The sequence below is a fragment of the Enterobacter soli ATCC BAA-2102 genome (genome assembly GCF_001654845.1).
Taxonomy (GTDB): domain Bacteria; phylum Pseudomonadota; class Gammaproteobacteria; order Enterobacterales; family Enterobacteriaceae; genus Enterobacter; species Enterobacter soli.
Genome location: NZ_LXES01000046.1, coordinates 1 through 57,671, shown reverse-complemented (window position 1 = coordinate 57,671; position 57,671 = coordinate 1). Strand labels below are relative to the sequence as shown.

General features: G+C 54.9%; 54 protein-coding genes and 1 pseudogene (1 of these 55 running past the window's edge). 19 read left to right on the top strand and 36 right to left on the bottom strand.

Translation table 11 applies throughout. The features are described 5' to 3' along the window. Both M987_RS17290 and M987_RS17285 read right to left on the bottom strand, forming a co-directional pair. On the bottom strand, nt 1-942 hold the 5' portion of the coding sequence (locus tag M987_RS17290; protein ID WP_014070399.1) for a carbohydrate porin. 576 nt of this gene lie to the left of the window's left edge; 942 of the gene's 1,518 nt are visible here — the first part of the coding sequence; its start codon is at nt 940-942; the stop codon falls past the left edge of the window. A gap of 165 nt (nt 943-1,107) precedes the next feature. After that, entirely contained in the window at nt 1,108-2,031 is a 924-nt protein-coding gene (locus M987_RS17285) for an aminoimidazole riboside kinase (protein WP_014070398.1), read from the bottom strand. A 237-nt stretch (nt 2,032-2,268) separates the two neighbouring features. Between M987_RS17285 and M987_RS17280 the strand changes: the two genes are divergently transcribed. Then, nucleotides 2,269-2,520: a hypothetical protein gene (locus M987_RS17280; RefSeq protein ID WP_128738902.1), complete on the top strand. Its 252-nt coding sequence runs from the start codon at nt 2,269-2,271 to the stop codon at nt 2,518-2,520. A gap of 110 nt (nt 2,521-2,630) precedes the next feature. Continuing rightward, nucleotides 2,631-3,212, top strand: coding sequence for a cytochrome b/b6 domain-containing protein (locus M987_RS17275; protein WP_014070397.1), 582 nt, complete (start codon nt 2,631-2,633; stop codon nt 3,210-3,212). Between the two features lie 147 nt (nt 3,213-3,359). Here M987_RS17275 and M987_RS17270 read toward each other — a convergent pair whose 3' ends face one another. After that, nucleotides 3,360-4,268, bottom strand: coding sequence for a cation diffusion facilitator family transporter (locus M987_RS17270; RefSeq protein WP_014070396.1), 909 nt, complete (start codon nt 4,266-4,268; stop codon nt 3,360-3,362). A 155-nt stretch (nt 4,269-4,423) separates the two neighbouring features. On the opposite strand from M987_RS17270, the pseudogene M987_RS17265 reads away from it, so the two are divergent. Beyond that, nucleotides 4,424-4,648: pseudogene (locus tag M987_RS17265) on the top strand (VIT1/CCC1 transporter family protein); the annotation flags it as partial. 92 nt (nt 4,649-4,740) lie between these two features. Here the strand turns inward: M987_RS17265 and M987_RS17260 are convergent. Then, entirely contained in the window at nt 4,741-4,950 is a 210-nt protein-coding gene (locus M987_RS17260; protein ID WP_014070394.1) for a YdgH/BhsA/McbA-like domain containing protein, read from the bottom strand. Nucleotides 4,951-5,208: 258 nt separating this feature from the next. Here M987_RS17260 and M987_RS17255 point away from each other — a divergent pair, with 258 nt between their 5' ends. Further along, nucleotides 5,209-6,102 carry a PhzF family phenazine biosynthesis protein gene (locus tag M987_RS17255; RefSeq protein WP_014070393.1) on the top strand — a complete coding sequence of 298 codons (894 nt, stop codon included), beginning with the start codon at nt 5,209-5,211 and terminating at the stop codon, nt 6,100-6,102. A gap of 10 nt (nt 6,103-6,112) precedes the next feature. Here the strand turns inward: M987_RS17255 and M987_RS17250 are convergent, their stop codons facing one another. Together M987_RS17250 and M987_RS17245 are read right to left on the bottom strand one after the other, a co-directional pair. Beyond that, nucleotides 6,113-7,006: a dihydrodipicolinate synthase family protein gene (locus M987_RS17250; RefSeq protein WP_014070392.1), complete on the bottom strand. Its 894-nt coding sequence runs from the start codon at nt 7,004-7,006 to the stop codon at nt 6,113-6,115. Nucleotides 7,007-7,033: 27 nt separating this feature from the next. Next, complete coding sequence (locus M987_RS17245; protein ID WP_014070391.1) at nt 7,034-7,720, bottom strand: B3/B4 domain-containing protein; 687 nt, start codon at nt 7,718-7,720, stop codon at nt 7,034-7,036. A 43-nt stretch (nt 7,721-7,763) separates the two neighbouring features. Here M987_RS17245 and M987_RS17240 point away from each other — a divergent pair, with 43 nt between their 5' ends. Beyond that, a complete protein-coding gene (locus M987_RS17240; protein WP_014070390.1) occupies nt 7,764-8,366 on the top strand; it encodes a helix-turn-helix domain-containing protein in 603 nt (200 codons plus the stop codon). A gap of 17 nt (nt 8,367-8,383) precedes the next feature. On the opposite strand, the gene M987_RS17235 is transcribed toward M987_RS17240, so the two are convergent. Both M987_RS17235 and M987_RS17230 read right to left on the bottom strand, forming a co-directional pair. After that, nucleotides 8,384-8,923, bottom strand: coding sequence for a GNAT family N-acetyltransferase (locus tag M987_RS17235; protein WP_014070389.1), 540 nt, complete (start codon nt 8,921-8,923; stop codon nt 8,384-8,386). Between the two features lie 35 nt (nt 8,924-8,958). Continuing rightward, complete coding sequence (locus tag M987_RS17230; protein ID WP_014070388.1) at nt 8,959-9,258, bottom strand: ArsR/SmtB family transcription factor; 300 nt, start codon at nt 9,256-9,258, stop codon at nt 8,959-8,961. Nucleotides 9,259-9,419: 161 nt separating this feature from the next. Here M987_RS17230 and fusA point away from each other — a divergent pair, with 161 nt between their 5' ends. Further along, nucleotides 9,420-11,522, top strand: a complete 2,103-nt coding sequence (fusA, locus tag M987_RS17225) for an elongation factor G (protein WP_014070387.1) — start codon at nt 9,420-9,422, stop codon at nt 11,520-11,522. Between the two features lie 100 nt (nt 11,523-11,622). Here fusA and M987_RS17220 read toward each other — a convergent pair whose 3' ends face one another. Next, nucleotides 11,623-12,048 carry a DUF3828 domain-containing protein gene (locus M987_RS17220; protein WP_014070386.1) on the bottom strand — a complete coding sequence of 142 codons (426 nt, stop codon included), beginning with the start codon at nt 12,046-12,048 and terminating at the stop codon, nt 11,623-11,625. 5 nt (nt 12,049-12,053) lie between these two features. Between M987_RS17220 and M987_RS25215 the strand changes: the two genes are divergently transcribed. Further along, nucleotides 12,054-12,254 (top strand): hypothetical protein, encoded by a 201-nt coding sequence (locus tag M987_RS25215; protein WP_041162072.1) that lies wholly within the window; start codon nt 12,054-12,056, stop codon nt 12,252-12,254. 282 nt (nt 12,255-12,536) lie between these two features. On the opposite strand, the gene M987_RS17210 is transcribed toward M987_RS25215, so the two are convergent. Next, nucleotides 12,537-13,109 (bottom strand): flavin reductase family protein, encoded by a 573-nt coding sequence (locus M987_RS17210; protein WP_014070384.1) that lies wholly within the window; start codon nt 13,107-13,109, stop codon nt 12,537-12,539. 136 nt (nt 13,110-13,245) lie between these two features. Between M987_RS17210 and M987_RS17205 the strand changes: the two genes are divergently transcribed. The 4 genes from M987_RS17205 to nhoA all read left to right on the top strand — a co-directional run bounded on the left by M987_RS17205 (nt 13,246) and on the right by nhoA (nt 17,517). After that, the gene (locus M987_RS17205; RefSeq protein WP_014070383.1) at nt 13,246-13,938 is read left to right on the top strand and encodes an ABC transporter ATP-binding protein; all 693 of its coding nucleotides are present in this window, start codon (nt 13,246-13,248) and stop codon (nt 13,936-13,938) included. Next, on the top strand, nt 13,935-14,903 hold the full coding sequence (locus M987_RS17200) for an ABC transporter substrate-binding protein (protein WP_014070382.1): 969 nt from the start codon (nt 13,935-13,937) through the stop codon (nt 14,901-14,903). Before M987_RS17205 ends, M987_RS17200 begins: the two co-directional genes overlap by 4 nt. A 39-nt stretch (nt 14,904-14,942) precedes the next feature. Then, nucleotides 14,943-16,598: an ABC transporter permease gene (locus M987_RS17195; protein WP_014070381.1), complete on the top strand. Its 1,656-nt coding sequence runs from the start codon at nt 14,943-14,945 to the stop codon at nt 16,596-16,598. Between the two features lie 73 nt (nt 16,599-16,671). Further along, entirely contained in the window at nt 16,672-17,517 is an 846-nt protein-coding gene (gene nhoA / locus M987_RS17190; protein ID WP_014070380.1) for an N-hydroxyarylamine O-acetyltransferase, read from the top strand. A gap of 79 nt (nt 17,518-17,596) precedes the next feature. On the opposite strand, the gene narI is transcribed toward nhoA, so the two are convergent. From narI to M987_RS17160, 6 genes are all read right to left on the bottom strand, one after another. Beyond that, nucleotides 17,597-18,277, bottom strand: coding sequence for a respiratory nitrate reductase subunit gamma (narI, locus tag M987_RS17185; RefSeq protein WP_014070379.1), 681 nt, complete (start codon nt 18,275-18,277; stop codon nt 17,597-17,599). Further along, nucleotides 18,274-18,969 carry a nitrate reductase molybdenum cofactor assembly chaperone gene (gene narW, locus M987_RS17180; RefSeq protein ID WP_014070378.1) on the bottom strand — a complete coding sequence of 232 codons (696 nt, stop codon included), beginning with the start codon at nt 18,967-18,969 and terminating at the stop codon, nt 18,274-18,276. Before narW ends, narI begins: the two co-directional genes overlap by 4 nt. Then, nucleotides 18,969-20,513 carry a nitrate reductase subunit beta gene (gene narH, locus M987_RS17175; RefSeq protein ID WP_014070377.1) on the bottom strand — a complete coding sequence of 515 codons (1,545 nt, stop codon included), beginning with the start codon at nt 20,511-20,513 and terminating at the stop codon, nt 18,969-18,971. Before narH ends, narW begins: the two co-directional genes overlap by 1 nt. After that, nucleotides 20,510-24,250, bottom strand: coding sequence for a nitrate reductase subunit alpha (locus tag M987_RS17170; protein WP_014070376.1), 3,741 nt, complete (start codon nt 24,248-24,250; stop codon nt 20,510-20,512). The genes narH and M987_RS17170 overlap by 4 nt, the downstream gene beginning before the upstream one ends. A 67-nt stretch (nt 24,251-24,317) precedes the next feature. Beyond that, nucleotides 24,318-25,703, bottom strand: coding sequence for a NarK family nitrate/nitrite MFS transporter (locus M987_RS17165; protein ID WP_014070375.1), 1,386 nt, complete (start codon nt 25,701-25,703; stop codon nt 24,318-24,320). A gap of 211 nt (nt 25,704-25,914) precedes the next feature. Further along, nucleotides 25,915-26,490: a TetR family transcriptional regulator gene (locus M987_RS17160; RefSeq protein WP_014070374.1), complete on the bottom strand. Its 576-nt coding sequence runs from the start codon at nt 26,488-26,490 to the stop codon at nt 25,915-25,917. Nucleotides 26,491-26,606: 116 nt separating this feature from the next. On the opposite strand from M987_RS17160, the gene M987_RS17155 reads away from it, so the two are divergent. Then, the gene (locus tag M987_RS17155; RefSeq protein ID WP_014070373.1) at nt 26,607-28,097 is read left to right on the top strand and encodes an MFS transporter; all 1,491 of its coding nucleotides are present in this window, start codon (nt 26,607-26,609) and stop codon (nt 28,095-28,097) included. Between the two features lie 67 nt (nt 28,098-28,164). After that, entirely contained in the window at nt 28,165-30,048 is a 1,884-nt protein-coding gene (locus M987_RS17150; protein ID WP_014070372.1) for a potassium transporter Kup, read from the top strand. Between the two features lie 39 nt (nt 30,049-30,087). Here the strand turns inward: M987_RS17150 and M987_RS17145 are convergent, their stop codons facing one another. From M987_RS17145 to M987_RS17115, 7 genes are read right to left on the bottom strand one after another with little or no spacing between them, the layout of a single operon-like run. Next, nucleotides 30,088-31,314, bottom strand: coding sequence for a Zn-dependent hydrolase (locus M987_RS17145; protein WP_014070371.1), 1,227 nt, complete (start codon nt 31,312-31,314; stop codon nt 30,088-30,090). Beyond that, nucleotides 31,311-31,793, bottom strand: a complete 483-nt coding sequence (locus tag M987_RS17140; protein ID WP_014070370.1) for an L-2-amino-thiazoline-4-carboxylic acid hydrolase — start codon at nt 31,791-31,793, stop codon at nt 31,311-31,313. Before M987_RS17140 ends, M987_RS17145 begins: the two co-directional genes overlap by 4 nt. 17 nt (nt 31,794-31,810) lie before the next feature. Beyond that, nucleotides 31,811-32,968: a branched-chain amino acid ABC transporter substrate-binding protein gene (locus M987_RS17135; RefSeq protein ID WP_014070369.1), complete on the bottom strand. Its 1,158-nt coding sequence runs from the start codon at nt 32,966-32,968 to the stop codon at nt 31,811-31,813. 26 nt (nt 32,969-32,994) lie between these two features. Then, the gene (locus M987_RS17130) at nt 32,995-33,714 is read right to left on the bottom strand and encodes an ABC transporter ATP-binding protein (protein ID WP_014070368.1); all 720 of its coding nucleotides are present in this window, start codon (nt 33,712-33,714) and stop codon (nt 32,995-32,997) included. Then, complete coding sequence (locus M987_RS17125) at nt 33,707-34,474, bottom strand: ABC transporter ATP-binding protein (RefSeq protein ID WP_014070367.1); 768 nt, start codon at nt 34,472-34,474, stop codon at nt 33,707-33,709. The genes M987_RS17130 and M987_RS17125 overlap by 8 nt, the downstream gene beginning before the upstream one ends. Continuing rightward, nucleotides 34,471-35,577 carry a branched-chain amino acid ABC transporter permease gene (locus M987_RS17120; RefSeq protein WP_014070366.1) on the bottom strand — a complete coding sequence of 369 codons (1,107 nt, stop codon included), beginning with the start codon at nt 35,575-35,577 and terminating at the stop codon, nt 34,471-34,473. The genes M987_RS17125 and M987_RS17120 overlap by 4 nt, the downstream gene beginning before the upstream one ends. Nucleotides 35,578-35,585: 8 nt before the next feature. After that, nucleotides 35,586-36,536: a branched-chain amino acid ABC transporter permease gene (locus tag M987_RS17115; RefSeq protein ID WP_041162071.1), complete on the bottom strand. Its 951-nt coding sequence runs from the start codon at nt 36,534-36,536 to the stop codon at nt 35,586-35,588. Nucleotides 36,537-36,707: 171 nt separating this feature from the next. On the opposite strand from M987_RS17115, the gene M987_RS17110 reads away from it, so the two are divergent. Further along, on the top strand, nt 36,708-37,652 hold the full coding sequence (locus tag M987_RS17110; protein ID WP_014070364.1) for a LysR substrate-binding domain-containing protein: 945 nt from the start codon (nt 36,708-36,710) through the stop codon (nt 37,650-37,652). Here M987_RS17110 and M987_RS17105 read toward each other — a convergent pair. From M987_RS17105 to yddG, 3 genes are all read right to left on the bottom strand, one after another. Then, nucleotides 37,642-38,082: a GFA family protein gene (locus M987_RS17105; RefSeq protein ID WP_014070363.1), complete on the bottom strand. Its 441-nt coding sequence runs from the start codon at nt 38,080-38,082 to the stop codon at nt 37,642-37,644. The two genes, M987_RS17110 and M987_RS17105, sit on opposite strands and share 11 nt — an antisense overlap. 79 nt (nt 38,083-38,161) lie before the next feature. Further along, nucleotides 38,162-39,235, bottom strand: coding sequence for a porin OmpC (ompC, locus tag M987_RS17100; protein ID WP_014070362.1), 1,074 nt, complete (start codon nt 39,233-39,235; stop codon nt 38,162-38,164). Between the two features lie 626 nt (nt 39,236-39,861). After that, a complete protein-coding gene (yddG, locus tag M987_RS17095) occupies nt 39,862-40,746 on the bottom strand; it encodes an aromatic amino acid DMT transporter YddG (RefSeq protein WP_014070361.1) in 885 nt (294 codons plus the stop codon). A 221-nt stretch (nt 40,747-40,967) separates the two neighbouring features. Between yddG and fdnG the strand changes: the two genes are divergently transcribed. The 3 genes from fdnG to fdnI are packed head-to-tail and all read left to right on the top strand — an operon-like array spanning nt 40,968 to nt 45,560. After that, a complete protein-coding gene (gene fdnG, locus M987_RS17085) occupies nt 40,968-44,015 on the top strand; it encodes a formate dehydrogenase-N subunit alpha (protein ID WP_088201863.1) in 3,048 nt (1,015 codons plus the stop codon). Between the two features lie 11 nt (nt 44,016-44,026). Further along, nucleotides 44,027-44,911 (top strand): formate dehydrogenase subunit beta, encoded by an 885-nt coding sequence (fdxH, locus tag M987_RS17080; protein WP_014070358.1) that lies wholly within the window; start codon nt 44,027-44,029, stop codon nt 44,909-44,911. Then, nucleotides 44,904-45,560 carry a formate dehydrogenase-N subunit gamma gene (gene fdnI / locus M987_RS17075; protein WP_014070357.1) on the top strand — a complete coding sequence of 219 codons (657 nt, stop codon included), beginning with the start codon at nt 44,904-44,906 and terminating at the stop codon, nt 45,558-45,560. The genes fdxH and fdnI overlap by 8 nt, the downstream gene beginning before the upstream one ends. 65 nt (nt 45,561-45,625) lie before the next feature. On the opposite strand, the gene M987_RS24075 is transcribed toward fdnI, so the two are convergent. The 3 genes from M987_RS24075 to ppk2 form a co-directional block, all read right to left on the bottom strand. Then, nucleotides 45,626-45,949 (bottom strand): CcdB family protein, encoded by a 324-nt coding sequence (locus M987_RS24075; RefSeq protein ID WP_014070356.1) that lies wholly within the window; start codon nt 45,947-45,949, stop codon nt 45,626-45,628. Then, entirely contained in the window at nt 45,949-46,137 is a 189-nt protein-coding gene (locus M987_RS17070; RefSeq protein WP_014070355.1) for a type II toxin-antitoxin system CcdA family antitoxin, read from the bottom strand. The genes M987_RS24075 and M987_RS17070 overlap by 1 nt, the downstream gene beginning before the upstream one ends. A gap of 150 nt (nt 46,138-46,287) precedes the next feature. Further along, nucleotides 46,288-47,109, bottom strand: coding sequence for a polyphosphate kinase 2 (gene ppk2, locus M987_RS17065; protein WP_041162070.1), 822 nt, complete (start codon nt 47,107-47,109; stop codon nt 46,288-46,290). 164 nt (nt 47,110-47,273) lie between these two features. On the opposite strand from ppk2, the gene araJ reads away from it, so the two are divergent. Beyond that, nucleotides 47,274-48,449 (top strand): MFS transporter AraJ, encoded by a 1,176-nt coding sequence (gene araJ, locus M987_RS17060; RefSeq protein WP_014070353.1) that lies wholly within the window; start codon nt 47,274-47,276, stop codon nt 48,447-48,449. Between the two features lie 6 nt (nt 48,450-48,455). On the opposite strand, the gene M987_RS17055 is transcribed toward araJ, so the two are convergent. The 7 genes from M987_RS17055 to M987_RS17025 all read right to left on the bottom strand — a co-directional run bounded on the left by M987_RS17055 (nt 48,456) and on the right by M987_RS17025 (nt 56,913). Beyond that, a complete protein-coding gene (locus tag M987_RS17055; RefSeq protein WP_014070352.1) occupies nt 48,456-49,547 on the bottom strand; it encodes an alkylhydroperoxidase domain protein in 1,092 nt (363 codons plus the stop codon). 10 nt (nt 49,548-49,557) lie between these two features. Beyond that, the gene (locus M987_RS17050; protein ID WP_014070351.1) at nt 49,558-50,547 is read right to left on the bottom strand and encodes a putative FMN-dependent luciferase-like monooxygenase; all 990 of its coding nucleotides are present in this window, start codon (nt 50,545-50,547) and stop codon (nt 49,558-49,560) included. Further along, a complete protein-coding gene (locus tag M987_RS17045) occupies nt 50,544-52,151 on the bottom strand; it encodes a dipeptide ABC transporter ATP-binding protein (protein WP_014070350.1) in 1,608 nt (535 codons plus the stop codon). Before M987_RS17045 ends, M987_RS17050 begins: the two co-directional genes overlap by 4 nt. After that, nucleotides 52,148-52,999 carry an ABC transporter permease gene (locus tag M987_RS17040; RefSeq protein ID WP_014070349.1) on the bottom strand — a complete coding sequence of 284 codons (852 nt, stop codon included), beginning with the start codon at nt 52,997-52,999 and terminating at the stop codon, nt 52,148-52,150. Before M987_RS17040 ends, M987_RS17045 begins: the two co-directional genes overlap by 4 nt. Further along, nucleotides 52,996-53,940, bottom strand: coding sequence for an ABC transporter permease (locus tag M987_RS17035; RefSeq protein ID WP_014070348.1), 945 nt, complete (start codon nt 53,938-53,940; stop codon nt 52,996-52,998). Before M987_RS17035 ends, M987_RS17040 begins: the two co-directional genes overlap by 4 nt. A gap of 10 nt (nt 53,941-53,950) precedes the next feature. Continuing rightward, the gene (locus M987_RS17030; protein ID WP_014070347.1) at nt 53,951-55,570 is read right to left on the bottom strand and encodes a TIGR04028 family ABC transporter substrate-binding protein; all 1,620 of its coding nucleotides are present in this window, start codon (nt 55,568-55,570) and stop codon (nt 53,951-53,953) included. 140 nt (nt 55,571-55,710) lie between these two features. Further along, nucleotides 55,711-56,913 (bottom strand): NAD(P)/FAD-dependent oxidoreductase, encoded by a 1,203-nt coding sequence (locus M987_RS17025; protein ID WP_014070346.1) that lies wholly within the window; start codon nt 56,911-56,913, stop codon nt 55,711-55,713. 200 nt (nt 56,914-57,113) lie between these two features. Between M987_RS17025 and M987_RS17020 the strand changes: the two genes are divergently transcribed. Continuing rightward, nucleotides 57,114-57,623, top strand: coding sequence for an RrF2 family transcriptional regulator (locus M987_RS17020; protein WP_014070345.1), 510 nt, complete (start codon nt 57,114-57,116; stop codon nt 57,621-57,623). Nucleotides 57,624-57,671: the final 48 nt, after the last annotated feature.

The window sequence follows — 57,671 nt, the reverse complement described above, 5'->3', positions numbered from 1 at the left end:
GAGCAGGGTATGCACACCGGTATTTGCCGCATCGCCTTTGACCGGATTACCGTTGGTATCCTGGCGTTCGTCGTTGTCTTTTGCCCGCATCCCGCTGACCATCACCTGCACCGGGCCGATGAAGTTGTTCATGCTGACGATGTAGTTCTGCACGCTGTTGCTCGTATCAGCGATATCGCCGAAGTTACGCCCGTAAAGAGAGAAGTTACTCCGAACGCTGTCGTTCCATCTGACATCGTAAATACCGCCGCCGGTACCGGCGAGGAACACGACATCCGAGTCGATCCAGTGAATGTCAAAGTTATCCCGGTCAAAGCGTTTCCCGGCCCACAGGGTGGAGCCTTTAAACGCTCCTTCGAAGGTAGGCAGGTTGCCCAGTTCAACAAAGGCCTGACGAACGTTCAAATCACTGGTGCTTGCCGTCCAGTCGTTATAAGTGGTTTGACCGTCGGCAACCATGACTTTGAAGCGGGTCGTTGCCCCGTTTTCCAGGGTCTGCTTATGTTCAAGATTCATTTCAACATAGGTATCGGCCTGGTTTCCCAGACGGCCAATAGCCCCGCCGGTTTCCCCTGCTGGCGTCATGTAGGCTCCGGATTTGGTGCTGGCACCGGAGTCATTCATTATCACGCCGGAGCGGGCATAGCCGTGGAATTCAAACCCGCTTTTTTCATCGGCTTTTTTCTCCAGTTTGGCGGTACGCTGAGCCACTTCCTGGGTGCTGTCCTGGGTTTTTTGTTGCTGTGTCGTGAGCTGTTGGACTTTCTTCTCTGCCGACTCTGCGCGGGTTTCTGCCGTTTGCGCTCTGTTTTCTGCATCCTGAAGGCGTTTTTCCAGCGCAATTAAACGGGCTTCAATACTGCTGAGATCCGTTTGTGCATGGGCTGAGGCGGCGCCGGTTAGCAAAGCGATAAGAACCGCAAGTGTGCTTTTTCTGAACATATTGATTGCATCCCAAAAGGAAAATTTAAAATTGTGTGTTTTTGCTAAACCGGTTTAGTTGCTATGTTAAGCATGACATTTAACATTTTGAAATTGATTTTGCTAAACCGGTTTAATAAGTGTGATGGATGCAACAAAGTGGACCGCGCACGACGGTATTTAGGATCAAATCTGGCGTTGTAGATCGCGCTGGTATGGAAGGGCAGTCATCGCGCCTTTCGCCAGGGTTGCCAGGGCGCCGCAGGTTTGCGCCAGAGTGAGCGTTGGCTCCAGGGCATTGATATCCGTCGGCATCCCGTTGGCAGCAAGGCTGGCGAGCAGTCCGGCGACAAACGCATCGCCCGCACCGGTGGTATCCACGCTGGCAACCGGTTTAGCGCTGAAATGGGTAAACTGCTGCTGGAATGCGGCGATGACGCCCGCTTTACCCTGAGTCACCAGCAGTAATTCAGGCTGATAACGCTCAGTGATGACGGCGATCCCCTGCGCGATATCATTACTGTCGCTGATGAGTATCAGCTCTTCTTCGGACAGTTTCACCACGTCCGCCAGACGCAGGGCGCGGTCGAGACAAGTGTGCAACTGGTTCTGATCTTGCCAGAGATCCAGGCGGATATTAGGGTCAAAGCTCACCCGGCCACCGGCACGTTTGATTTTTTCCATTGCGGCAAACGTCGTACTGCGGCTGGGTTCGGCGCTAAGAGCAATAGAGCAGACGTGCAGCCACTGATTGGCGGCAAACGCCGGCAGGTCTTCTTCTTCCAGGTACAGATCCGCACTGGGACGCACCATAAAGGTAAAATGTCGCTCGCCCTGCTCGTCAAGGTCGACAACGACGGTGGAGGTGCGATGCTGGCCATCAAGGCGCATGTGGCTGATGTCGACCTGCTCCTGTTGCAGGGTATGGCGCATAAAACGACCAAAGGGATCGTCGCCGACGCGCCCGATAAACCCGCTGTTGCCGCCAAGGCGAGCAACGCCTACCGCCACGTTAGCCGGCGCGCCGCCGGGACACTGTAGTAGACGGCCCTCACTTTCCGGCAGCAGGTCTACCACCGCATCGCCCAGAACCCAAACTTTTGCATTCATGTTGGTATTTCCCCTCTCAATGCTAAACTTAATTAAACCGGTTTAGCTTATTAAAGCACAGGGGTAAAGTAAGTGAAATGCCGCGAGCCGAAAAGTGCGGGGTCAGGGGCAAAAATGCACCGATGAATGCCGGTTATACAACTCACGTTATGATGGTTTACATGACAGATTTGTAATCTGCCTACTCCCTTTCTGTCGATCGGTACCCGCTAAACTGGCCGCATCTCTATTCAGGATGTGGATTGCCATGATTGCGGTGGCGTGTTTTGTCCTGCGAGCCAACCGGGTGTTGTGTTTCTGGATGGCCTATATCCTTACCCGTCCGTTTGGCGCTGCTGGGGTGATCTGCTCTCTCTGCCAGCCGAGAACGGCGGTTTTGGCCTGGGGGCAACCGCAACCAGCCTGATTTTCAGCATCATTATCGTGGTCCTGGTCGGAGGGCTTTCGCTGCTGGAATGGCGTAAACGCCCGCAGCAGGACAGCCAGTAACAACAGAACGCCGTCAGCATGACAATATTGTCATGCTGACGATGGCTCCGCGTCACTGCCCGAATGGGATAATTGTGGTGTTAACGGTGTTCCCGTTGGGAGAAAAAAATATGAAACGAAAATTACGAAATGCACTTCCGTACAAAGACACTCCCTTTCTTCGTGTACTGCACATTATCGTTGCTGTCCTGGTTTTGTTGCAGATCATTAATTCGAATCTTACTGAAAGTGAGGTGCTTAGCGATGATTCACTGACCGGCTTCGTCACATGGTTCCATGTCATCTCTGGACTGGCACTGATTGTCCTTGGTGTCGTTATGCTTGGATGGATGCTGAAGAACCGAGGGTTTCGTTACTATTTTGCCTGGTTGGCCCTTGATTTTCGGGGGATAATTGAAGACGTGAAAATGCTATTTTCATTCCGTCTTCCTGAAGCCCATGCTGGTGGCATAGCGGCGTTGATCCAGGGGCTTGGTGTGCTGTCACTGTTGGGGGTTGCAGTGTGCGGTGGAACCTGGTTTGCACTGGAGACCATTTACGGACCATCATCTGCCCTGGCAGAAAGCACTCTGCATTTACACAAGTTTCTGACGGTATTTATTGAGACGTATTTCTGGGCACATGGGGCGATGGGTTTGCTTCATATATTTCTCACCATCCGCAGTCAAAGGAAAAGTCCCGTTATCGAATAAAACGTTTGTGCTGATGAGAATAAGCTACGCTGTAGTGGCGAGTTAAACTGACTTCTACAGCGTTATTTTTCGGTGCCAGAGTGTATCAAGCGTCAGCGCCGTTCCAATGGAGGGAAGAATAATCCACCTTCAGTTACACTCAGTATGCTAAATACCATAATCTGGTTCTTTTGCGGTAAATGGATCGATATGCACCATAACATTCAGGACATCATTATTTTGTAAAACCCGTTCCCGGGCAGCAATCGCAATATCATGCCCATCCCTGACGGATAAGTTTTCCTGAACTTCCAGATGAACGTCGACCAGGATCAGATCCCCCGCCTTACGCGTTTTAAGATCATGGAGCCCGGCAACACCCGGCGTAGAGAGCAGAATCGTTTTTATTTCATGTTCTTTATCCTGATCAGCAGAGCGATCCATCAGGTCGTGCATTGCATCATACGCAAATGAGTAACCCATACGTAATATCAGGATCCCAACGGCAAACGCAGCAACGGGGTCAAACCAGTGATATCCAGCCAACGTCCCGATTATGCCAACCGCGACAACGACCGACGATGCAGCGTCCGAACGGGCATGCCATGCATTTGCCACAAGGAGAGAGGACTGCACACGCCTGGCAACACTGAGCATGTATCTGAATAGCGACTCTTTTACGATCAGTGCGGCGAGTGCCACCCAGAGCGCAGCTGAATGAACTTCAGAGAGCCGTTCTGGATGCATCAATTTCCCGATTGCGGACCACAACATTCCGGCACCAACGGCGACCAGCAGCATGCCCAGAATCATCGAAGCGCCGTTCTCGTACCGCCAGTGCCCATAATGGTGATCGCTGTCTGAAGGTTTACGGCTTTTTTTATTGGCGAACAATACAACAAAGTCTGCTATTAAATCGGAAAGAGAATGAATCCCATCAGCAATTAAACCCTGAGAACCTGAAAATAAACCCGTCAGGATCTGTGTAAACGATAAAAAGAAATTAACAACGACACTAATTAACGTACTTTTCTTCGCAGCAACTGAACGTTCATGATATTTATTATCATTTCGCATAAAATATTCCGAATAAGCAAAAGCAAGATTATGAACTAAACTTATTCAATCTTAATGCAACGACAGGTATAAATAAATGGAATATCTGTTAATGCCGTTTTATATATACACATAGCCAGTGCTATTAATTTTCTAATTTACAGGAAAACAGAAACATGCATCTTGAGCGACACAGTATTGAAAGCGTTGGATGGCTAAGGGCTGCCGTGCTGGGGGCAAATGACGGGATTGTGTCGACAGCAAGCCTTGTACTTGGCGTCGCGTCGGCAAATACAGGTTCCTCAGGTGTTTTACTGGCGTGGGGGGCAGGCCTGGTTGCGGGGGCGATGTCGATGGCGACCGGGGAATATGTTTCTGTTTCATCACAGGCGGATACAGAAAAGTAAAAAAGCCCCCGAAGGGGCTAAAGGTTTTTTCTGCGAGAGGGGAAAGGGCAGCCTCGGTGGGTATTACGGCAACCCCTTTGACCCACTTATTTGGTCAGTTCAGCCGTCATATGAACACGGTTATTGAACTGAGCGCTGGTAATTTTGTATGACGCACCTTGTTCAGCTGCCTGTGCGGCAATTTTGGCTTCTGCACGATCCAGGGTGGAAGCACTGGCGCTGATGCTCTGCGCGAAAGCACCAAAAGACATCAGAGAAAGAGCGGAAACTACAACTAAAGTTTTGATGGTTTTCATGGTCGTATTCCTTAAGTCATGTTGTTCTGTGTAAGGCTGTATTGCCTTGATGTGATAAATGATAGGACGAGCATGAGATGATTAAAATCGAAACAATTTGCTTGCATTGTTCAAAAAAATAGAATGATTTTAGCGATTCGTAAATCCACCCAGTATCGGAATTCCGTAACTGCCTGCTTTGAGTGAAAAAAAACACCTTTCGGGGGTTTGACTGTGTAATGATGAAGTGGCGCTGCCTCATTGACTCCAGGACCAATAATGAAAAGACGTTATGCCATTGCTGATGTATTTACGGACACCCCTTTTCTCGGCAATCCCGTTGCCGTTGTTTTAGATGCTGAAGGTATGAGCACCGAGCAGATGCAACGGATTGCGGTTGAGTTTGGCTACAGCGAAACAACGTTCGTTTTACCTCCTGATAAGGCGGAAAACACTGCGCGAGTCAGGATTTTTACCCCCTCGCGCGAGATTCCTTTTGCCGGGCATCCTAACGTCGGCACCGCCTATGTTCTGGCACAATATGCCGTTCTGGCGGGTGATATGGTACCTGACACCCTGCGGTTCGAAGAAATTGCCGGACTGGTCCCGATGACGATCCTGAAAGACGACGGCAAGGTTACAGGTGCTGAACTGCTTGTGCCCGAAGCATTATCCTGCCGCTCTGAGGTGAGTCCAGCAAAAGTCGCCGCCTGCCTGTCTCTGGGCGTAGAGGAGATCAGCACGAAAACGCATAACCCGCTTGTCGCCTCTGTGGGGTTGCCATTCCTGGTGGTGGAGCTGGCCTCACGCGAGGCGTTGCGCCAGTGTGTACCAAATTTACAGGGATTTCGGGATATCCTGCCGCTTGATGGGGCGGTCTCTGTTTATGCCTGGGTCGCAGAAACCGATCCTGACGCGCAATGCGATCTTCACGCGCGGATGTTTACCCCGCGTATGACCGAAGATCCGGCGACGGGCAGTGCAACCGCCGCCGTTACGGCCCTGTTGGCAACGCTTCAGAATAAAACGACGCTCGCTCTGCATATCCACCAGGGTGTGGATATGGGGCGCGCAAGCTCGCTGTATACCCACTACGATGCGACGTCCGGCAAGCCGCTGGTCAGAGTGGGTGGCAAGAGTGTCATTACCATGGAAGGGACGTTTAGCCTCTGACGTAAACAGGCTACTTCAGGTCTAACAACGTTATTACGGTGGCAATCTCTGCAATATCGCCGGCGGATAATGGCTGAAGCGGGCGGTGCAGGCAGTCAACATCAGTCAGCCCCAGAACGCCCGCCGCAGCGGCCATCACGCGGATACTGCCGCCATGTTTGCGATAAAGCGCCCACAAAGGCTCCAGGCGCGCAACCAGGGCGGTAACCCGGGCATGATCTTTCATCGCCGCTGCCTGGGTGATCTGTTTTGCGGTTTCCGGGAATAGCCCTGCGCACACGGAATACCAAATCTCACACCCTGCATTGAGCCCCAGGCCTGCAAAAGCATCCCCGCTGATACCGATGGTCACACCCGGTTTGAGCTGACTGCGTAAGTTCCTGACGCGTTCAGCTGCCGCTTGTGCCGTATCAGGTACGCCTGGGATTTTGACCGAGCCAACGCCATCCAGAGATGACAAACGGCCGTGCAGTTCATCTGAAAACGTAAAATGCGTTGTGCCGGGATTGTCATACACGCATATCGGCAGTGACGTGTGCCGGTTCACCGTTTCAAAAAGGCTGAACACCTCGTCATCCCTTAGCGACTGGTAACTGACTGCGGGCAGAAGCAGTGCATCCGCGCCCGCCTGCTGGGCATCTTCCGTCAGACGAAGAATGGCATCGGTACTGACGGCACCGACACAGACCATCATCGGAATATCCCCGGCCAGTTCACGGGCAAGGAGAGCAACACGTTTGCGTTGTTCCCGTGTCAGGTAGGCATAACTTCCTGTCGAGCCCAGAATCCCCAGAGAGTCGACCCGTGCGGTGGTGAGACGCGACAGGATCTTTCTGAAGCCTGCTTCATCAACATCGTTGCCGGTGACAGGGGTTAACGGGAAAGCGCACAAATCAGTGAACATAGTGTTTCTCCGGCAAAAAAATGAGTGTTATTCCGTAAGAAGTGTCACGTCAAACCACAGGCCTGGCATCATTTTTTCAAGGCCATCCGTCAGCATTCTTCCGGCTTCATGAAGTTGTTCCAGCGGCATTTGTGGCAGGCTTTCCAGAATAAACCACATTTGCCGGGCTTCCACATCTAAACGTGTCCTGATTCCTTGCCTCCAGTTCCAGCGGCGGCAGGTCACGCCTGTGTCGTCCCGCCAGATAATTTCCCCAGCGGAAGGGGACTCAATAGCAGGCTCGCCATCTTTCACCGTATCAAAAGGTTCTGTGCCTTCTGAAATTGTCAGGCAAGGGGCACCCTGGTAGGCCGCAATATTCTCACCGCCAACGGGAATAGCGTAACGGAGGCTCACGGCGTTATACAAATCAACAACAGGATCGAGCGCTGGCATCATTCCATCACGTAGTACGCGCTTGCGTAATGCCTCCGCGGAACATGGTGTCCGCTTTGGTTTGGCGCCAAACTTCTGAAAAACATCTGCCCATGCTGCCAGATGGGATTCCGCCCATTCGGGCCCGCCTGCCAGTACGGCTTCACAGGCTTCGCGTAGCGCTATCTCTCCAGCGCCAGGGTTCACTACCGGCGCGGCTTTTACGCTAATACTGAGTGCCCGAAAACCAGGCGCAATACGATAAATTTCAGGGGCAATTGACGGAGATACTGTGAGCACGGGATAATCCTGTAATGACCAATTTATTCCATGATAATGACCGATGACCAAAAAAGTCAATTTAATGACCGATGCAGATTCCATTGTCAGCACCGTAAATGAAGCGGTATCTCAGCGCATTAAGCTTTATCGCAAGCAAAAGAAAATGTCCCTCGATGAGCTGTCTCGTCGGGCCGGGGTCAGCAAAGGCGCACTGGTTGAAATCGAAGGGTGTAAGGCGAACCCGAGTATTGCGCTGTTATGTCGCCTGGCAGCTGCGATGGGTGTTTCAGTGGCTGATTTTGTCGATGTCAGCTCAAAACCGACTGTGCATCTTATCGCGGAAGATGAAATCCCTGAGCTCTGGAAAGGTGAGAACGGCGGAAGGGCGCGGCTTCTTGCGGGGTCCGGCGGCCCCGATATGACGGAGCTCTGGATGTGGGAAATGCAGCCAGGAGAAAAGTTCACGTCACCAGGGCACCCTGAAGGAACCCTTGAACTGTTTTATGTACAAACAGGGACGCTTACGCTTGGGGTTCAGGAACATCTGTACGTGGTGAATACCGGTTGTTCGGCGACCGCCAGGACCGATGTCCCTCATTTCTACGAAAACCAGGGCGAGGATCCACTGAAATTCATCATGACGGTAAATGAAAAAGCATCCTGAGTGATGGTGAGTAGATTTCACCCGTTCTGTTCTTTCAGCCATGCCTGTTGCGAAATGGAATACAGCAGGCTAGGGGGCGCATTTTTAACATCATGAATATCACGGACGTACTTCAGCCCCGATTTTTCCAGCACCTTTTGCGATGCCAGGTGATTTCCTCTGACCACGGCGGCGATCTCCGGTAATTTCAGCGCGTTAAATCCGCATTTCAGCGCGCCTTCAGCAAATTCCGTGGCCAGACCTTTTCCCCATGCTTCGGTGGCGAAACGGTATCCGAGATTATTTATCGTGATGCCGTCATAGCTAAGAATGCTCAGCCCGCCGAAGCCGATAATGCTTGTTGGAGTATCGAGAAGTGAAATAGCCCAGTTGCCAAATCCGTGCTGTTCACGGTGGTGTATCCAGCGTTTCAGCACCGTTTCTGCATGATGAAGGTCAGGATAGGGGCCAGACGGGTTAAAGGTGTTGGTGGCCGGATCGCCGTATATGCGGAACAGGGCGTCTGCATCAGATGCTACAACGGGGCGAAGGTACAGGCGTTTCGTTTCAACGGGCAAACTGGGCTCCTTATCGACAAATGGCTACGCGGGGTTTACTTAACCTGCAACAGTATCGCCATCAGCCCCGGAAAGCGGGCGTCAAGGTCGTCTCTTCGCAAGGAAATCATATTTTCTCGCCCCTGAGGGCGCTGCCAGATCACACCGCTGTCGCGTAAAACGCGCCAGTGATGGGTCATGGTGGACTTCACCACGTCTTCTGGCCGCAGGGCATTACAGCTCAGTTCTTCGCCATCGGCAAGACGGCGGATTATCGATAAGCGTAGCGGGTTGCCGAGGGCAAACAACACATTTTCCAGCAGTATTTGTTCAGGTTCCGGGTGGTTTGGGATCATAGTTTTCCTGCGTCAGACATCAGATTGAGCTATATCAACAATAGGTCAATCATCAAAAAATAGTTCGATAATACTCGTACAATGGGACTATTATAGCAAACGAATGAATACGCGGCCATCCTGGCCTTCACAATACAGTCTTTGAGACTTAAGGAAATATCATGCCCCGACCCATCCCGCTCGAACGTTATCGCAACATCGGTATCTCCGCGCATATCGATGCCGGTAAAACGACCACCACTGAACGCATCCTGTTTTACACCGGGATGAGTCACAAACTGGGTGAAGTACACGATGGCGCGGCAACCACTGACTGGATGGCGCAGGAGCAAGAGCGCGGAATAACGATTACCTCCGCAGCCGTTAGCTGCTTCTGGCCGGGTATGGACAGAGGGTTTGAGCCGCACCGGATAAATATCATCGACACCCCAGGGCACGTGGATTTCACCATTGAAGTGGAACGATCCATGCGTGTGCTGGATGGCGCGGTGATGGTGTATGACTCCGTGGGTGGCGTACAGCCGCAGTCGGAAACCGTCTGGCGTCAGGCGAATAAATACCATGTGCCGCGCCTGGCGTTCGTCAACAAAATGGACCGCCCGGGGGCTGATTTCTTCCGCGTGGTGCAGATGATGCACGATCGCCTGAAAGCCAATCCGGTGCCGATTGTGATCCCGGTTGGCGCAGAAGATCACTTCAGCGGCGTGGTCGATCTCATCAAGATGCGCACAATCGTCTGGGACGATGCCACGCAGGGCATGGTGTTTACCTATGCGCCAGTGCCTGATGACTTGCTGAGTACCGCCCAGGAATGGCGGGAAAAAATGGTGTCAGCGGCGGCGGAAGCCAGCGATGAGCTGATGGATAAATACCTTGAAACCGGTGAGCTTGATGAGGCGGATATTATCCGTGGCCTGCGTAAACGCACCATTTCAGGTGAGATCCAGCCGATGCTGTGCGGCAGCGCCTTTAAAAATAAAGGGGTGCAGCGAATGCTGGATGCCATTGTCGAGCTGATGCCATCGCCGCTGGACGTCCCGGCCATTGATGGTGTGGACGAAAAAGGGCAACACGCAGAACGCCATCCAAGCGATGAAGAACCGTTCTCAGCGCTGGCGTTCAAACTGATGAGCGACCCGTATGTCGGGCAGCTGACCTTTATCCGCGTTTACTCTGGTGTGCTGAGAAAAGGCGATGCAGTCTACAACCCGGTGAAAGGCAAAAAAGAGCGCATCGGGCGTATTGTGCTGATGCACGCCAACGACCGGCACGAAGTGGATGAACTGCGAACGGGTGACATCGCGGCCTGTGTTGGCCTGAAAGATGTGACAACCGGCGACACGCTGACTGACCCGAATGCGGTGATCACGCTTGAACGTATGGAGTTCCCGGACCCGGTGATCTCCCTTGCGATCGAGCCGAAAACCAAAGCGGATCAGGAAAAAATGGGTATCGCGTTGCAGCGCCTGGCGGCGGAAGATCCGTCGTTCCGTCTGTACACTGACGAAGAGTCCGGGCAGACGATTATCTCCGGGATGGGTGAGTTGCATCTGGAAATTATCGTCGACCGTATGAAACGTGAGTTTGGCGTAGAGGCGAACATCGGCCGCCCGCAGGTAACTTACCGCGAAACTCTGCGCAAAGCAGTGAAAGATATCGAAGGCAAGTTTGTACGCCAGTCTGGTGGTAAAGGTCAGTACGGTCATGTGGTGCTGAGCCTTGAACCATTAGCGCCGGGAAGTGGTTTCAAATTTGAAGATGCCACTAAAGGCGGCGTGGTGCCGCGCGAGTACATTCCTTCAGTGGAAAAAGGGCTGCGCGAAGCCATGAACACCGGCGTGCTGGCGGGTTATCCGGTAGTGGATGTGAAAGCGACCCTGACGTTTGGTTCGTATCACGATGTCGACTCCTCGGAGATGGCGTTCCGCATGGCGGCGATCCTCGGCTTCAAAGACGGGGCGCGCAAAGCGGATCCGGTGATCCTTGAGCCGGTGATGCACGTCGAAGTGGAAACGCCGGAAGATTACGCCGGGAATATCATGGGGGATTTATCTTCCCGCCGCGGTATGGTGCAGGGCATGGAAGAACAGTACGGCAGCCAGATTATTCGTGCTGATGTGCCGCTCGCCGAGATGTTTGGTTATGCCACCACGCTGCGTTCGATGTCGCAGGGCCGTGCGACCTACACGATGGAATTCCATCATTATGCGGAAGCCCCGCGTAATGTGGCGGATGAAATCATTGCAGGACGTACAAAAAGGTAATTAACTGCACACGGCAGCTAAATGGCTGCCGTGTGCTTTCATTTCAACAAAGGGGTAATCACAACGGTGAACGGTATTGATATCCACTTATACTGCATCGTTACTTAATCAATGTTGCCGATCGAACTTTCCATTTACCTTTTTCCTGAACCAGACAATCTGCCACAACGTGATCTTTTTTCTTGCCAAACGCGACATAGACGTTTGTGCAAACCGCATCAAAATCAGAATATAAAACTGTGATGACATTCCAGTCATCATCCCAGTCCTGCGATTTGATAAACATATCCGCATCGGGCATATCTTTTTCGTTGCTGTCGCCTGAGTACATTTCTTTAATTGCTGCAATCGTCTCTGAGGAGACGTAGTTCATCATTGTCTCAGGGTTAAGGACTGGCGGCCTGTCCTGATTTAGCTGCGTGATATACCATTCATTGAATTTAAGCGCCGTATGGGCTGGTTCATAGATGCTAGCAGCGTTTGCGAGCGGAGACAGGATGAAAAGCAAAAAGTAGAGCATTTTCATTAGTCATGCCTGAAAAGTTCGTAGTGTGGGTGTATATCGCGGTAAGCCTGGCCCGGATACATTGTGCGTTGTATAAAATCACTGATCCAATGCTGACCATCATATATGCAAACGTGCCCGCTATCGTGACCCGCAATATTTTGGATAACCGCAACATCACCCGCATGAGGCTGATCGTAGACCAGGCGGAAGCCTGCGTTAACTAGCGTAAGCCCCATATCTTTTGCTAAATGCGTATTAGGGATTCTTAATCGTCCTCCGGATCGGATTGCTTCGGTAACGTAGTGAGCACATTGACTCGTACTCTTCGGTTGAGCATGCGATTTAGCATATGATATTGCGCCATCTTTATTCCATGACATCACGCTTTCCTTAATAAGAGATTGCAAAAGCAACGGTCTTAAAAATATCCTCTGTTTTGCTGAAGGGAGGTAACCATAAAATGTCATATAAAATAAATATAAATCAGCGTGTTAGAATCATTCTGCTCAATCCGGCGCTTTCACCATCTTCCCGCTGGTCACAAACGTTCCGGCACCCAGGTGGTGCAGCGTATTCAGCTTATCCCCGTCAAACTGCCAGCGCCCGGCCACAAATGCGCGCTCATCCGCTGCGGCGGAAACCACTTCTCCAAACAACGTGTCGTATTTTTCAGCAGCAGACGTGGCCGGCAATAACCGACACTCCATCCACGCCAGACACTTCTCTTCAATGACCGGCAGACCAAGCACCGGGCCGTTGAGCGCCGGGATGCCATAGCAGTTGAATTTATCTTCATCGCGCCCGCTTACGCTACCGACCGCATACGTCCAGTTGGCAGCCGCCACGCCCGGGATCACGATGCCAAATTTACCGCTGCGCTCGATTAACTCGCGTGACCAGGCGCTTTTATCCACCACGATGGCAATGCGCGGCGGTTCGAACTCGACGGGCATCGACCAGGCGGCAGCCATCACGTTGCGGCGATCGATAGATTCATCACGGCTGGTGATCAACACCGTAGGACCGTGATTCAGCAGGCGGCTGGCGTGCTTTAACTCAACAGGGTGAAACGCGCTCATAGATTTTCCTCTCAACGTGGCTACCGGCATTAAACGACTGAAGCGCATAAGAAATCAAGACGCAACATTAGCGTCATGTTTTCGTCACACTCGCTCCCTACAGTGGCCGACAGTAAATCCCAAAGAGGATAACAATATGCTCACTTCCATAACGCTCAAAAGCGTGTCGTACGCTTTTGGCGCGAATACTGTATTGAATCAGATAGATCTGCACATTGAGGCAGGCAGCGTGGTTGCGCTGTTAGGGCCATCAGGGTGCGGCAAAAGTACGTTGCTCCGTTTGCTCGCCGGGCTGACTCAGCCTGCCTCAGGCGAACTCCTGTTTGGTGATCGCCTGGTGGCGAAAGCAGGGTGGTCATTACCGCCTGACGCCCGCGACATCGGTATGGTCTTCCAGGACTATGCCCTGTGGCCGCACATGACCGTGGCGCAGAATATCGCCTTCCCGTTAAAGATGCGCAATATCCCTCGCCCGGAATGTGAATCCCGCGTAGCGAAGGCCTTGTCGCGCGTGGGGCTGGGGGATTTTGCCGGGCGTAAACCGGCAGGATTATCGGGCGGCCAGCAGCAGCGTGTAGCGCTTGCCCGTGCCATTGTCGCCGAACCCCGTGTGCTGCTATTCGATGAGCCGCTCTCCAACCTCGATAGCGAACTGCGTGAATCACTGTGTCAGGAGATGGCCACGCTACTGCGCCAGCTCGGGACGACCGCCGTGTACGTTACCCACGACCGCCGGGAGGCTGAAATCCTGGCCGATCGCATCGTGCATTTATCTGCTGGCAGCGTTGCTGCCGATCGTTTGATTTCATCCTCAGGGGAGTTTGCATGAAAGCCACAATGTCCGTGAAAAAAGGAGTTCTGCTCGCAATGGCGTTATCGTCCGTCATGATGTCCAGCGCCCACGCGCTGACTGTCTATACCGCAGGCCCGGGATCGCTTGCTAAAAATCTGGCAACGGGATTTGAAAAGAAAACCGGCGTAAAAGTCGACATCTTTCAGGCCACGACCGGCAAGGTGATGGCACGTCTGGAAGCAGAGCAAGCCAACCCGCAGGCGGATATTTTGATCTCCGCCTCCTGGGATACCGCAGAAGATCTGCATACCCGTGGCTGGCTGCTGCCGTACCAGAGCGCCAATGCGGAAAAAGTCCCGGCAGACCTCAAATCTACCGACTTCGTGGCGCAAGGGGTGTCGGCGCTCGGGATCGTCTGGAACACCAAAAGCGGGACGCCAGAGCCGAAAGAGTGGCAGGACCTGACCACCGACGCCTTTAAAGACAAAGTCACCACGCCAGACCCGGCGCTGTCTGGTGCCTCGCTGGATTTGCTGATCGGTCTGCAAAACGGGATGGGCGATAAAGCCTGGTCGCTGTTTGATGAGCTGAAAAAGAACGGCATGGTGGTAAGCGGCCCGAACGCGCAGGCCGTCACGCCGGTGATGCAGGGCGCGAAGGCGGCCGTGTTCGGCGCGGTGGATTATGTCTCTTATGGCAACATCAGCCAGGGTGAATCTCTGAAGGTTATCTTCCCGGCCAGCGGTACGGTGATTGCACCACGTCCGATGATGATCCTTAAAACGACGCAACATGCCGACGATGCGAAAGCCTTTGTGGACTACGTGCTGTCGCCAGAAGGTCAGGCGATGGTGGCCGACGCCTGGCTGATGCCTGCCCGCGATGATGTGAAAGCGAAACGTCCGCTGTTAGGCGAGCTGAAAGTGCTGCCAACCAAAAGCGATGGCTCCAGCGCGCGCGGCGATATTCTCAAGCGTTTCAACGCCATTTTCGCCCTGTAATCCACCTGACGGGGGCAACCCCGTCTTCAGGAACCTCTCGTGAATCAACGACTCTTGTCTGCGATGACACTGACGCTGCTGGTTATCCTGGTGGCGTTTCCGTTGTCGTTTATCGCCTTACAGGCGGTGTTCCCTCAATTTAACGCAGGTGACTTTAGCGGTGCCTTTAGTGGCGTTCGCACGCTGCTGGCTGAGCCACAGCTGCCCGCGATGCTTGGCGGAACGCTTCAGATTGCCATCGGCGTTGCGCTGGTGAGTGCCTTAATCGGTTTTCCGCTTGGGGTTGCGCGGGGGCTGTTGAACCTGCCTGCGCCACGGCTGTGGGATTTGCTTTTTCTGATCCCGTTCTTAACGCCACCCTATATTGCGGCGCTGTCGTGGATGCTGGTATTGCAAACCAACGGCTATCTCCAGCAGATAACCGGCATCAATCTCAACGATGTGCTGTTCAGTAAAACCGGCATTGTGCTGGTGATGGCGCTGAATATTTTCCCGGTGGTCTATTTTGCGGTGTCGCGCAGCCTGCTGGCGAGCGGGCAGCGTCTGGCGCTGGTAGCCCGCGTTCATGGCGCGAGTGCCGCCAGAGCATTCTGGCATATCACCTTGCCGATGTTGTCACCGGCGCTGGCGGCAGGAATGCTGCTGGCGTTTACCCTGGCCATTGAAGAGTTTGGCGTGCCTGCGGCTCTGGGTACCCGCGCGGGCGTGCTGATGCTAACCACGGATATCGAAAAGAAACTGGCAGACTGGCCAGTGGATCTCTCCGGGGCGTCGATGCTTTCTGTGGTGCTGGTGGTTATCGCCCTGTCGGCGTGGGGGTTACAGAAAAAGCTGACCGGACACCATGATGTCATCAGCGTGACCGGCAAACCAACGGAAAATAGCGGGGCGAACGCGGGCGTATTTACGCTGCCGATAGTGGTGTTGATGGCGCTTGTGGGTGGTATTGCAGTGATCCTGCCGGGCGCGTCGATGGCATTATCCGGTGTATTAGGAACGTTGTCCGGCGGGGTGATGTGGTCTAACGTGACAATGTCACATTATGTGGCACTGTTTAGCCAGCAGGGTGACGCGCTTTCTGCGCTGGGCACCAGTCTGTCGCTGGCGTTGGGTGCCGCCTGTATCACAGGGATGTTGGGATTGCTGGCATCCTGGCTGGTGGTTGTGCAGAAGATAAAAGGGCGCGCGGCGCTGGATGCGCTGTCGCTGATGCCTGCTGCGCTGCCGGGGATTGTGGTGGGGGTCGGGCTTATCCTTCTGTGGAATCAGCGCTTCTGGCCCGTTTCTCCCTATAACACCTGGGTTATCTTACTCCTGTCGTACTGTTGTTTGCTCCTGCCGTGGCCGGTGCGTTATGTGGGCAGTGCCTTACGCCAGCTTGGCGGCAATCTGGAGCCTGCTGCGCGGGTACACGGGGCGTCGGCGTTTCAGGCGTTACGTTTTATCGTGATGCCGCTGGTGTCGCCTGCGCTGCTGGCGGCGATGCTGATGGTGTTCGCTATCGCCTCGCGTGAGCTGGTGACATCGTTATTACTCGCGCCTGCGGGAACGCAGACGGTGTCGGTCTTTATCTGGCGGCAGTTCGAACAGGGCTCAGTCGGACAAGGAATGGCTATGGCAACGATGACGCTGATCACCGGGCTGATTTTGATGCTGAGTGCGCTTGGCATCATGCAGCGCAATAGCCAAAGATAAAAAGCACTTTTGCACCAGTGGGCAGACAAAAATAGTTTATAAACAGGGAATCACTGACCAAGGAACCTCTGACATGTCTCCATTTCTGAGTGCATATTTTGCGCGAACAGGCTGGCAACAGCCTGTATCGGTTGATATCGACACCCTGCGTGCGCTGCATTTGCAGCATAACTGCACCATCCCGTTTGAAAATATCGACGTCGTGCTGCCACGTGAAATCCATCTTGAGGATCAGTGCCTGGTCGACAAGCTGGTGACGGCGCGCCGCGGCGGTTACTGCTTTGAGCAAAACGGCCTGTTCGAGCGCGTATTGCGTGAAATCGGCTTTACGGTGCGCAGCGTACTGGGTCGCGTGGTGCTATCTAATCCGCCGCAAATGCCGCCGCGCACGCACCGTCTGCTGCTGGTTGAGCTGAACGGCGAGCGCTGGATTGCTGACGTAGGTTTTGGCGGGCAGACGCTGACGGCACCGATTCGCTTAATTGCCAATGAAGAGCAAGCCACGCCGCACGGGCTGTATCGGCTGCTCAGTGAAGGCAACGACTGGGTGCTCCAGTTCCGCCATCACGAGCACTGGCAGTCGATGTACCATTTTGACCTGACGGCGCAGTATTTCAGTGATTATGTCATGGGGAATTTCTGGTCAGCGCACTGGCCACAATCGCATTTCCGCCATCACCTGCTGATGTGTCGCCATCTGCCGGACGGCGGGAAACTGACGCTGACCAACTTTAACTTTACCCACTGGCAGAACGGACATGTGGAAGAGCAGATCCATTTAGCGGATGCAGAAGCACTGTATGCGTTGATGGCAGAACGGTTTGGCCTGGGTGTTGACGATCCGAAACACGGTTTTTCGCTGGCAGAACTGACGGCGGTAATGGCCGGGTTTGAAACACATCCGCAGGCCGGGAAATAGCCCGGTGGCGCTAACGCTTACCGGGCCTGGAAAACCCCTGAACGTAGGCCGGGTAAGGCGCAGCCGCCACCCGGCACCATCAACGTCGGGATCGGACCACCTGATACCTGCGCGTCAGATACTCCACCGGAGCGCTCCACACGTGTACCAGACGCGTGAACGGGAACAGCAGGAAGATGGTCATCCCCAGCACCAGATGAACGCGGAAGATAAACGCCACGCCATCAAGATGCGCAGATGCACCACCGCGGAAGGTGACGACCGCCTGCGCCCAGTCCACCAGTTTCAGCATTTCACTGCCGTCCGGGTGTTGAGCGGAGAACGGGATCGTGGTCAGACCAAGAATACACTGCACCAGCAGCACGCAGAGGATCAGGATATCGGCAGTGGATGATGTCGCCCGGATACGCGGATTGGTCAGACGCCGCACCAGCAGACCCGCGCCGCCTACCAGCGTCAGCACACCGCACACGCCACCGGCAATCATCGCCATCAGCTGCTTTTGCGACATCGGCAGGAACCAGGAATAAACCCAGTGCGGCGTCAGCATCCCGAACAGATGGCCGAAGAAGATCCCCAGAATGCCGATATGGAATAAGTTCGACCACAGCACCATCCCGCGTTTGTCCAGCATCTGACTCGATGAGGCTCGCCAGGTGTACTGCCCGTAGTCGTAGCGCAGCCAGCTTCCTACCAGAAAAACCGTGCCGCACAGGTAAGGGTAGATATCGTAGAAAAAGACGTTCAGATACTGGATCATTTTTGGCCTCCGGCGCTGACGTCGACATACTGCGGGGCGACGTCCTGGCTAAAGCGTCGTTGATATTGCTGCATCGGCGAGCTGTCGCACGATGTGGCGTTGTCCTCAATAAACTTGACCTGTTCCTCTTCCCAGACCGCATCCAGCGCCTGACGGGTGTCATCCCGTTTTTCACCGGAAACCTGTTTTGCCACACTGTCGCTGGTAAGGCGGCTGCCGGCAAGCGACAGCAGGGCGTCAAACAGCTGATAATGCGCCACACCGCGCTGTTTCAGGCGTCCGCCTATCAGCGCCAAAATTGGCGCAACGTTTTGCAACCCTTCGCGTGCCTCGTTATCGGTGACGATGCTGAGGTATTCCAGATACAGCGGCAGATAGTCCGGCAGCTCGCGACAGTCCAGTTGAAGCCCGGCTTTCTCATACTGCCCCATGAGATCAACCATTGCCTGGCCGCGATCGCGAGATTCCGCATGAACATGTTCAAACAAAAGCAGGGATGTTGCGCGGCCACGCTCGAACACTTCGCACCACTCAGCCTGTTTATCCAGCAGGGTTGCTCCCAGGTGCTGCCGGGCAAACGGCAGCAGCACGGGCGCATCCTGCGCAATCAGCGAAAGCGCCTCATCACGGCTCTCCCACAGCGCGTCATCGGGGTATTCGATCAGCAGCGCGATGATTTTGAGGATCTGCATTATTCTCCCTCCCCATGTTCGCGCACCTCGGAGATGTTGATGGCATCAATACGGTGGCTGTTGAAGAGGTTGAATTTGGTGTCGGAGCCGTGGCAGCCGTCGCCAAAGGTAAAGCCGCAGCCGTTTTTCTCCGGGAAGGCGTCCTGCGCCATTTCGCGGTGGCTGGTTGGGATCACAAAGCGATCTTCGTAGTTGGCAATCGCCAGGTAGCGGTACATCTCCTCAACCTGTTCCACGCTCAGGCCCACTTCCTCGATGGCGCGGGTGTCGGTCACGCCCTCAACGGTCTGGGAGCGTTTGTAATGGCGCATTGCCATCATGCGTTTCAGGGCGCGCAGCACCGGGCCGGTATCGCCTGCGCTGAGCATATTCGCCAGGTACTGCACCGGAATACGCAGGTTTTCTACCGCAGGAAGCACGCCGTCGTTCATCGGCAGGCCGCCCGCGTCGGCGTAAGACTGGATGGGTGACAACGGCGGCACGTACCAGACCATTGGCAGGGTGCGATATTCCGGGTGCAGCGGCAGAGCCAGCTTCCAGTCCATCGCCATTTTATAGACAGGGGACTTTTGCGCGGCGTCAATCACGTTTGCCGGAATGCCTTGTTTCAGCGCTTCTTCGATCACCGCCGGATCGTGCGGGTTGAGGAACACGTCGCACTGGCGTTCGTAGAGATCCGTTTCATGCTCGGTGCTCGCTGCTTCTTCGATGCGGTCTGCGTCATACAACAGTACACCAAGGTAACGAATACGCCCGACGCAGGTTTCCGAGCAGACGGTCGGCTGGCCGGATTCAATGCGTGGATAACAGAAAATGCATTTTTCGGACTTGCCACTCTTCCAGTTGAAGTAGATTTTTTTGTACGGGCAACCGCTGATGCACATGCGCCAGCCGCGGCACTTGTCCTGGTCGATCAGTACAATGCCGTCCTCTTCACGCTTGTAGATGGCACCGCTTGGGCAGGTGGCAACACAGCTCGGGTTGAGGCAGTGTTCGCACAGGCGCGGCAGATACATCATGAAGGTGTTTTCAAACTGGCCGTACATCTCTTTTTGAATTTTCTGGAAGTTGCGGTCACGGGCGCGTTTTTCGAACTCGCCGCCGAGCAGCTCCTCCCAGTTCGGGCCGCCAACGATTTTGTCCATCCGTTTACCGCTAATCAGCGAACGCGGGCGGGCGGTGGGCAGGTGGTCGCCCTCCGGCGCGCGGTGCAGATCCTGATAGTCGAAGGTGAAGGGTTCGTAATAATCGTCGATACCCGGCAGGGACGGGTTGGCGAAGATTTTTGACAGCACGCCCACGCGGCTACCGAGGCGTGGTGTTAGCTTACCGGTAATGCCGCGCACCCAACCGCCTTGCCACTCCTCCTGGTCTTCCCAGTTTTTCGGGTAGCCGATACCCGGCTTAGTTTCGACGTTGTTGAACCACGCATATTCCATGCCTTCACGCCCGGTCCAGACGTTCTTACAGGTGACCGAGCAGGTGTGACAGCCAATGCATTTATCGAGATTCAGTACCATTCCAACCTGTGAGCGTATTTTCATTTTTTCGCCTCCTGTACCTGATCCCGACCTTCGCCATCCAGCCAGTTAATGTTTTTCATTTTGCGGATCATGATGAATTCGTCGCGGTTGGAGCCGACGGTACCGTAATAGTTGAAGCTGTACGCCAGCTGTGCGTAACCGCCGATCATGTGCGTCGGTTTCGGGCAGATGCGGGTGACGGAGTTATGAATGCCGCCACGGCGCCCGGTCACTTCTGAACCCGGAATGTTCAGGATGCGCTCCTGAGCGTGGTACATCATGGTCATGCCCGGCGGCACACGCTGGCTGACCACCGCGCGGGCGGTGAGGGCGCCGTTGGCGTTGAAGGCTTCGATCCAGTCGTTATCCTCAATGCCTAACTCTTTGGCGTCCGCTTCGCTTATCCAGACAATCGGCCCACCGCGCGACAGGGTCTGCATCAGCAGGTTTTCGCTGTAGGTGGAGTGAATGCCCCATTTCTGGTGCGGTGTGAGGAAGTTCAGCGCTTTCTCCGGGAAGCCGTTCGGCGGGATTTCCCGCATATGGGTGACGCTGCGGGTATCAATCGGCGGACGATAGGCCACCAGACTCTCGCCAAACGCACGCATCCAGGCGTGATCCTGGTACAACTGCTGGCGCCCGGAAATCGTCCGCCACGGGATCAGCTCATGCACGTTGGTGTACCCGGCATTGTAGGAGACATGCTCACTCTCAAGCCCTGACCACGTCGGGCTGGAGATGATTTTGCGCGGCTGGGCCTGGATATCACGGAAGCGAATTTTCTCGTCTTCTTTGTTGATAGCCAGGTGAGTGTGATCGCGCCCGGTCAGTTGCCCGAGCGCTTCCCAGGCTTTTACCGCCACCTGGCCATTGGTTTCAGGTGCCAGGGCGAGGATCACTTCGGACGCATCAATCGCCGTTTCAATTAGTGGACGACCTTTTGCCGGGCCGTCAAGCTTGACGTAGTTCAGTTTGCCGAGGAAATCGACCTCGTTTTGCGTGTTCCACGAAATGCCTTTCCCACCGTTGCCAAGCTTATCCATCAGCGGGCCGAGTGCCGTGAAACGTTCATACGTTTCGGGGTAGTTTCGTTCCACCACCGCAATACTCGGAGCGGTTTTACCGGGGATCAAATCACACTCGCCTTTGCGCCAGTCCTGGATATCAAACGGCTGCGACAGCTCCGCCGGGGAGTCGTGTTGTAGCGGTTGCAGCACCACGTCCGTTTCAGTACCCAAATGGCCGACGCACACCTCAGAGAAAACTTTGGCGATGCCTTTGTAGATCTCCCAGTCGCTACGGGATTCCCATGCCGGGTCAACGGCCGCAGAAAGTGGGTGAATAAACGGATGCATATCCGAGGTATTCATGTCGTCTTTTTCATACCAGGTGGCGGTCGGCAGGACGATATCCGAGAACAGGCAGGTGCTCGACATGCGGAAATCGAGCGTCACCAGCAGGTCGAGCTTGCCTTCGATGGCTTTGGTCTGCCATTCCACCTCTTCGGGTTTGACGTCATCGGTTGAGCCTAAATCCTCGCCCTGAATCCCGCTTTCGGTGCCCAGCAGGTATTTGAGCATGTACTCGTGACCTTTACCGGATGAACCAAGCAGGTTCGAACGCCAGACAAACAGGTTGCGCGGGTGGTTTTTGCCGTTGTCGGGTTGTTCGCAGGCGAAACGGATATCGCCCGATTTTAACGCCTGCACGGTGTACTCCTGCGGCGTCATCCCGGCGGCATCCGAGCGAGCCTTGATGTGCAGTGGATTGAGGTTAAGCTGTGGCGCAGACGGCAGCCAGCCCATGCGTTCTGCACGCACGTTGAAGTCGATCAGGTGCCCGGTGAATTTAGAGGCATCCGCCAGCGGGGAGAGCAGCTCCTGCGCAGTCAGTTTTTCGTAGCGCCACTGGCTGGCATGGTTGTAGAAATACGAGGTGCTGTTCATCTGGCGCGGCGGGCGGTTCCAGTCCAGCGCGAAGGCCAGCGGCAGCCAGCCAGTTTGCGGGCGCAACTTTTCCTGGCCAACGTAGTGCGACCAGCCGCCGCCGCTTTGCCCGACGCAACCACAGAAGACCAGCATATTGATCATCCCGCGGTAGTTCATGTCCATGTGATACCAGTGGTTCACGCCTGCGCCGAGGATGATCATCGAACGGCCGTGGGTTTTGTGTGCCGTGTCGGCAAACTCACGGGCAATTTTTTCAATCAGATACGCCGGTACACCCGTAATCTGCGCGCCCCAGGCAGGGGTGTAGGCTTTGATTTCGGCGTAATCTTTCGCTGCGTTGGTATCCTCCAGACCGCGATCAAGCCCGTAGTTTGCCAGTACCAGATCATAAACGCTGACCACGCGTTTCTGGCTGCCATCGGCCAGCGTCAGGGTTTTGCTGGGCACGCGGCGAACCAGGACCGGTTCCTGCTTCACGCTGCGGAAATGCGGGTTCTCGTTGCCACCGAAATAGGGGAAGGCGACATCGGCGATGCTGTCGTGGGTGATCAGCAAAGAGAGTGTAAGCTCGGTTTCATGACCGGCCGCCAGCGGTTCGAGGTTCCATTTGCCTTTTTCACCCCAGCGAAAACCAATCGAGCCATTCGGCGCAACCAGGTTGCCGGCAATATCAAAGGCGATGGTTTTCCATTCCGGGTTATTGGCCTCGCCAAGCCCGTCGGCCAGGTCCGAAGCGCGCAGCATACGACCAGGAACAACATGGCCATCGTCCCGCTCATCCAGCAGAACCAGCATCGGCATGTCCGTATAACGGCGACAGTAGTTCAGGAAATAGTCGCTTGGGTTGTTGAGATGGAATTCTTTGAGGATCACATGGCCCATCGCCATGGCTAGCGCGCTGTCAGTGCCTTGTTTTGGCGCCAGCCACTGGTCACTGAGCTTCGCCACTTCAGAGAAATCAGGTGTAATGGCAACGGTTTTGGTGCCTTTGTAACGCACTTCGGTAAAGAAGTGGGCATCGGGCGTGCGGGTCTGCGGCACGTTAGAGCCCCAGGCGATGATATAGCTGGAGTTGTACCAGTCGGCCGATTCCGGCACGTCGGTCTGCTCGCCCCAGGTCATCGGCGATGCCGGCGGTAAATCGCAGTACCAGTCATAGAAGCTCAGGCAGGTTCCGCCTAACAAAGAGAGATAGCGCGTCCCGGCGGCGTAAGAGACCATCGACATCGCCGGAATAGGCGAGAAACCGGCCACGCGATCCGGGCCAAAATTCTTGATGGTCCAGACGTTGGCGGCAGCAATCAGCTGGTTCAGCTCTTTCCAGTTCGAGCGGATAAATCCGCCGCGCCCGCGCGCCTGCTTATAGCTCTGGCTCTTTTGCGGGTCACTCTGGATGGCGTCCCACGCCAGCACCGGATCGTTATGCTGCGCCAGCGCGTCGCGCCATAGTTCAATCAACTTACGGCGCACCAGCGGGTATTTCAGGCGGTTGGCGCTGTACAGATACCAGGAGTAGCTTGCGCCACGCGGGCAGCCGCGCGGTTCGTGGTTCGGTAAATCCGGGCGGGTGCGGGGGTAGTCGGTTTGCTGGGTTTCCCAGGTCACTAACCCGTTTTTGACATAGATCTTCCAGCTACAGGAACCGGTGCAGTTCACGCCGTGGGTGGATCGCACAATTTTGTCGAACTGCCAGCGCTGGCGGTAGCTGTCCTCCCAGTCACGGTTGGTGTTATACACCTGGCCGTGTCCATCGGCGAAGGTGTCGCCTTTTTGTTTAAAATAACGAAAGCGATCCAACAGTTTACTCATGACATTTCTCCTGCTCCGATAACATTGCCGGAAAGCGCTGCACCGCTCGCCGGCGAAAGGCTATTTGTTATTTTTGTGAGGATTTACGGCCATAAACCAGCCAGGTGACGAATACGCAGACGATGTAAAACACGAGGAAAACTTTCATGGCGCCAACCGGCGAGCCGGTCATGGCCAGCGAGGTGCCAAAGGCTTTAGGGATAAAGAACCCGCCCACCGCGCCAATGGCCGAGATAAAGCCCAGTGCCGCCGCGGTTTCAGTAACGGCTTCATGCTGGGCCTGTTCGTCAGTGCCGCCTCGTTGCTTCACGCGGGCAATGGTTATCTGACGGAAGATGATCGCAATCATCTGGAAGGTTGAGCCGCTGCCCAGTCCGGCGGTCAGGAACAGGCCCATAAACACCAGATAGAACGCGACAAAGCTGCCGGAACCTGAACCGGGTAGCGTCAGGAACAGCAGGGCGCTGAAAATCGCCATAAACACGAAGTTAATCAGCGTAACGCGCACCCCGCCCAGACGGTCAGAGATCATCCCGCCCGCCGAACGCGCCAGCGCACCAATTAAGGGGCCAAAGAAGGCAAGATGCAGGATGTTCACGTCCGGAAACTGGGTTTTCGACAGCATGGCAAAGCCTGCGGAGAAACCGATAAATGATCCGAACGTTGCCAGGTAAAGCAGGCTCAACAGCCAGAGGTGAAAGCGTTTCAACACCGGAAGCTGGCTGGCGATAGAGGCTTTAGAACTGGCGATATCGTTCATACCAAAGAAGGCGGCGATGGTGGCCAGCAGCAGAAGCGGCGCCCATATCCAGGCGGCGTTAGCCAGCCACATCGTCGAGCCATCATCCTGAGGCACGCCATTCACGCCGAGAAACGTATACATCGGCAGGAAAATCACCAGCGGCGCGACAAGCTGCATCACGCTGACGCCCAGATTCCCCAGCCCACCGTTGATACCCAGCGCGCTGCCCTGTTTTGCTTTCGGGAAGAAGAAACTGATGTTACCCATGCTTGAAGCAAAGTTTGCCCCGGCAAAACCGCACAGCAGGGCGATCACAATAAAGATCCAGTAGGGTGTGGCCGTGTTCTGTACGGCGATACCCAGCCAGACGCAGGGAACAATCAAAATGACGGTGCTTAATACCGTCCAGTAACGGCCGCCAAATATCGGCACCATAAAGGAATAGGGGACACGTAATATTGCACCCGAAAGCGAAGGTAATGCGGTTAACATGAACAGCTGGTCGGTGGTGAAATTAAATCCGACTTTATTAAGATTCACCGTAATGGCGCTAAATAACATCCATACACAAAAGGCTAAAAGCAGACAAGCGACAGAAATTACAAGGTTTCTTCGGGCAATACCTTTGCCTTTGTTCTCCCAAAAATCGCTGTTTTCCGGTTTCCAGTTACTGAGTAGATAATGATTATTCTTCTCACTTTGTTGTGACATATCGCCCTCTTGCTTACGCACAATGAACAGAAAAGTGAATATAAAACAAACAGATATCTTACGTAGTGTTGTACGGGGTTTTTGGAATAATGGGATGCAATTGAAAGGATAGATAAAAAAGCGAACCCCCGATCCGGGAATGGAATAGTGGCTCTGCTTTATGTGTTACTAATTGTAACTTTTACCGCAATTTAATACTCCATAGTGGGTATTAAAACAATTCGAGGGTGATTAATTTATCAAGATGCTTATTAAATGCGGCATTGTCCATTTCAGGCATATTTAAAACGTATATCCCGTCCAGACCGCAAACCAGCCCAATCAGACGCCAGGCAATATTTTCTGCCCGGTCTGTCAGGGTAAATTCTTTTGCTTCAGTGCCGCCCCGGATAATGGCCACCGTTTCCTGGTGCCACATTTCCATCGTCAGGATGTAGGCGCTTTTGATTTCCGGATCACGGCTCGCGAGGATTTGCGCTTCACGCCATAGTCTGATGTACGGCTCAAATCCGCCGTCATCGCTGCCCAGCATTCCGTGCAGGCGTTCCCGCCAGCTGGCGTTTTCGGCAACGATATCTGCATCCAGCAGGGTGCGGATCAGCCGGACAAAGGCGAGTGATTTTAACTCACCGCCAGAGGCAAAATGATGGTGAACCTGCCCGGTGGCAACGCCCGCTTCGGTGGCGATGCGCCTTACCGTCATCGCGGCCAGCCCTTCGGCTAGCGCCACGCGCATGGCCGCCTGAAGTATCTCTTCCCGCCGTTCGTCCTTGCTCAGATAACGCATTTTTACTCACTCTTAATGGAGATGAAACGAGTGTAACAAAGAGCTGGACATGCGTTCAACTTTACGTAGGATCGCATTCTGGACATGTGTCCAGGTTTGAAATGAAAAGGACATTTATGTTTCGTCAGTGGTTAGCGTTAGTGATTATCGTGCTGGTCTATATTCCGGTGGCGATTGACGCAACGGTGCTGCACGTGGCGGCGCCGACATTGAGCATGACGCTTGGCGCAAGCGGCAATGAATTGCTGTGGATTATTGATATTTACTCGCTGGTGATGGCGGGGATGGTACTGCCGATGGGCGCACTGGGTGACCGCATCGGCTTTAAGCGCCTGCTGATGATCGGCAGCACGCTGTTTGGCCTCTCGTCTCTGGCGGCGGCGTTTGCGCCCTCTGCGGGCTGGCTGATCGCCGCGCGGGCTTCTCTGGCGATTGGGGCGGCGATGATCATTCCGGCGACGCTTGCCGGGATCCGCACGCTGTTTATCGATGCCCGGCATCGCAATATCGCGCTGGGGGTATGGGCGGCCGTCGGTTCAGGCGGCGCTGCGTTTGGGCCGCTTATCGGCGGGATGCTGCTTGAGCATTTTTACTGGGGTTCGGTCTTTTTGATCAACGTACCGATCGTGGTGGTGGTAGTTGCACTGGCCGCGCGATTTGTCCCGGCACAACAAGGACGACCGGAGCAACCGCTGAATATCAGCCATGCCATCATGTTGATTGTCGCCATCTTGCTGCTGGTGTATAGCGCAAAAACGGCGCTGAAAGGCGCGCTTGCCCCGTGGATGGTGGCGTGTACGCTTATGACCGGTGCGGTAATGTTGTTTGTTTTTGTACGCATCCAGTTGCGCGCCCGTGTACCAATGATCGACATGCGTTTGTTTTGCCATCGTATCATCTTAAGCGGTGTGGTGATGGCAATGACCGCCATGATTGCGCTGGTGGGGTTCGAGCTGCTGATGGCTCAGGAGCTCCAGTTCGTTCACGGTTTTACGCCGTTTGAGGCCGGGATGTTTATGCTGCCGCTGATGGTAGCCAGCGGATTCAGCGGCCCCATTGCCGGGGTGTTGGTCGGGTGTCTGGGGCTGCGGATTGTGGCCGCCGGAGGCATGGGGTTGAGCGCGATAAGTTTTATTGGGCTGTCGTTGCTCGATTTCAGCACCCAGCAGTGGCAGGCGTGGAGCCTGATGGTGTTGCTGGGGTTCAGTGCCGCCAGCGCGCTGCTGGCGTCTACGTCCGCCATTATGGCTGCCGCGCCGAAAGAGAAGGCCGCTGCCGCAGGAGCCATCGAAACAATGTCCTATGAACTGGGTGCCGGGCTGGGGATTGCCATCTTCGGTCTGCTGCTAACCCGTAGTTTTTCGGCATCGATTACCCTGCCGGACGGCTTAACCCCGGCGCTGACCGACAAAGCCTCATCGTCAATTGGTGAAGCAGTGAAGGTCGCCCAGGAGCTGACGCCTGCACTGGGAGATTCCGTGATCGAGGCGGCGAAAACGGCGTTTATTACCTCACACAGCGTGGCGCTGGGCAGTGCTGGCGGCATGTTGCTGTTGCTTGCCATTGGGATCTGGTTCAGCCTCGCAAAGGTGAACCCGAACTCGTAGCGTGTTGGCGTGAAAAGGGGATGTGGGCTATGATTTTTAAAGGATTATCAAACCCACGCTGGATTATATGAACCTGCTCAACAGCAGTGAAACATCGTCCGCATCCCCTCGGGTTGTGTTGCTTGCGGGCAGTGCGCTTGGTGTGGTGTTCGGTGATATCGGCACCAGCCCGCTCTATACCTTCAAAACGGTGCTGTCGTTGTCCGGGCATGACCCAACACCCGCGGTCATTTTAGGCTTGCTTTCGCTGATTACCTGGACGCTTATCCTGGTCACCTCGGTTAAATATGCCGCGTTCGCCATGCGCATTGATAACCACGGCGAGGGCGGCATCATGGCGTTAATGTCATTGCTGGTTGAAAAGGGAAAAGGCGGGCGCTGGGTGATCTTCGCGGCGCTTATCGGGGCTGCGCTGATTTACGGTGACGGGGCGATCACCCCGGCCATCTCCGTGCTCTCTGCGCTTGAAGGCTTAGAGATTGTGATCCCGGAGTCTAAACCCTTTATCCTGCCTGCAACGGTTGCCATTTTACTGGCACTCTTTTTTATTCAGCCCTTTGGCACCGCCAGAATTGGCAAAATTTTTGGCCCGATCATGGCGTTGTGGTTTTTCACCATCGCCGCGCTGGGCATATGGGGTATAGTGCAGCATCCGGCGGTGTTGCTGGCCCTGAATCCGTACTACGGCATCACCTTTTTACTCTCTAATGGCTTTACCAGTTTTCTGGTGTTAGGCGGGGTATTCCTCTGTGTCACCGGTGCGGAAGCCTTGTATGCAGATATGGGCCATTTTGGTAAAAAACCTATCTGGCTGGCCTGGTACGGGGTGGTCTTCCCCGCGCTGCTGCTCAATTATGCCGGGCAATCGGCGCTGATCCTGGCGGGTGCAGACAGCACCAAAAACGTCTTCTTTATGCTGTGCCCCGGCGCGCTCCAGGTTCCGCTGATCGTTCTTGCGGCACTGGCGACCATTATTGCCAGCCAGGCGATTATTACCGGCGCCTTCTCGATGACCCGCCAGGCGATACAACTGGGCTGGCTACCGCGCTTGCGGATCAAACAGACTGCCGCCGAAAGCTACGGGCAGATTTATATCGGTGCGATCAACTGGCTGCTGATGGTGGTGACCATCGGGCTGGTCGTGTTCTTTGAGTCGTCCGACAAACTTGCTGCCGCCTATGGCATCGCCGTGTCGTTAACCATGCTGATGACCACCGGCCTGCTGTTTGTGGCCATGCGTGAAATATGGCGCTGGAGCCTGTTCAGCAGTGCAGCGATCGCCATGGTGTTTTTCGTCATCGATACCAGTTTCTTATTCGCCAATATGATTAAAGTCCTTGAAGGGGGTTATATCCCGCTGCTGCTGGCCGCAGCCATCTGCACCGTTATGCTGATCTGGAATCGCGGGATTAAGGCGGTAGCAAAGGCGATTGGCGAGAAAGGGATCAGTGTCGATGGTTTCTTTTCGGCGCTTGCGCAAAAAGAGGTGCCCAGAGTGGCGGGCTCGGCCATCTTTTTAACGCGCACCCGGGATAACATCCCGCCCGTGATGCGCTGGCATGTGGCACGAAACCGGGCCTTGCAGCGCGAGGTGCTGTCCCTGACTATTGATATTCTTAATGTGCCTTACGTGGATGATGAACAGCGAATCGAAGTGATGCAACGCGCCCCGGGATACTGGCATGGTATCGCGCAATACGGTTTTATGGAGCACCCGGATATCCCGCATTTGCTGCAAGGGATAAGTGAAATCAACGCGATATTTGCAACCGATGATGCAACCTGGTACGTCGGGCATGAAACTATTGTCGCGGGTGAGGGCTCTGCGGGGATGGCGGTCTGGCAACGCCACATCTTTGCCTTTATGAAGCGCAACTGTACCCATGTTATCAATCACTACCATCTGCCGAGCGACCGGGTGGTCGAAATCAGCCGACGCGTGGCGATCTAGGTTCTGGCGAAAGCAGAGCGTATCTGCTTTCGCACAGTGTTATTGCTCCTGAGCCGCCGCCAGCACGCTGTGCAACAGCACATTCGCCCCTTTCTCTGACCATTCTGGCAGGATCTTTTCTGCTTCGTTATGGCTGATGCCTTTCACGCACGGGATGAAAATCATGCTCGCCGGAGCAATTTTGCTGACATAACAGGTGTCATGCCCCGCACCGGATACCATCGGTTTTGATGAATACCCCAGCGCCGCCACGGCCTGCTCTGTGCGGGCCAGACACTGCGGGTTAAAGGCAATTGGCGCGTAGTCAAAAATGCGCTCAACGGTGGCGGTAACGCCGCGTGCAGCCAGCGATTCCGCAGCCTGATGCAGTGCCGACTCCATCGCTTCAAGCGCATCCTGCACCGGGTGGCGAAACTCCACGCTGCACACCACGCGAGACGGCACCACGTTACGCGAGTTCGGCGTGACCTGCGCCATGCCGATAGTGGCGCGGCCATCTGGCTGATGCTGATAACCAATCTCTTCCACCTTTAATGCCAGTTCGGCAAAGGCGGTTAATGCATCGCGTCGGCTGTGCATCGGGGTCGTACCCGCATGAGCGGCAAAACCGTCCAGGGTAATGGTAAACCAGCGCTGGCCCATTGCGGCCCGCACCAGCCCGATATCAATGGCTTCATCCTCCAGAATCGGCCCCTGTTCGATGTGCAGCTCGTAACAGGCGTGAACCGGAAATGCCTGTGAAGGTTGCTCACCGCGATAGCCGATAGCGTCAAGCGCTTCACCAACGGTGATCCCCGCGTTATCGGCCCGGGCGTGGGCATATGCTTCGCTGAACTGCCCGGTCCAGACACCGGATGAGAGCATCGCCGGAGCAAAGCGCGCGCCTTCTTCGTTGGTCCAGTTCACCAGTACGATATCGCGCTCGGTTTCCACCTGGTTATCGTTCAGGGTACGCAGCAGCTCAAGCCCGGCGAGCACGCCGTAAATCCCGTCGTAGTTCCCACCAAGCGGTTGAGAATCAACGTGCGATCCGGTCATCACCGGAGCCAGAGCCCGGTTTTTCCCGGCGCGGCGGATAAACATGTTGCCCATGCTGTCCACATCACAGGTAAAACCGGCGTCCAGCGCCCAGTCACGCAGCAAATTGCGTGCGATCCGGTCTTCTTCGCTTAACGCCAGACGGGTGACGCCACCGGCGGGCGTACCGCCGATTTGCGCCATCATTTCCAGCGTGGCCCACAAGCGCTCTGCGTTTACACGGATCATACTTTGTCCTTTGTGCTGCGATAGCGGAAGTCGCAACATGAACCTCCCTGCATGATGGTGGACGTGCGGGTCAGCTCCACATCCGGCGCATAACCCACAATGAATTTCTCATCGCGGGCGCAGGAGAGCAGATGCCCGATTTCGCCTAGCCCCATCTCGTGGTACATCTCGGCGTAGCGGCAACGGGTCACGTTGTAGTTGTACTGCTGATCGTCGGCGTCGATCACTTTGACGTCCAGCGCGTTGTCTTTCTCCCACAGATATTGCAGGGCGATAAAACTTTTCACATCCGCGCCGTTGGGCTCTTTGCTGGCGAATTCTTTACCTGCATCGATAGCGGCCTGTTCAATAGCCTCGCCAATCACCGCTTGGGCGCGGGTTTTCCCTATCTCGCGCACCAGGATTTCATAAATTGGCTTAATAATTTCTGCTTCAATTTTACGGCGGGCGAGAATGCCCAGCTCATTATTATCACTCATCACATTGCCTCACTGCGTTACTTCGCTTTGGTGCCGCCCAGTACGGTCTGCGGCTGCCATTTGCCATCCACCACTTTGTAAACGGTGAAGGACGGCGCTTTCAGGTTACCTTCGTTATCAAACGCAATCTGTCCGGTGACGCCAGAGTAGTTAATGGCACGAAGGGCGGGCAGGTATTCAGACGGGTCAACGGAGTTGGCTTTTTCCATCGCGGCAACCAGCACTCGGGTAGCGTCATAGGCGAACGGCGCGTGCAGCTCGATGTGGGTGTGGTAACGGGACTGATATGCCTGCTCGAACGCTTTACCGCCCGGCATCTGATCAACCGGCAGACCTGGCTCCAGCGCCACAACGCCTTCGCCTTCTTTCTGTGCCAGTTGCAGGAAGGTCTGGCTGACGAATCCGCCAGCGCCCATCAGGGTGGCATTCATGCCGAGCTGTTTGATACGTCGCGCCAGCGGTGCGGCCTGGCTGTCCACGCCGCCGAAGAAGATCAGGTCAGCGTTTTTACTGCGGATCGCGGTCAGGACGGCGCTGAAATCCACGGTTTTGTCATCAACGTACTGGCGGTCAACAATCTTCACGCCCTGGGCTTCCAGCGATTTAATGAACTCGTCGGCCAGACCCTGACCAAACGCGGTACGGTCGTCGATCACCGCAATGCGTTTCGCCTTCAGGGTGTTTACCGCGTACTGCCCGGCAAACTGGCCGCCGTCATCGTCATGGCCCATCACGCGGAAACTGGTGTCGAAGCCCTGTTTGGTATAGGCGTGACCGGTGGCAACAGGGGCAACTTGCGCGATACCGGCATCGTGATATACGCGCGCGGCCGGAATACTGGTGCCGGTGTTCCAGTGGCCCACCACACCTGCCACGCCGCTGTCGACCAGACGCTGCGCGACCGCTACGGCGGTACGTGGGTCAGACTGATCGTCTTCGGATTGCAGTTTGAAAGTGACAGCTTTGCCGCCGATGGTCGGATGCTGTTTGTTGATATCGTCGATAGCCAGTTGTGCGCCGTTTTCCAGATCCTTACCGATACGGGCAGACGGACCGGTTAACGGGCCAGCCAGGCCAATAACAACGGTTTCGCTATCCGCTGCCCATGCTCCCGTTGAGGCAAAACCACTGAGCAGAATGGCGGCGCTGAGCGCACTGATTTTTACTGTTTTCATTGTTTTCCCTGATGTTGGTTGGTGTGTTAAACGGGCATTTCGCCCAAATAAATCTGTGCAATCTGGTCGTCGTCCAGCATGGCTTTCGACGCGCCATGATGAACGATGCTGCCGCTGTCCATGACCCACGCGTTGTCGGTCACTTCCAGCGCCAGGCGCGCGTTTTGTTCAATGAGCAGCAGGGCCACGCCGCGTTCACGCAGCCCGGAAATGACGGCAAAAATGTTCTCTACCATTTTCGGTGCCAGCCCCATCGACGGTTCATCGAGGATCAGCAGGCGCGGGCGGCTGAGCAGGGCGCGGTTAAGCGCCAGCAGCTGTTGTTCCCCGCCGGAAAGCAACCCCGCCAGCTGGTGCTGGCGTTCGCCAAGGCGCGGGAAGCGTTCAAATATCGCGTTCATTTCATGTTTAACTGTGACAGTGTCACGCCTTAGCCAGGCACCCATCTGCAAGTTTTCCAGTACCGTCATGCGGGCGAAGATGCCGCGCCCTTCGGGAACCATCACCAGCCCGTCCCGCAGCAGGGTCTCTGGCTTATGTTTACGCACATCTTTGCCGCTGAAGGTGATGCTGCCGGTGAAATTTTCCAGCCCCGTAATGGCGCGTACGGTGGAGCTTTTCCCTGCGCCGTTGGCGCCGATCAGCGTGGCCTGTTCGCCTTCGTGCAGGGTAAAGGAGACATCGCGTACTGCCTGAATGCCGCCGTAATGCACGTCAAGACGTTCAACCTTTAATAACTCAGACATGCGCGTTGCCTCCAAGCCAGGCGGCGATCACGGCCGGGTCGCGACGTACGCTGTCCGGCGTGCCGCTGGCGAGCGTTTTGCCATAATCAAGAACCGTCAGACGGTCGCAGATCCCCATCACCAGTTTGACGTCATGCTCGATCATCAACAGGGTTTTACCGTCGTCACGAATGCGGGTAAGCAGTTCGCCGAGTGCCACTTTCTCTGCCGCGTTCATCCCGGCTGCCGGTTCGTCGAGCGCCAGCAGCAGCGGATCGGTGGCCAGCGCACGGGCGATCTCCAGCCGACGTTGGTGGCCGTAAGCCAGGTCGCAGGCGCGATAGTGGGCAAATTTTGCAATGCCGGTATATTCCAGCCAGTGCCAGGCTTGCTCGCGGGTGTCGGTTTCCTCTGCCCGTGCGCGCTTGTGGCGGCTCAGGGCAGCCCACAGACCGTTGCGGGTGCGTACATGGCGGCCAACCATCACGTTTTCCAGCACCGACATCTGGTTGAACAGACGCACGTTCTGGAAGGTGCGTGCGATCCCGGCGGCAGTCACTTTCTCGATCTGCTTCGGGAAATAGGGTTTGTCGGCAATCAGGAATTCGCCGCTGTCGGCCGGGTATAAGCCGGTTATCAGGTTAAAGCAGGTGGTTTTTCCCGCACCGTTAGGGCCAATCAGACCGTAAATCTCACCCTTGTTGATTGAGAGTGAAACATCGTCCACGGCGGTCAGGCCGACGAAGCGTTTGGACATGTTGCGAACGGTGAGCAGACTCATGCTTTTACCTCCTTGTGGCGTACCGGCCAGATCCCGGACGGACGAAGGAGCATCACCAGCACCAGCGCCAGGCCGTAAAACAGCTGACGGAGAATTTCCGGGTCAATCAGCACCGTGCCGAACAGCGCCTGCTGTACAGGGGCCGCCTGGCTGCGCAGCAGTTCCGGCAGGGCGGTCAGCAGCACCGCACCGAGGATAACGCCGGGGATGTGTCCCATACCGCCCAGCACCACCATTGCCAGTACGGCAATAGACTCCTGCAAGGTAAAGGATTCCGGCGAGACAAAGCCCTGGAATGCGCCAAACAGCGCGCCCGCCACGCCGCCAAAAGAAGCCCCCATGGCAAAGGCCAGCAGCTTATAGTTGCGCACGTTGATCCCCATCGCGCGGGCCACGTCTTCATCTTCACGGATGGCGTGCCAGGCGCGGCCAATGCGGGAGTGTTGCAGGCGCAGGCAAACGAAAATGATCGCCACAATCACCAGCATCAGCAGGTAGTACCACAACCACAGTGCAGGCACCTTAACGCCAAACCAGTGATACACGCCGCTGAACTTCAGGCCGAACAGGTTCAGCGTATCCACACCGGTAATGCCTTTCGCGCCGTTGGTAATATTGACCGGGCGGTCGAGGTTACGCATCAGGATGCGGATAATCTCGCCAAAGCCCAGCGTCACGATCGCCAGATAATCCCCGCGCAGCTTCAGCGTCGGTGCGCCAAGTACAATGCCACACACCGCAGCAACGAGGGCGGCGAGCGGAATAATCAGCAGATACGACGTGTGCAGTCCGTCCGGGAACCAGACGGCGAGGATTGGGAAAACCTCAAGCAGATGCGGTGAGGCCAGCAGGGCGGCCAGATACGCCCCCACCGCGTAAAAGGCGATAAAGCCCATATCCAGTAGCCCGGTGTAGCCGACTACGATGTTCAGCCCCAGCGCCAGCATGATGTAGAGCAGAGCAAAGTCGATCACCCGCACCCAGTAGTTACCGCCAAGCTGGCTGGCAACAATTGGGGCAAGCAACAGGGCGAGGCAAAACAAGGTCATTCCTGACCAGAATTTGCGGGTTGCGACAGGAGTCTGTAATTGTACGGTTGTCATAGTGTTCCTTATGCCCTGTGCGCCACACGTTCGCCGAGCAGGCCAGCCGGACGGAAGACCAGCACCAGGATCAGCACCATGAACGCAAATACGTCCTGGTAGTTACTGCCGAAAACGCCGTTGGTGAGTTCACCGAGATAGCCTGCGCCCAGCGCTTCGATGATGCCGAGTAAAATCCCGCCGACCATCGCGCCACGGATATTGCCGATACCGCCCAGCACGGCGGCCGTGAAAGCTTTGATCCCCGGTAAAAAGCCCATCGAGAAACTGGCATTGCCATAGTTGCTGGCCATCATCACGCCCGCCAGTGCGGCAAACACGCCGCCAATGGCGAAGGTCAGAGTGATAATCGCGTTAGGGTTAACGCCCATCAGCGTGGCGACGCGGGGATTTTCGGCAACCGCACGCATCCCGCGTCCAAGACGGGTGTATTCAACCAGCAACCACAGTGCAGTCATGACGACCAGCGCCAGCACCACGGTCACAATACCGGTTACGGTGACAATGGCTGGAGGATGGGCTTCGCTGCCTGCGGTGACGGCAATCGGGTCCATCGGCAGGATCTGCGGGAACATCAGCGGATTGCGCGTCCAGACGATCATCGCCACGGTTTGCAGCAATACCGAAACGCCAATCCCGGAGATCAGCGGTGCAAGACGCGGTGCGTTGCGCAGGCGGCGGTAGGCAAAGCGTTCAACTGCCATTGCCAGCAGGGCGCAGACAGCCATCGCGATCAGCAGCGCACAGCCCAACTGAAGCAACAGCGGCATATGCGGGAAGGTGTTATTCAGGACGTTAATGGCAGAAAGCGTGGTGAGCGCACCGACCATCAGAATATCGCCGTGGGCAAAGTTAATAATGCGCAAGATGCCATACACCATCGTATAGCCCAGCGCGATCAGCGCGTAGATGCTTCCCAGCATCACACCGTTGATCAGTTGTTGTATGAGTGTATCCAACGTTCGTACCCGACAAATTGCTCTTTCAGCGGCTACCATCTAATAATTGAATTAAATTGTAAAATACACATATATTATTTCTTATGATAAACCGGTATCGTTTTATCTTTATGATTTATATAAGATTAACAAAGTCACCCGATCGGGTGAACGGTCTAAAGAAATCAACATATGAATAAAACAGAACAATCGGCAGGCCAGTCTGTCTTTGCCGATACTCGTCTTGCTAACGATCCCCCCCTGCGGGCCGTGCGCGCGTTTGAAGCTATTGCCAGGCTCGGCAGCGTGACGCAGGCCGCGCAGGAGCTGGCGATTTCACCATCCGCCGTGAGTCATCAACTCAGGGTGCTGGAAGGGTATTTGCAAATGCCGCTTACGGAGCGTCAGGGGCGCAGGCTGGTGCTGAGCCAGCAAGGGCGCGATTATTACCGCTCGATCCGGGCCGCGTTTAACGTGCTGCGCCAGGCCACGGAACATCTGGTGGAACAGTCGCAGACGCGGCAGGTCACCATCAGCCTGATCCCGCTGTTTGGCATGGGCTGGTTTATCCCGCGCTTGCCTGCCTTTATGCGCGCGAACCCGCAGACTGAAATTAACGTGGTGTATGCCAACCACCGCAACTACCTGAGCGATGCCTCGGATATGTCGATTCGTTTTGGGAATGGGCAGTGGGCGGGTTACCAGAGTGAAAAACTGATTTCCGGGCAGATGGTACCGGTGTGCAGCCGGGCTTTTTTACGTATTCACGGGCACATCGACACGCCGGAACAACTGTTGCAAATGCCGTTATTGCATGATGAGGAGCGCAGTACCTGGCAGCAGTGGTTTATGTTACAGGGGGTAAAGCGCCCGCCACGACGAAGCGGCCCGATGTTTGAAGATGGCCTGCTGACGCTGGCGGGTGTTCAGGCCGGGCTTGGCTGTGCGCTGATGCGCGAACCGCTTATCGCGCCGTATCTTGAAAGTGGGGAACTGGTGAAAGTTTTCGATTTGCCTATCGATGACGGTCGCGACTATTACCTGTGCGTACGCTCAGATACAGAAATGACCGAGGACGGTAAGCTCCTGCAAAACTGGCTACGCCGTGCGGCGGGCAGTGAACAGGCTACAGCGTAAGCAGACAGCTTTTATCCTGCGCTTCAATTTCCGCCCCGCTAAAGCGCGCGTATTGCCCGGTTAATCCCCAGAACGCGGGCTGGGTTTCGGTATAAATTTCGGCAGCCAGCACCAGGCGGCGACGTTCATCTTCGCTCATCTCCAGCAGTGTCCAGGGAATGAAGTAGCGTGCGGATGAGGTTAATTCAAACCACAGTGGGCAGCCGCAGCCCGGGCAGAACCAGCGTTCGCCACGTGGAGAGGACGAAAAATGAGAAGGGGCGATGGAATCGTCCTCGACCAGAGGATGGCCTTGCGCTTCCAGATACATGGCGATACCGCCGGACCATTTCTGGCACAACGTACAATGGCAGGCATACACGTCGAAATTGGTGAGACTCACACTGAACTGGCTCATCCCACATAAACAGCGTCCTTTGAATATGTGCATGGCGTACTCCTTTATCACGCCAGTAAAACCGGATAAAAAAAGCCAGCCACGAGGGCTGGCCTTTTTATACTGACAAATCTTAGAACTGGTAGGTCAGACCCAGTGCAACGATGTTGTCGGTAGAAACACCAGCAGCTTTGGTGAAGCTGTTGTCGTCAACCAGGTTGATTTTGTAATCAACATAGGTAGACATGTTTTTGTTGAAGTAGTAGGTCGCACCCAGGTCTACGTATTCAACCAGATCCTGGTCGCCGTAAGAACCGATGTCTTTACCTTTGGATTTCAGGTAAGCGATGGATGGACGCAGACCGAAATCGAACTGGTACTGAGCAACAACTTCGAAGTTCTGTGCTTTGTTCGCGATATAACCGTCACCGAAGTTGGTCATGTTGCGAGTTTCGGAGTAGGTGGTTGCCAGGTAGATGTTGTTCGCATCGTATTTCAGGCCAGCAGCCCAAACTTCTGCGTTCTCGCCGCCAGCATTCAGGTTGCTTGCAGAACGAACTTGCAGGTCAGTACGGTCAGATTTCGCATAGGTCGCACCCACGCCGAAACCGTTCATTTCGTAGGTAGAAGACAGACCCCAGCCGTCACCGTTCGCTTCGGTGATGTCACGGTCGTCGTTTTTACCCTGGTACTGAGCAGCGAAGTTCAGACCGTCAACCAGACCGAAGAAGTCGGTGTTACGGTAGGTTGCAACGCCAGTAGTACGGCCAGTCATAAAGCCATCAGTCTGGGTCCAGGTATCACCACCGAATTCTGGCAGAACGTCAGTCCATGCGCCGATGTCGTAAGCAACACCGTAGTTACGACCGTAGTCGAAAGAACCGAATTCGTTGAATTTCAGACCTGCGAATGCCAGACGGGTTTTGTTGCCGTCAGAGCCTTCTGATTCAGAGCGGTTGCCCTTGAACTCATATTCCCACTGGCCGTAACCGCTCATCTGGTCGTTGATCTGAGTTTCACCTTTGAAGCCCAGACGAACGTAGGTTTTGTCACCGTCGTTGCCGGAATCATCAGAGAAATAGTGCAGACCTGTTACTTTACCGTACAGATCCAGCTTGTTACCGTCTTTGTTATAAACTTCAGCCGCGTTTACAACACCCGCCGCCAACATGGAAGTCACTGCCACTGCAACTAATTTAAGTTTCATCTTAAATAATCCTTATAATTTTCTTTAGGTATTCCTGAGCCAAATTGAACGATTTCTAAACGAGGCTGTTCGTCAATGGCATGTTATTTTTAAAAATCTTGTAGCTTCGTTTCAATAATAAGTTTCAAATTATTAGCGATAATTTCAATTAGTGTGATCCTGATCTGAAAAATTGCCAATATTCGGAGTGTTTTGACTAATTAATACACAGAAAAGCACTATTTTCAGCCGCGAATAATTGCCATGGGTATAGTTTTATTGAGTTCCTATTTTTCGAGGTAATTACTGGTAGTCACTCGGAGAATATTTGAGATGATGTATAGTTGTTGGCGTTAAAACAGTGGGTTATGAGGTTTGTTGCGTAATTGTTATGCGATAATTGATGAAACATCCAGAAATAAACTATTGCAATAAGTGCTATATACAAGGTGAATATTTGCAGGGAATTAGTTACGTGACGTTGTCAATTAATGTCAATAAAACGTGAAGAGGAATTTACGAAGGGAGATAAATATAAACAAAATTTAAACCTATTAACTATGCGTCGTGTAAATATTTTGAGGCGCGATCACGTTTTATTTTTACAGGATTTACGCCGGGCTGAGAGATTGCCCGGCAGAACGCTGTCAGGCTTTATTTCGTGTGGCATACCAGCACAGCAATGAACCGGCACAGACCATCAACGCGCCTTGCCAGAAGGCGAAAGAGAGCGGAGCGTTGAGCAGTGTTGCTGCCAGTGCGGCCGATAACACAGGGGTAAAATAGGATACCGCAGCAAGCACCGTGACATTGCCGTGCAAAATGCCGATATTCCACGAAGCATAGCCAAACCCAAGCGCAACGCCACACATTAATAGCTTCACCACCACCGGAACGCTGAACACCATTTCCGGCTGGCTACTCAGGGCATATTTCACCCACAGGCTCAGGGCAGTGAGCAATACGAAGAGGGTGATGCCATTTTGCCCTTTGGCAAATTTACTGGTGACAGTGCAGTAGGCAGCCCAGATAAATGCCCCGGCAAAGGCCAGCGCATAGCTCAGCGGGCTGGAGACAATATTGCTGATGATTTCATCAATATGCAGGCCCTGTTCGCCTCCTAATACCCAACACACACCCAGCAGCGAGATAGCTAATCCCGGGATCACCCACAGGTTTGTTTTTTGACCATTAAACAAAATCGCAAACACAATGGTCAGGCTGGGCCAGAGATAATTGACCATCCCGACTTCAATCGCCTGTGGCCGTGTTGCCGCATAACCTAAAGACAACGCCAGGCAAATTTCATAACTGACAAACAGAACACTGCCTGCAATAAGGTATCGGGTTGAGAAACGTCTAATATCAGGAAAACCCACCGTCACCAGACACAGTAATCCGCTGATGGTATAAATCATCGCCGCGCCGCCCACCGGCCCCAGCCCTTCACTGACACTGCGAATAAGCCCGACCATCGTGCTCCATAACAGGATTGCCGCCAGCCCAATGAGCGTTGCTCTTTTTCTGTCCATTACCTTGCCATTACCCTCAAATATAAAGGAAAAATTTATAGCATTATTCCACGGTTTACCGCGAATAATTCTGTTAAGCGCTTAACCCAAAAGGATTATTCAATTTCGTCAGGCGCGACTATTAAGGGGGCGATGCCGTTCGACATTGATTTGACGCAAAAAAATCAGGGGTTTTGCTGTTAGTTTGCGGCGCGAAGTCTTATCAGAAAAAGAGGACAGCAATGGACGTCAGCCGCAGACAATTTTTCAAAATCTGCGCGGGCGGTATGGCCGGAACAACAGCTGCGATGTTGGGATTTGCTCCCAAAATGGCACTGGCTCAGGCACGCAACTATAAACTGCTGCGCGCCAATGAGATCCGTAACACCTGCACATACTGCTCCGTGGGATGCGGGCTATTAATGTTTAGCCTGGGCGATGGCGCGAAGAACGCCAAAGAAGCGATTTATCATATTGAAGGTGATCCGGATCATCCGGTGAGCCGCGGGGCACTGTGCCCGAAAGGGGCGGGCCTGCTGGACTATGTCCACAGCGAAAACCGCCTGCGCTACCCGGAATACCGCGCGCCAGGTTCAGATAAATGGCAGCGTATCTCGTGGGATGAAGCCTTCTCCCGCATCGCGAAGCTAATGAAAGCCGACCGCGATGCCAACTTTATCGAAAAGAACGCGCAGGGCGTGACGGTTAACCGTTGGCTTTCCACCGGGATGTTGTGTGCCTCTGCGGCAAGTAATGAAACCGGGATGCTGACGCAAAAATTTGTGCGTTCGCTCGGCATGCTGGCGGTAGATAACCAGGCGCGCGTCTGACACGGACCAACGGTAGCAAGTCTTGCTCCAACATTTGGTCGCGGTGCGATGACCAACCACTGGGTTGATATCAAAAACGCTAACGTCGTCATGGTTATGGGCGGTAACGCCGCTGAAGCACATCCGGTGGGTTTCCGCTGGGCGATGGAAGCGAAAAACAACAACGATGCGACGCTTATTGTTGTCGATCCGCGCTTTACGCGTACGGCATCGGTGGCGGATATTTATGCGCCTATTCGCTCCGGTACGGACATTACGTTCCTGTCTGGTGTGCTGCTGTACCTGATTGAAAACAACAAAATTAATGCTGAGTACGTCAAACACTACACTAACGCTAACCTGTTGGTGCGGGATGACTTTGCCTTTGATGACGGGCTGTTCAGCGGTTATGACGCGGAAAAACGGCAATACGATAAGTCGTCCTGGAACTACCAGCTCGATGAAAACGGTTATGCGAAACGCGATGAGACGCTGACCGATCCACGCTGTGTGTGGAATCTGCTGAAACAGCACGTTTCCCGCTATACGCCGGATGTTGTCGAAAACATCTGCGGTACGCCAAAAGCAGATTTCCTGAAAGTCTGTGAAGTACTGGCGTCTACCAGTGCTGCCGACAGAACCACCACGTTCCTGTATGCGCTGGGCTGGACACAGCATACCGTGGGTGCGCAGAACATCCGCACCATGGCGATGATCCAGCTGCTGCTTGGCAATATGGGGATGGCCGGTGGCGGGGTGAACGCGCTTCGTGGTCACTCGAACATTCAAGGGTTAACCGATCTCGGACTGCTCTCCACCAGCCTGACGGGTTATCTGACGTTGCCGTCGGACAAACAGCCAGACCTGCAAACCTATCTGGCTGCCAGCACGCCAAAAGCCACGCTGCCTGACCAGGTCAACTACTGGAGCAACTATCCGAAGTTCTTCGTCAGCCTGATGAAATCCTTCTACGGCGATGCGGCGCAGAAAGATAACGACTGGGGCTTTGAGTGGCTGCCGAAATGGGATCAGGCCTACGATGTCATCAAGTATTTCAACATGATGGATAAGGGCAACGTCACGGGTTATATCTGCCAGGGCTTTAACCCGGTGGCCTCTTTCCCGGACAAAAACAAGGTCGTTCGCAGCCTGAGCAAGCTGAAGTACATGGTGGTTATCGATCCACTGGTAACGGAAACCTCGAACTTCTGGCAAAACCACGGCGAGATGAACGACGTGGATACCGCGTCGATTCAGACCGAAGTATTCCGCCTGCCATCAACCTGCTTTGCTGAAGAAGATGGCTCGATTGCCAACTCGGGCCGCTGGTTACAGTGGCACTGGAAAGGGCAGGATGCACCGGGTGAAGCGCGTAATGACGGCGAGATCCTGGCCGGGATCTACCATCGCCTGCGTGAGATGTACCGCACCGAAGGCGGCAAGGGCGTTGAGCCACTGCTGAAGATGAGCTGGGACTACAAACAGCCGGATCACCCTGAATCTGAAGAGGTGGCGAAAGAGAACAACGGCGTTGCACTGGCAGATCTCTATGACGCAGCCGGCAACCTGGTGGCGAAGAAAGGGCAATTGTTGAGCAGTTTCGCGCTGCTGCGTGACGACGGCACCACGGCGTCCTCCTGCTGGATTTATGCCGGTAGCTGGACAGAGCAGGGCAACCAGATGGCCAACCGCGATAACGCCGACCCTTCAGGGTTAGGCAATACGCTGGGCTGGGCCTGGGCGTGGCCGCTTAACCGCCGTGTGCTGTACAACCGCGCATCGGCGGATATCAACGGTAAGCCATGGGATCCGAAACGGATGCTCATCCAGTGGAACGGATCGAAGTGGACGGGTAACGACATCCCGGACTTCAACACTGCGCCGCCGGGTAGCGCAACGGGGCCGTTCATCATGCAGCAGGAGGGCTTAGGCCGACTCTTTGCGCTCGATAAGCTGGCTGAAGGTCCGTTCCCGGAACACTACGAGCCGATGGAAACGCCGCTGGGCACCAATCCACTGCATCCGAACGTGGTTTCAAGCCCGGTTGTGCGTATCTATGAAGACGATGTGCTGCGCTTAGGTAAGAAGGACAAATTCCCATACGTGGGGACAACCTACCGCCTGACTGAGCATTTCCACACCTGGACCAAGCACGCACGGCTTAATGCCATCGCGCAACCGGAACAGTTTGTGGAGATAAGTGAAACGCTGGCGAAAGCGAAAGGCATTGCCAATGGCGACCGCGTGACGGTCAGCAGCAAGCGCGGTTTTATTCGCGCCGTGGCGGTGGTGACACGCCGCCTGCAATCGTTAAACGTGCATGGTCAGCAGGTGGAAACCGTCGGTATTCCTCTGCACTGGGGCTTTGAAGGTGTGGCGCAGAAAGGTTATATCGCCAACACCCTGACGCCGAACGTCGGCGATTCCAACTCGCAAACGCCGGAGTACAAAGCGTTTCTGGTCAACATCGAGAAAGCGTAAGGAGCGAATAAATGGCGATGGAAACACAAGACATTATTAAACGCTCCGCGACTAACTCCATGACTCCCGCGCCGCGCGCGCGGGATTACAAGGCAGAAGTCGCAAAGCTTATCGATGTCTCTTCCTGCGTGGGCTGTAAAGCTTGCCAGGTGGCCTGTTCAGAATGGAACGATATCCGCGATGAAGTGGGGCACTGCGTTGGGGTCTACGATAATCCCGCCGATCTGAGCGCCAAATCCTGGACGGTAATGCGCTTTAGCGAAACCGACCAGAACGGCAAGCTGGAGTGGCTAATCCGTAAAGACGGCTGTATGCACTGTGAAGATCCGGGCTGCCTCAAGGCATGTCCGTCTGCCGGAGCAATCATTCAGTACGCCAACGGTATCGTCGATTTTCAGCAGGACAACTGTATCGGCTGCGGTTACTGCATTGCGGGCTGTCCGTTTAATATTCCGCGTCTCAACAAAGAGGATAACCGGGTTTACAAATGCACACTGTGTGTGGATCGCGTCAGCGTCGGGCAGGAGCCTGCCTGCGTGAAAACCTGTCCTACGGGTGCCATCCACTTCGGCACCAAGAAAGAGATGCTCGAAGTGGCGCAACAGCGCGTGGACAAGCTAAAAGCGCGCGGTTACGAAAATGCGGGTATTTATAACCCGCAGGGCGTGGGCGGTACGCACGTCATGTACGTGCTGCACCATAACGACCAGCCGGAGTTGTACCACAATCTGCCGAAAGATCCGGCGATCGATACCTCGATCAACCTGTGGAAAGGGGCGCTTAAACCGCTCTCGGCGGCAGGCTTTATCGCCACCTTTGCCGGGTTGATTTATCACTACATCGGCATTGGGCCGAACAAAGAGGTGGATGACGACGAGGAGGAGCATCATGAGTAAGTCGAAGATGATTGTGCGCACGAAGTTTATTGACCGCGCCTGTCACTGGACGGTGGTGATCTGCTTCTTCCTGGTGGCGGTATCGGGGATTTCGTTCTTCTTCCCAACGCTACAGTGGCTGACTGAAACCTTCGGCACGCCGCAGATGGGGCGTATTTTGCACCCGTTCTTTGGAGTACTGATTTTCATCGTGCTGATGTTTATGTTCGTGCGCTTTGTGCACCACAACATCCCGGATAAGCAAGATATTCCGTGGGTGAAGGGGATTGTTGAAGTCCTGAAAGGTAACGAGCATAAAGTCGCGAGAGTGGGGAAATACAACGCCGGGCAGAAAATGATGTTCTGGACCATCATGAGCATGATTTTTGTGCTGCTGGTGACCGGAGTAATCATCTGGCGTCCGTATTTTGCGCACTACTTCCCGATTCAGGCCGTTCGCTATGCGCTGCTGATCCATGCAACCTCGGCCATCATCCTGATCCACGCCATCCTGATCCATATGTATATGGCATTCTGGGTGAAAGGGTCGATTAAAGGGATGATTGAAGGCAAGGTCAGTCGTCGCTGGGCGCAAAAGCATCATCCGCGCTGGTACCGGGATGTTGAACGCCTGGACGCGAAGAAAGAGAGTACGGAAGGGATGAAGTAAGCGTTAGCGCCGTCGGCGTGGGTCGGCGGCGTTTATCACTCTGACAGGTTAACCGGGATATGCCATCAGGTGTTGGTAATCAGGGCATCAATTGCAGAAATGACACTGCTTCTTGCGCTCCGAAGGTTACATACATAATTTTTATTATTTTGCTTCTTTTTCTCCACATATGTTATCCCTGATGTATTCAAGAATAACGTCTGGAAATCAATATTAATTAATGGTGTTAGTGCATTGTAATGCCCGCTTAGATTATTGCGATAACCAAGAGGAAGAATAAGCCTTGTTGATAAATCATCGTAATAATCATGCTGTATTATCATAAAATAAGGCTGATATTTGCTCGTTCTGCCTGATGGATTTCGGTAAACATCAAACTGATAACACATTAAATCCCTCCGAAATAAGGATCGTCAGACAGTAAACCTGCTTTTTCCGTGAATGCATTCATGGCAATTATGAACGATTTATCGCGTTGTTTCTGCTGCTCTCGTACTTCGGCGGTTGAGGGCATAGGTAGCCTGACGCTCTGCTGGCGCTTCTGAACGTCAGGTACGGGAGTACGATTCGATTTCATCTTTCACCTCCTGTGTGGGTGCGCTCATTATCAACCTCTGCCGCCAAAAAACAATACTGTTTCCCCTGGTAATATTATTATTGCGAGCACCATTCCAGACAACGGTGAATGAAATAGCCTCTTTGCATTCAACAAAGAGGCTGGAGAATATCAGAAGCGTTCTTCTATATACCTGAAGGGGTATTTTGTCGGTTTGACTTTACCGATTTTACGCTTCGGCAATTCAACGGGGTCAACGTGCAACTCTTTATACGGGATTTGGGTCAGAAGGTGAGAAATAATATTCAGTCGAACACGTTTCTTATCTTCGGAACGGGCGACAAACCAGGGGGCCCAGGCGGTGTCGGTGGCGGCAAACATGGCATCGCGTGCAACGGTATAATCATCCCACATATTGAAGGATTTAATATCCATCGGGGATAACTTCCAGGTTTTGCGCCCATCGTTAATACGATCGCGTAGACGGCGCTCCTGCTCTTTTGGCGTCACTTCCAGCCAGTATTTCAGCAGGATGATCCCGGCATCCACCATCGCTTTTTCCATCACCGGCGTGCCATCCAGGAACTTTTCAACCTGTTCCGGGGTGCAAAAGCCCATCACCCGTTCAACGCCTGCCCGGTTGTACCAACTGCGATCGAAGATAACGATTTCTCCCGCCGCAGGCAGATGGGACACATAACGCTGGAAATAGAGCTGACTTTTTTCTTTCTCGGTCGGGGCCGGTAAAGCAACCACCCTGAACACGCGCGGGCTGACGCGCTCGGTGATCGCTTTAATCGTCCCGCCTTTACCGGCTCCGTCACGACCTTCAAAGACAATACACACTTTCAAACCTTTACTGACGACCCATTGCTGAAGTTTAACCAGCTCAACGTGGAGACGGCGCAGCTCTTTTTCATACTCTTTGGTTTTGAGAGGTGCATCTTTAACGACATCAACAACGACACTGGCTTTCTTTTTTTTACTGACCATCATTGTCATCCTCTTATTGTCCGGTCGCGGAATAAAGGGCCGTACTTTGAAGTGTAAACGACCTGAATTAATGGATTAACCTGTCAGCAAGCCGTTTTGAACTGGCTCACCATACAAGATTATTTAATAATAGTTGTCGCAAATTTTTAACAAGTGGTTGCGGTATGAAAAAGACTATTTTTTCGTTAGCACTTGGCACGTTTGGCCTCGGCATGGCTGAATTTGGCATTATGGGTGTGTTAACCGAGCTGGCGAACGATACGGGGATTTCGATCCCCTCCGCCGGCAATATGATTTCGTTTTATGCCTTCGGCGTCGTGATTGGTGCGCCGATTGTGGCGCTGTTTTCCGGTAAGTTCTCGCTGAAATCGACGCTGCTGTTTTTAGTGGCGATGTGCGCGGTCGGGAATGCCATCTTTACCTTTTCGACCTCCTATACCGGGCTGGCGATAGGGCGCCTGATTTCCGGTTTTCCGCACGGGGCCATTTTTGGTGTGGGAGCCATTATCCTGTCGAAAATTGCTCCTCCGGGTAAGGTGACGCTCGCGGTCGCAGGCATGATTGCCGGGATGACAGTCGCCAATCTGGTGGGTGTCCCGCTCGGTACGTGGCTTGGGCATGAATACAACTGGCGCTACACCTTCTTGCTGATTGCCGTGTTCGATGCGCTGGTGATCCTGTCCGTGATTTTCTGGGTGCCTAAGATCTACGATAAAACGGAAACCCGGCTCAGCGAGCAGTTTCATTTCCTGAAGAAGCCGGAACCCTGGCTTATTTTTGCCGCCACCATGTTTGGCAACGCCGGGGTGTTTGCCTGGTTCAGCTTTGTGAAGCCGTTTATGGTCAACGTCTCCGGTTTTTCCGAAGGGCTGATGACGGTGATCATGATGCTGATGGGGCTGGGCATGGTGTTGGGTAATATGCTGAGCGGTAAATTATCCGGGCGCTACAGCCCGCTGCGCATCGCTGCCACGACCGATATGGTGATTGTCGCCTCGTTGTTGCTGCTCTTTACGTTCGGCGAGCACCAGACCGCCTCTCTGGTTATGGGCTTTATTTGCTGCGCCGGGCTGTTTGCGCTCTCTGCGCCGCTGCAAATACTGCTGCTGCAAAACGCGAAAGGTGGGGAACTGCTGGGCGCAGCGGGTGGTCAGGTGGCGTTTAATCTTGGCAGTGCGATTGGCGCCTATTTCGGCGGGATGATGATAACGCTAGGCTTTAGCTGGAGTTACGTTACCTTGCCAGCGGCCATTCTTTCGTTTTCTGCCATGACGTCACTGCTGATGTATGGCTACCTGAAAGCCAAACGAAGCCAGGCTAACGCACGCGCGCTAGCCTGATACCCCTCAGGACAACCAGGGTTCGCCCAGGGTCAACATCAACCGGTTGGCCCAGGCGAAGAAGGCGGCAGACTGAATCAAGTCGAGTTGTTCCAGCGTATCCAGCGACTGTTTTTCCAGTGCCGCGAGATGATGTGGCGTCACTGCTGGTGGTGTGACGGACAGCGCCGCCGCAAATTCAATTTCCGCCTGCCAGCGCGCAGACTGCCCTTCACTCAGCGACTGCCCTGGTCGGATGGCCAGCAGCGCTTCAACGGCATTATCATCCTTCGATAACTGACTGGCTTTACGCGCATGGACAGATGCGCAGTAAATGCAGCCGTTGACCTTGCTGGTGACCGTTGCTGCAAGCTCGCGTTCGGCGCGGGGGAGGCCGCCGGGCGTATAAAAAATCCCTTTATCCGTCAGCGTGCGTTGTTCCAGTACCGGCAGGTTGCGCCCCAGCAGGCGGAAATAGTCAGAGTCGGTGTGGCCAAATTTCGCGAGGATAGCAACCTCATCGTCGGCAAAATCGGCCAGCGGTTTTGCTGCTATCCACGGCTCCCAGCCGAGTTCTGCCTGGGTGAAGACCACTGGCGCGGCTTTGCCCGTTGCGGTGGTGTTTGTTGTGTGCCAGATGCCCGCCACAACCGGTGTATCACTGGCGGTAACCGGTTTATCGTTCAGCAAACGCAGCCCGGTAATAAGCCGACTCTGGAAACTGACAAACGCGATAAGCTGCGCCAGCGTCACAATGCCTTCTTTGCTCCAGCCTGCCTGAGTCAGTGTTTTCAGGGCCGACGGGGTGGCTTCTACCGGAGAAAAGGTCAGCAAACGGGCGAAATTCAGGGCCGGAGTCAGACGTGCAGAGGTCGGATCAGCCAGCCCAAACCCGGCGTAGTGCGCCGCCAGCGCGTCTGCGTTATGCCATTTTGCGACTTTTGCCGCCACGGCAAAGCGTTCATCCAGCGGAAATGCCGTGTCCTGCTGGCTGAATAAGGTTTCGTAGCTCCCCTGGGCATGACGCGTTGCGGCATCACGCGTAGCGCGGGCCTGCGCCAGAGCGGAACCGGGGGCGATCTCCGCCAGTTCGGCGAGAATATCCTGACTAAATGCCATCTGTGACTCCTCAAAGAATGTGGGGGGCAATATGTGCTGCAATCAACTCAATCGAACGCAGGGTATCCGGATGCGAGGGTTCTACCGAATGCACCTGGAATGAAATATCTGTCGCGCGCGCCAGGACGGAATCGGCTTGCAGCGAGGCGAGTACGGTTTCAGGCGCGCCAATATGTGCGTCAAACTGGCGGCGATAATCCTTTACGCTATCGCCGGTTACCTGATGTCCGGCCGCGCGATGCTGCTGAGCCTGTTTTGTCAGCCCGGGGGTTGCCACCGTTAACGCATAGTCATCGCTGTCGGCGACGAACGCCGTTCGCGAGGCCAGAATACGTGGCGCGACGCCCGCGGGCAGGGCATTCAGATAGGCATCAACGATTGGGTTCTGGATTTCATCCAGTGTCAAATCCAGCCTGTCTGCCGGGCGGGGTTGCGTGCGTGAAAGCATCAGCCCGTGCCCGGCTTGTGCCGCGCGTATTGCCCCCTCAACTGAAAACGTCGCAATCCATACCCGCTGGTTAAGCTGTGGTGCGGGTGGGTAAAGATGATTGTCGGGATGGGTGAGCGAATCCCCGCCCCAGGCGCTCTGGATAACATGCAGATGTTCAGCAAATACGGCGGAACGTGCCTCAAACGTCAGGCCAAACGGCAGGAATGAGGTCGGCGTGCCGCCCGAGCCAAAGCCCACTTCCAGGCGGCCATTTGCCAGCAGATCCAGCACGGCGGCGTCTTCCGCCACGCGCAGCGGGTTTTCCATCGGTAACGTGATGATGGCGGTTCCCAGACGAATGTTGCGCGTATGCGCCGCTACATGCGCCAGAAATAACAGCGGAGAGGGCAGCCCGCCTTCGTGCTCATGAAAGTGGTGTTGCGCAATCCAGGCACTGTCGAAACCGTGGCGCTCTGCGTGCTGGATTTGTTCTGTTGCCAGGCGGTAACGTTCTTTTGCCGTGGCCTCATCCAGCAGTCGGGTGAAAAATCCCAGGCGTTTTCGCGTCATGCGAACTCCTCCGTAACGGGTGAAAAATGGGGAATGGCGTCAATCAGTTCACGGGTGTAGCTGTTCTGCGGTGCGGCAAACAACGCTTCTACTGCGCCATGTTCTACAACCTGCCCGCTACGCAGCACCGTCACGCTGTGCGCTATGCGGCGAACGGTCGCCAGATCGTGAGTGATAAAGAGATAGGTCAACCCCAGCTGTTGCTGTAACTGCTGGAGCAGGGCCAGGATTTGCGCCTGTACCGTGACATCCAGCGCCGAAGTGGCTTCATCCAGTACCAGGATGGTCGGTTCAAGGATCAGCGCCCGTGCAATAGCCACACGCTGACGCTGCCCGCCGGACAGTTCGCGTGCCGTTCTGCTCAGGAGCTCTGCGGGTAACGCGACACGCCGGGCAACACTCTCGACGCGCGTTTTACGTTCCGTTTTACTGAGACGGGCAAAGTTTTTCAGGGGTTCTTCGATTACCTCAAAAAGGGTTTGTCGCGGATCCAGTGACGCAAATGGGTTCTGGTATACAAACTGGATTTTCTGTCGCAGCTGGCGGCGCGCCTCATTACTTAAGGTGGTGGCGTCGATATCGTCAATTACTACGCGGCCGCTGTCGGCCTGCTCGAATCCCAGTAAAATGCGTGCGAGGGTGGTTTTCCCGGAGCCCGACTCACCCACCAGGGCGTGCGTGCTGCCGCGCGTCACGTCGAAACTTACCTGATCCAGGGCCTGAAGCTGATGACCTTTACCCAGCGAGAATTGTTTGCTGATCCCCTGCGCGCGAATGGCCGGTGACGCCAGCGGTAAGCCTGACACCGGGGCAATGGTCAGTCGTTGTCCCTGGAGATCGCTTAGCAACTGCCGAGTGTAGGCGTGTTGCGGAGCACGCACGATATCTGCTGTGGCGCCGTGTTCCTGCACCTCTCCGTGGCGGAACACCAGCAGTCTGTCGGCGCGCTGTGCGGCAAGGGCCAGGTCGTGGGTGACAAACAGCATCGCCGTACCGGACTCGCGACGCAGCACATCCAGTAAATCGAGAATGCGCTTTTGCACCGTGACGTCCAGCGCGCTGGTCGGTTCATCGGCGATGATCACGTCCGGGCTCAGGGCAATAGCGATGGCAATCAGAACGCGTTGCTTCATTCCCCCGGAGAGCTGATGCGGGTACTGCTTCATGCGTTGTTGCGGGTGGCTTAAGCCCACTCTGGTTAACAGGGCCAACACCTGTTCATCCCGCTGGGCGGCGGTGATTTTCTGATGGATCTGAATAATTTCGCCCACCTGCGCGCCGATGGTCTGAACCGGATTCAGTGAGTTACCGGGGTCTTGCGGGACAAGGCTAATCCGCGTGCCGCGCAGGGTATCGAGCCGTTTAGCAGACCAGTGGCTGATCTCTTCACCATTCAGCAGAATGCTACCGCCATCGCGGCGGGCGTTGTCTGCCAGCAGGCCAATAATCGCTTGTGCCGTGGTGGTTTTGCCCGATCCAGATTCGCCGACAAACGCCAGCATTTCGCCCCGTTTTAACGTAAAGCTGACGTTATGGACCACTTCACGCCACTGGCGTCCGGTGCGGTAGCTGAGGCTGAGGTTTTCTACGCTGAGAACGGTCATACACGGCCTCCGCTGAACTGCTGGCTGATACGGTTGGTGGCAAGCACCACTGCGATGACGACAATGCCCGGGAAGGTGGTTAACCACCAGGCGGTGGAGAGATAGTTACGTCCCTCAGCGATCAGTAATCCCCATTCAGGGACGGGCGGCGGCGTGCCGTAGCCGAGAAAACTCAGCGTAGAGAGCGCCAGAATGGCCTGGCCAAACTGCAAGGTGGCAAACGCCAGCACAGCAGTGAGCGAATTGGGAAGAATGTGTCGCCACAGCACGGCCAGAAATGTGCCGCCGCTGCCAAATGCTGCTTCGACATAATCGGTATGGCGAATACGGACCACTTCACCGCGAGCCAGCCGGGCGAAGCTGGCGATAGAGGCTACCCCGACGGCAATGGCGGCGTTTACAGTGCCAAAACCGAGCAAAATAATGACTGTCAGAGAGAGCAGCAGGGACGGAATAGACAGCAGCACATCGACAAAACGCATCAGCAAGGACTCAACGCGCCCGGCAAAAGCACCGGCAATAACACCAAGCCCTGTACCCACCACTAATCCCATGCTTACCGCAGCCAGTGCAGCGCTCAGGGAGTGTGATGCGCCGTAAATAATGCGCGTATACACATCCCGGCCAAGCTGGTCGGTACCGAGCCAGTGGCCCGCCTGCGGCGCCAGACGTTGCGCTCCCGCGATGCCTTCAATTGGACTGTAGTGGGTGAGCAGACCCGGCGCGAAGGCAGAAAACGCGGCAAGCACAATCACGGCCCAGGCCAGCCATAATCCCGGCTGCCACGGAATACCGGGCAACCGGGGCACGCGTTTTCGCGCGGCCGCAGCGTAATCAACAAGACTCATTGGGCACCTCCGGTGACGGTTTGCAGGCGAGGGTCGAACAGCGGCATCAGCAGATCCACCAACAGGTTAATCAGGACAAACCCCAGGGCCGAAATCATCACTATCGCCTGGAGCACGGCGATATCCTGGTTATTCACCGCCTGCTGGGTCAGCTGGCCCAGGCCGCTGCGCCCGAAGACGGTTTCAGTGATAAGCGCCCCGGCAATCAGTTCGCCCAGCAGCAAACCGGCAATGTTCAGCACCGGCAGCAGGGCGTTACCCGTGACGTGACGCCACAGAACGGCGGTCTCACTCAGCCCTTTAGCACGCGCTACGGCGACAAACGGCTGGGATGCAACCTGGTCCAGGCTGCGCATGAAAATCTGTGCCAGCGGGGCGGAAATCGGAATGGCGACGGTCACGATCGGCAGGATCAGGCCTTGCAGCGGCGTTGGGTTAATGACCGGGATCCATTTCAACTGGAACGAAAAGAGCTGAATTAAGGCGATACCCAGCCAGAATGTCGGCAGCGAGATAAACAGCACCGGCAAAGACTGAATGGTATTGCTGAGCCAGCGCAAACCCGGCAGGCGCGAAGCAAAAGCCAGTGCGAAAGCCAGTACCACCGCCAGCGCAAACGCCGGAAGCGCCAGACTCAGGGTATCCGGTAGATTGCTGGTAATCAGCTCGCTGACCGGGACACCCGCCTGAAGCGAGTAGCCGAAATCCCCGCGTAACATGGCAAACAGCGTATGGCCATACTGCTGCCACAGCGGGCTGTCAGCCCCGTAAGCCACGCGCATCTCCTGAATTTGCGCCGGGCTTAAACCAAGATCAGGGTTCTGAAATTTGATCAGCACCGCATCACCCGGCAGCACCTGAAGCAGCACGAACGAAAGGGTAAAGGCGGCCCATAACACCAGCAGTCCGTGGCCTGAACGTCGAAGCAGTGCGTGGCTCATGTCCGACTCCTTAATGTTTCTCAATCCACGCACCGTAGAACGACGGGCGGCCAACGGCTTCAAAATTCACCCCTTTGAGCCAGGGCGCACCGGCAAAGACCTGCGGCTCTTCGAAGATGGGGATCACGTAGGCGTTGTCTAGCAGGTAGCGCTGTGCATCCCCTGTCAACTGAAGGCGTTTTTGCGGGTCCACTTCTGCGGAAATATTCACCAGCAGCTCGTTCAGCTTGTCGTCGCGGAAACTTTTAGCCTTGTCACTGGAACCGCCTTTTTGCAGCAGTGCATCGCGGTTAGCGGGGTAGAACATGCTTTTCACCACGTCCGGATCGGCGCGGCCCACTTCAGAAACCGTCAGAGGTGTTTTTAACGGGTCGAGGTTATCCAGCGTGCGGCTTCCGGCATCACCGGCTTTGACACTCAGCGCCACGCCAACCTGACGCCACTGCTGGGCGACCAGCTGTAATACCTCTTTATTTTGTGGCTGCGGCAGAGATTCATAAATGGTCAGCGCCAGGCGTTGCCCGTCTTTGGTGCGGATCCCGTCGCTGCCCGCTTTCCAGCCGGCATCATCGAGTAATGCGTTGGCTTTGGCCGCATCGAAGGTCAGTTTGTCGCTCAGATCTACAAAGCCCGCGGCGGAACCGGCAATAACGGATTTTGCCTGCGGGTAATTGGGTGAGAAGAGGGTGTCCACGACCTGCTTCGCGTTTGTGGCATGGAGCAATGCCTGACGGACCCGAACATCGGCAACCAGTGGGTTATCCGGGCGGAAACTGATACTGTCGTTCACTCCGCGTGTCGGGGCGGCGTAGATGTGATAACCCTGATCCGTGGCCTGTTTTTCGTCATACGCCTGCACCTGGCGAATCAAATCTGCCTGGCCTGCCAGCAGGGCGCCAATGCGAACGCTGTCTTCCTGGGTGACAATAAACTTAATACCGTCGAGGTTGGCCGGGCCTTGCTGGGCCAGGGTTTTTGGCCCCCACTGATAGTCTTTACGTGCCTCGAGCGTCACTTCGCGCCCCAGCTTTTCGTCTTTCACCACAAACGGCCCGGAACCAATAATATGGCGGGCATCACCCAACTCTTCGAAATTACGCTTCAGCGTACTGAGCGACACCAGGCCCGAGCCGATGGTGGCCGTACCCTGTAAGAATCCCGGCGACGACTTTTTAAAGAAGAACTTCACGGTGAGCGGGTCGACCACTTCGCTGTGATCGTAGTTATTGATCACCTCAGAAACCGGCAGGCGCTGCGCCTTATTCCCCAGGCCATAGGTGTCGAAGTTTTTCGCCACGGCGTTAGCGTCAAGCGGTGTGCCGTCAGAGAACGTGATCCCCGGGCGGATCTTAAAGGTGTATTCGGTTTTATCGGCGTTTGTGCTCCAGCTTTCCGCCACCCAGGGTTCAACCGCCAGCGTCTGCGGGTTCTGCCAGGTCAGTTTGTCGGTTATCTGATTCAGAATGCCGCCGTTAGGGTAAAAGCCACCGGCGGGCGGATAAAGGTTGGTATGCGCCTGTTGTTCCAGATAGATAAGCGTGCCGCCTTTAACTGGCGTATCCGCCGCGTAAGCCGCCGTGGTAGCCAGAATCAGCGCTGTCAGCAGCGGCAGGCGAAATGGGGTTTGCATGGTGAATTCCTTTGTTATCTTCTTGTTAGCGTCGGATTCATCATCGGGCGCGGGGGAAAACAAGGGAACAAAGGAATTGAGATAAGGTTTGCCGGAAACTGAAAATGAAAACGCCCCATTAGTGGGGCGTTGAAAGCGTACTACACAAATTTAGCCAGCGGGTCGGCAGCAGCAAAAGCCACGGTTTTATCTGCGGCAGGTGGGTAGATAAGTTCGTTAGTGATGGCGATTTTGATCTTCTTCGCCTCTTCACGAACAGACTTTACCTCCTGTTCCCAGCCTTCGGTATACACCGCGCCCCAGGCACCTAAATCGAGGCAGGTGACATAATTCACCTGGCGATAAGGGTACGGCTCGATGTTTAACAGACTGGCCGCAGCGTTGTGCCCGGCAAATTTACCCAGCTGGATCGCGTGCTGGCAGGTCATCAGCGCCGTGTTGCCCACATCGTCGGTTTTGGCGTGCGCCATATCGCCGGCGGCGTAAATGTCCGGGTGAGCGGGCACTTGCAGGCTCTCTTCAACAATCAGACGCCCCTGATTATCACGCTCGCCTTCAATCTGCTTGTTAAGCGGGCTGGCTTCTACACCGGCGGTCCAGACCACGGTTGAAGACGGGATGCGCTCGCCATTTTTCAGGGTAACGCCGTCAGCATCAATGGCTTCGATTTCACTGTTCAGACGCCATTCCACACCCAGCGATTTGCTCGCCTCTTCAATGGTATTGCGCAGCGCTTCGCTGTAGCGACCACCGATAACCGCACCGCGCTCAACTACGATAACTTTAGTCTCTGTATCTTCTCCGAAACGCGCACGAAGACGGGCAGGGAGTTCGGTTGCCAGTTCAATACCGGTAAACCCGCCGCCACACACGACAACGGTGTTACGTGCCGCTGTTGACGGGCGAGCCACCAGGGAGTCGAGGTGTTTTTCGAACACCTGGGCAGACTCTAACTGGTCGATATCAAATGCATAGTCGGCAAGCCCGGCAATCGCAGGGCGTCGGGTCTGGCTGCCTGTGGCCAGAACCAGTTTATCGTAGGCGGCAGACGATGTAGCGCCGTTCGCGTCACGATAGAAAACAGTTTTTTCTTTAGCATCAATGCGTTCTGCGCTACCGGCGATAAACGCAATACCAAGCTCTGCAAACAAATCGTTCAGCGGTGCAACCAGCGTGGACACCTTTTCTTCATAAAAGCGCGGACGAACGCGCAGCTCAGGGACGGGTGCTAGTACGGTGATCTTCAGGTCATGACCTTTTTCCAGGTCGGCCAGGCGAGCGGCACTTACCGCTGCCCACATACCGGAAAAACCACTGCCCACAATTAAAATTTGCTTCTTCATATTCGATCCTTTTGATCGTCAGGCTGTATGTCTGACATAACTGCAACTATACTTGTCGCAGTTAACTGCGACAACTTCTTTCTGAGTTAAAATTAAAAGTTGCCTGAAATCAGCTTGTTAAAGCAAAAGGGTGGGGAGAGGTGTTTTTCCTTCGAGGAACATCGCTATAATGACCAGGATTATTGACTTCGGAGTTAACCATGGCTTTTTACAGTTCCGGTGTGGAATATGGCATTCACAGCCTGATGTGTATGGTGGATGCAAAAGGCAACGAACGTGAGATGAGCGTCAGAGAGATGGCAGCCTTACAGGGTGTGCCATACGATTATCTGGGCAAAATTTTCACCCGGTTGTCCCGCGCAGGGCTGGTGATCAGCACCGAAGGTAAGGGCGGCGGATTCAAACTGGCTCGCCCGGCGGAACTGATCACGGTGCTGGATGTGGCGCACGCCATCGACGGTGAAAAGAACATGTTTGAGTGCCGGGAAGTGCGCCAACGTCTTGCTGTTTTCGACGAAACCCCGCCCGCCTGGGTGTGTGATGGGCCATGTGGTGTACGTTCAGTGATGGACAGCGCGCAGCAGAGAATGGAAGAGGAACTTTCGCGCCACACGATCCTCGATCTGGCCCGCAAGATGTTCCGTAAAGCGCCGGATACGTTTCAGATTGAAGTGCAGGAGTGGATTGCTGACAGGCGCAGTACGAACTGACACCTTCACGCCAACCTCTCCCCAAACATTGAGGAATCCCCACAAAAA

Coding starts and splice junctions, on each gene's coding strand:
- M987_RS17285 (WP_014070398.1), bottom strand. CDS start 2,031: ATGAATGCAAAAGTTTGGGTTCTGGGCGATGCGGTGGTAGACCTGCTG.
- M987_RS17275 (WP_014070397.1), top strand. CDS start 2,631: ATGAAACGAAAATTACGAAATGCACTTCCGTACAAAGACACTCCCTTT.
- M987_RS17270 (WP_014070396.1), bottom strand. CDS start 4,268: ATGCGAAATGATAATAAATATCATGAACGTTCAGTTGCTGCGAAGAAA.
- M987_RS17260 (WP_014070394.1), bottom strand. CDS start 4,950: ATGAAAACCATCAAAACTTTAGTTGTAGTTTCCGCTCTTTCTCTGATG.
- M987_RS17255 (WP_014070393.1), top strand. CDS start 5,209: ATGAAAAGACGTTATGCCATTGCTGATGTATTTACGGACACCCCTTTT.
- M987_RS17250 (WP_014070392.1), bottom strand. CDS start 7,006: ATGTTCACTGATTTGTGCGCTTTCCCGTTAACCCCTGTCACCGGCAAC.
- M987_RS17240 (WP_014070390.1), top strand. CDS start 7,764: ATGACCAAAAAAGTCAATTTAATGACCGATGCAGATTCCATTGTCAGC.
- M987_RS17230 (WP_014070388.1), bottom strand. CDS start 9,258: ATGATCCCAAACCACCCGGAACCTGAACAAATACTGCTGGAAAATGTG.
- fusA (WP_014070387.1), top strand. CDS start 9,420: ATGCCCCGACCCATCCCGCTCGAACGTTATCGCAACATCGGTATCTCC.
- M987_RS17220 (WP_014070386.1), bottom strand. CDS start 12,048: ATGAAAATGCTCTACTTTTTGCTTTTCATCCTGTCTCCGCTCGCAAAC.
- M987_RS25215 (WP_041162072.1), top strand. CDS start 12,054: ATGCCTGAAAAGTTCGTAGTGTGGGTGTATATCGCGGTAAGCCTGGCC.
- M987_RS17210 (WP_014070384.1), bottom strand. CDS start 13,109: ATGAGCGCGTTTCACCCTGTTGAGTTAAAGCACGCCAGCCGCCTGCTG.
- M987_RS17205 (WP_014070383.1), top strand. CDS start 13,246: ATGCTCACTTCCATAACGCTCAAAAGCGTGTCGTACGCTTTTGGCGCG.
- M987_RS17200 (WP_014070382.1), top strand. CDS start 13,935: ATGAAAGCCACAATGTCCGTGAAAAAAGGAGTTCTGCTCGCAATGGCG.
- nhoA (WP_014070380.1), top strand. CDS start 16,672: ATGTCTCCATTTCTGAGTGCATATTTTGCGCGAACAGGCTGGCAACAG.
- narI (WP_014070379.1), bottom strand. CDS start 18,277: ATGATCCAGTATCTGAACGTCTTTTTCTACGATATCTACCCTTACCTG.
- narW (WP_014070378.1), bottom strand. CDS start 18,969: ATGCAGATCCTCAAAATCATCGCGCTGCTGATCGAATACCCCGATGAC.
- narH (WP_014070377.1), bottom strand. CDS start 20,513: ATGAAAATACGCTCACAGGTTGGAATGGTACTGAATCTCGATAAATGC.
- M987_RS17170 (WP_014070376.1), bottom strand. CDS start 24,250: ATGAGTAAACTGTTGGATCGCTTTCGTTATTTTAAACAAAAAGGCGAC.
- M987_RS17165 (WP_014070375.1), bottom strand. CDS start 25,703: ATGTCACAACAAAGTGAGAAGAATAATCATTATCTACTCAGTAACTGG.
- M987_RS17160 (WP_014070374.1), bottom strand. CDS start 26,490: ATGCGTTATCTGAGCAAGGACGAACGGCGGGAAGAGATACTTCAGGCG.
- M987_RS17155 (WP_014070373.1), top strand. CDS start 26,607: ATGTTTCGTCAGTGGTTAGCGTTAGTGATTATCGTGCTGGTCTATATT.
- M987_RS17150 (WP_014070372.1), top strand. CDS start 28,165: ATGAACCTGCTCAACAGCAGTGAAACATCGTCCGCATCCCCTCGGGTT.
- M987_RS17145 (WP_014070371.1), bottom strand. CDS start 31,314: ATGATCCGTGTAAACGCAGAGCGCTTGTGGGCCACGCTGGAAATGATG.
- M987_RS17140 (WP_014070370.1), bottom strand. CDS start 31,793: ATGAGTGATAATAATGAGCTGGGCATTCTCGCCCGCCGTAAAATTGAA.
- M987_RS17135 (WP_014070369.1), bottom strand. CDS start 32,968: ATGAAAACAGTAAAAATCAGTGCGCTCAGCGCCGCCATTCTGCTCAGT.
- M987_RS17130 (WP_014070368.1), bottom strand. CDS start 33,714: ATGTCTGAGTTATTAAAGGTTGAACGTCTTGACGTGCATTACGGCGGC.
- M987_RS17125 (WP_014070367.1), bottom strand. CDS start 34,474: ATGAGTCTGCTCACCGTTCGCAACATGTCCAAACGCTTCGTCGGCCTG.
- M987_RS17120 (WP_014070366.1), bottom strand. CDS start 35,577: ATGACAACCGTACAATTACAGACTCCTGTCGCAACCCGCAAATTCTGG.
- M987_RS17110 (WP_014070364.1), top strand. CDS start 36,708: ATGAATAAAACAGAACAATCGGCAGGCCAGTCTGTCTTTGCCGATACT.
- M987_RS17105 (WP_014070363.1), bottom strand. CDS start 38,082: ATGCACATATTCAAAGGACGCTGTTTATGTGGGATGAGCCAGTTCAGT.
- ompC (WP_014070362.1), bottom strand. CDS start 39,235: ATGAAACTTAAATTAGTTGCAGTGGCAGTGACTTCCATGTTGGCGGCG.
- yddG (WP_014070361.1), bottom strand. CDS start 40,746: ATGGACAGAAAAAGAGCAACGCTCATTGGGCTGGCGGCAATCCTGTTA.
- fdxH (WP_014070358.1), top strand. CDS start 44,027: ATGGCGATGGAAACACAAGACATTATTAAACGCTCCGCGACTAACTCC.
- fdnI (WP_014070357.1), top strand. CDS start 44,904: ATGAGTAAGTCGAAGATGATTGTGCGCACGAAGTTTATTGACCGCGCC.
- M987_RS24075 (WP_014070356.1), bottom strand. CDS start 45,949: ATGTGTTATCAGTTTGATGTTTACCGAAATCCATCAGGCAGAACGAGC.
- M987_RS17070 (WP_014070355.1), bottom strand. CDS start 46,137: ATGAAATCGAATCGTACTCCCGTACCTGACGTTCAGAAGCGCCAGCAG.
- ppk2 (WP_041162070.1), bottom strand. CDS start 47,109: ATGGTCAGTAAAAAAAAGAAAGCCAGTGTCGTTGTTGATGTCGTTAAA.
- araJ (WP_014070353.1), top strand. CDS start 47,274: ATGAAAAAGACTATTTTTTCGTTAGCACTTGGCACGTTTGGCCTCGGC.
- M987_RS17055 (WP_014070352.1), bottom strand. CDS start 49,547: ATGGCATTTAGTCAGGATATTCTCGCCGAACTGGCGGAGATCGCCCCC.
- M987_RS17050 (WP_014070351.1), bottom strand. CDS start 50,547: ATGACGCGAAAACGCCTGGGATTTTTCACCCGACTGCTGGATGAGGCC.
- M987_RS17045 (WP_014070350.1), bottom strand. CDS start 52,151: ATGACCGTTCTCAGCGTAGAAAACCTCAGCCTCAGCTACCGCACCGGA.
- M987_RS17040 (WP_014070349.1), bottom strand. CDS start 52,999: ATGAGTCTTGTTGATTACGCTGCGGCCGCGCGAAAACGCGTGCCCCGG.
- M987_RS17035 (WP_014070348.1), bottom strand. CDS start 53,940: ATGAGCCACGCACTGCTTCGACGTTCAGGCCACGGACTGCTGGTGTTA.
- M987_RS17030 (WP_014070347.1), bottom strand. CDS start 55,570: ATGCAAACCCCATTTCGCCTGCCGCTGCTGACAGCGCTGATTCTGGCT.
- M987_RS17025 (WP_014070346.1), bottom strand. CDS start 56,913: ATGAAGAAGCAAATTTTAATTGTGGGCAGTGGTTTTTCCGGTATGTGG.
- M987_RS17020 (WP_014070345.1), top strand. CDS start 57,114: ATGGCTTTTTACAGTTCCGGTGTGGAATATGGCATTCACAGCCTGATG.